The following is a 53,685-nucleotide window of genomic DNA, read 5'->3' on the forward strand; positions in this document are numbered from 1 at the left end:
GCGACGGACGTGGGCGGGGTGATCGACTTCTACTTCGCCTGCGTCGACGTGCTGGCCTACGACCTGGCCATCGCGCTGAGCGCCTGGGGGTTCGACGCCGAGGGGCGGCCCATGCCGTCGGCCCTGCGCGCTTTCCAGAAGGGCTATGAATCCGTGCGTCCTCTGTCGGACGCCGAGCGCGAGGTCCTGCCCGACCTGGGCGCCGCGGCGGCGGTGCGCTTCACCCTGACGCGTCTGCACGACCGCCTGTTCCACGACCCGACCAACCTGGTCACGCCCAAGGACCCGGCGCCCTTCTTCCGGCGGCTGGACTACTGGAAGGCGGCGGAGGCGGTGTGAACCTTCTGTGATCAAGGCGGCCTCTTTATGCGAAAGGGCCGCCTTTTTCATCCCTGCTGATGCGGCAGGACAAGGCGCCGCAACCGGGGAACAAGCTTGGCGGCCAATGCGCTCCCTCTACATCTCAGAATGGAGGACAGCATGACCGCAGCCGACAAGAACCGCGCCCTGGACCGTAATGAAGCGGAGTGGGTCGAGATGAGCCGTGCGGCCGCGCGCCTGACTGACGCCCAACTGAGCGATCTTCTGCGACGACTGCGCGAGCGGCGCGACCGCGCCCAGCGGCTGATCCGCACCCGCACCCGTCAGGCCAGCCGCGAGGGGCAGGCCAATATCGATGCGGGCGCGCGTGAAAAGAAGGCGCAGCTGGCTGACGCGATCCAGCGCGCGGCTGACGAACAGAAGCGCCGTCGCTCATCGACCTCAGCGACGCGCAATCTGAAAGCCGCTGTGGAACGCAAGGCCGAACAGACGCATGACGGCATCCCGGACAACCGCACGGCCCATACCGACCCCGCCGACACCCCGAACGACAAGATCGCTCCGTCCGGCGCTCTTCACGCCGAAGGGATGAGGGCCGCCATCAGCCGCTCGACCGGCGACCGTTGAGCCAGAGTCGCTAGAGGGTGAGCGTCAGCCCGCCTTCGCGAACCCCTTCACCGCCGCCAGGGCGGCCTCGGGCGTGTTCTCGATCACCGTCAGCTGCTCGGGACGGTCGCCCAGGGCTCCGATGACGGGGGCCGGTTCCGGCTCGAACCCAAGCACGTCTGAGACGAAGGCGCCGAACTTGGACGGGTGGGCGGTGGACAGGGCGACGATCGGCGCGCCGTTGCGGTCCAGGCGGCGCGCGGCAGCCAGGGCGACAGCCGTGTGCGGGCAGACGATGCGGCCCCAGGCGGCGTGGGCGTGGGCGATCTCTGCCTTGGTCGTCGCCTCGTCGACCGAGACGGCAGAGACTTCGGCGCGCAAGGCGGCCAGCAGGTCGGCGGGCAGGGTGACGGAGCCTTCGCGCGCAAAGGTCTCGAAGACGGCGCGGGTCGCGTCGGCGTCGCGGCCGGAGGCTTCATAGACCAGCCGTTCGAAGTTCGACGGAGCCTGCACGTCCATGGAGACGCTGCCGCTCTCGACCGCCGGGCGGCGAGCATAGACGCCGTCGTTGATGGCGCGGGCCAGGGCGTCGTTCTGATTGACGGCGGCGACGAAACCGGCGGCGGGCAGGCCCATCTTCTTGGCGGCGATCCCGGCGAAGGCGTCGCCGAAATTGCCGGTCGGCACCACGAAGGTCGCCGCCTGGCCCAGCTGGGCCGTGGCCGAGACGTAATAGGGAATCTGGCCCGCCAGACGGCCCCAGTTGATCGAGTTGACCGAGGATAGACGGCCCCGTTCGCGCAAGGACTCCTCGGCCAGCAGCCCCTTCACCAGACGCTGACAGTCGTCGAAGTCGCCGCGCACGGCCAGATTCAGCACGTTGTCGGCTTCGACCGTCGTCATCTGCTTGCGCTGCACCGGCGAGACGCGGTCCAGCGGATGCAGGACGATCAGCTTGATGCGCTCGGCGCCGGCGAAGGCGCGCACGGCGGCGGCGCCGGTGTCGCCGCTGGTGGCGGTCAGCAGGGTCAGGGTTTCGCCCGTCGCGGCCAGGGCCTCGTCCGACAGGGCGGCGACCAGTTGCATGGCCAGGTCCTTGAACGCCGCCGTCCGGCCGTGGAACAGCTCCAGCACGAACAGGCCCGGCTCCAGCTCGACCAGGGGGGTCACCAGCGGATGGTCGAAGCCCTGGGTCAGGCGGTCCAGCGCGCGATCCAGCGCCCCCGCAGGCAGGGCGTCGCCGATGAAGGGCGCCATCGCCGCCTTGGCGATCTCGGCGTAGCTGCGTCCCGGCCGGGTGGCGTCGACCGGCAAGGCGGGCCAGGCCTGGGGCATGTAGAGGCCGCCGTCCGGCGCGATTCCGCGCAGTAGGGCGTCCGAGAAACGGGTCGGAGCGGCGTCGCCGCGCGTCGAGAGGTAGCGGTCAGCTGAATTCGTCATATCGAGGTTGTTTCTAGCCGTCGTTGGCCGCTTCGTCATGATTATTTTGCGTATGCGAAGGGAAAATTCGCCAGATGACGCAACAACCTGGTTGCGACTGGGCGATCAGCGCGCCTCGCCCCGTCGCGACCGCTATCTCGAGGGAAAAGGGCTGGCGTCGGAGCCCCGCCCGGTTCATGTCAGGCCGATGAACCGCCGCTCCCTTTTCATTCGCGCCGGAGCCGCCGCCGCCGCCGTCGGCGGCGGATTGTGGCTCAAGGATCATGTGCTGTGGCGACGTCCCGGCGTGACCTTCGGCGCAGACGGGGGCAGCGGCTGGCTGGAGTTCGTCGCGCCCCGGACCCTGTTGCCGACCGTGCCGGTGCGGCTGGCGGGGCGCGAGCTGACGGCGCTGGTCGACAGCGGCGCCCAGTATTCGGTGATCGACCGGCGACTGGTGGGCGAGCTGGGGCTGGATCGTTTCTTCGACATGCCGCTGATCGCCTATGGCGTGGACGGGCGCGCCCAGATGGGACGAGGCGTGACGCTGGACCTGACGTTTGGCGAGGCGCGCATCGAGCGCCTGCGCGCCGGAATTCTCGACCTTGGGCCTCTGTCGGAAGAAGAGGGGCTGGGGGCGCCGCTGATCCTGGGGCAGGATCTGCTGATGCAGGCGGGGCTGGAAATGGACCTGCGGCGACGGCGGTTGCGGCTGTTCCGCAAGGCGCAGACGGAGCTGTCGCCGGCCTATCGCGCCATGCCCGTGCGGCGGGCCGGCACGTCCCTGATCGCCGATACGGTGGTGGAGGGCGTCAGGGTTGAGGCCGTGCTCGACACTGGCTCTTCCGCCCTTCTGGCCCTGAGCGAAGGCGTCGCGCAGGCGGCGGGCCTGCTGGACGGCCGCCCCGAACGAGAAGGGTCAAGCATCGTCTTGGGCGGGGTGGCCAGGGCGCGTCTGATTAAGGCCAAGAGCGTGGCTCTAGGGCCGGAAATCTGGCGCGATGCGACGATCGCCGTCTACGCCGACCGGGCGCTGCCCAACTACCCCGACGCCCTGCTGGGCATGGAGGCGTTCGCAGGGCGCGATATTATTCTCAACCTTGGCGACGGAGAGTTGCACGTGGCGCCGTTGATGGATGTGACGATTGTTTAGCTTTGCAGACTGTCAGTGCGGAGAATCCGTTTCATCCGCGGCCTGAAGGGGGATAAGCGGCCCGCATGAGCGCCTCGCCGTCCATGATGTCCGTATCGCCGGGTCAAAGGCTGGAGAGCCTGGACCTGCTGCGCGGCTTCGCCCTGTGCGGCATTCTGCTGGTCAACATCATGATGATGGGCGGCGCCTGGGACCAGTATCATCCGGACCTGCCGCCGACGCTGGCCAACCCGGACTGGTCGGCGTGGATTATCCAGCATCTGTTCGTGCAGGGGTCGATGCGGGGGTTGTTCACCCTGCTGTTCGGCGCCGGCATGCTGCTGATCACCCTGCGCGGCGAAGACGGACGCGGGACGATCCAGGCGGCGGACGTGTACTTTCGACGTTGCATCGCGCTACTGGCGCTGGGCGTGTTCAACGCCACGGCCCTGCTGTTTCCGGGCGATATTCTCTACGTCTACGGACTGTCAGGCTTTCTGCTGTTTGTTTTCCGCATGGCGCGGCCGCGTACCCTGATCGCCCTGTCGGCCGCCTTTCTGCTGCTGTTGACGGCCGAGTCGGCCGTGGTGGGCGCCTATCAGACGATTGAGGCGCGTCGCGGGTCGGAACTGGCGTTGCAGGTCGAGGCGGGCGCGTCACTGTCGGCCGAAGACGCCGAGGCCCTGCAGGCGCACAGCCGCGCCCAGCAGGCGCAGAGCCTGTCGCCGGAGGCTGTCGCTGAAGAGGTCGCCGTGCGCACCGGCGGCGTCGCTGGCCTGCTGAAGTGGAGCGTGCGGACCTGGCTGGACTATGCGGCGTCCAGCTACACCATCACCCTGGTCATTGAAACGGTCGCCTTCATGCTGTTGGGCATGGCGCTGTTCAAGCTGGGCGTGCTGGGCGGCGCCCGGTCGCTGGGGTTTTATCTGGTTCTGACGGCCTGTGGTTATGGCGTGGGGCTGGCGGTCAACGGCGGCCAGGCGGTGGTGCTGTGGCTGAGCCAGTTCTCGTCCCAGGCCTGGGCGACGCAGAGCAGCTATGAACTGGGCCGCTGCGCCATGACCCTGGGACACGTCGGCCTGTTGCTCTCTCTATGGAAGATGAACGCCCTGGGGTTCGTCGGACGGGCGTTGCGCAACCTGGGACGGATGGCCCTGACCAACTATCTGGGACAGTCGGCGATCGGGGCCCTGTTGTTCTATGGACTGAACCTGTGGGGCAAGCTGGACTGGTGGGGCCTGTGGGGCGTCGCGGCGTGCATCTGGGTGTTTCAGATGACGTTCAGCGCCCTGTGGCTGCGCGCGTTCAACATGGGACCGCTGGAATGGGCGCTGCGCTGGTTCGCCTATGGGCGGCCCTCGCCGCTGAAACGCGCGAAGGCCGCCTGATCCGCTCAGTTCAAAGCTGGGAGAAGGTGTCGCAAGCGGCCGGATCGCCGGTCTGATAGCCGCGTTGCAGCCACTCGACCCGCTGGGCCGAGGAGCCGTGGGTGAAGCTCTCGGGCGAGACGCGCCCGCCGCCGCGCCGTTGCAGGGCGTCGTCGCCGATCGCCTGAGCTGTCTTCATGCCCGCCTCCAGGTCGCCCGGCTCCAGCGCCACCTGGCCGCCCGAGGCTGCCGGAGCGTTGCGCGCCCAGACCCCGGCGTAGCAGTCGGCCTGCAGCTCCAGGGCCACGGAATAGCGATTGCCCTCGGCCTTGCTGCCCGCCTGCTGCTGGGCGCGCTGCACCTGCTGGCTGGCGCCGGTCAGGGTCTGGACGTGATGGCCGTACTCATGAGCCAGGACATAGGCCTTGGCGAAGTCGGCGCTGGACCCGCCCAGCTTCTCCATCTCGCGCCAAAAGCTCAGGTCCAGATAGACCTTGTGATCGGTCGGGCAATAGAAAGGCCCCATCGCCGACTGGCCATAGCCGCAGCCCGTCGACGTGCCCTGTTCGTAAAGGACCGTGGTCGGGGCTGTGTAGCCGTTCAGCTTGGCCGTCCAAACGTCGTTGATGTTGGTGCCGACGACGTCGACGAACTGACCGGCCTGGTCCTCGGGCGTGCCGATTTGGCCCTGCTGCTCGGCCTGACCCACGCCGCCGAACTGGCTGGCGACCTGCTGGGTGGTGTGGGGGTCGATGCCGAAGACGAAATAGCCGATGGCCGCCAGCACCAGCACGCCGATGCCGCCGCCTGCGACCGCGCCGCCGCCCATGCCGCGCCGATCCTCGATCCCCCCGCCGCGCCGTCCGCCCTGCCAACGCATCTATCGCTCTCCGCTGTGTCGTCTGTTGTGAAGCTAGGCTGAAACGCAGGCGCAGGTGAAGAGATGCAAAGGCAACCTCTCCGATCCCAGGAAATCAGTGCGGGGGTCGGTTCAGCCAGGCGTCGATCTCGGGGACGCCCGCCGCGTCTTGATCCACGGGCGGCGATAGACGCTGTGGCGGGGGCAGGGGGGCTGAATAGGGCTCATACGCCGTCAGAGGCGGAGCAACGGGGACAGGGATCCGCGCCGCCTCCAACTGACGTAGGGCGAGCTCCGTCTGAAACCGCAGCCGGGCGGCGTCGGCCTCGCGCTGGTCCGCTTGCAGGCGCAGTTGCTCGATCGCTTGGCGGTGCTGTTCAGCGGCCGCCGTCTGAGGGCTGTAGCCAGCAGGCGGCGGGCCGGGCCATCCAGGCCAGGTTTGCGCCTGGGCCGAACCCGCTAGGCCCAGATGGGCGACGAACAGCGACAGGATAACCGGAAGGGGGCGCATGGAAAGAAGATGGGCATCGCGTCACTTCGCGCCAAGCGGGGCCGCAACCTCTGGCCGGAAGAGCGGTTCTAAGCGGACCCCCGATCTTTATCCTCGCAACCCAAGGAGCCTCTCACATGGCCGAAACTTCCAAGAAGACCCTGGCTGGAAAAACCATTGCTGTCCTGGCGACCGACGGGGTCGAGCAGATCGAGCTTCAGGAGCCGGTGAAGGCGCTGCGCGCAGAGGGCGCGACGGTCGAGGTGATCTCTCTGGAGCCCGGCTGGATTCAGGGCTTCGATCACCTGACGCCCGACGAGAGGATCGCAGTCGACAAGACGCTGAAGACGACGGACGCCTCTCGCTACGACGGCCTGGTTCTGCCGGGCGGAGTCGCAAATCCGGATCAGCTCCGGACGGAGCAGGCGGCGCTTAAGTTCGTCCGCGCCTTCTTCGACGCGGGCAAGCCGGTGGCCGCCATCTGTCACGCACCATGGATTCTGATCGAGGCGGGCGTGGCCGAGGGGCGCACCCTGACGGCCTACAAGTCCATCCGCACCGATCTGCGCAACGCCGGCGCCGAGGTGGTGGACAAGGAGGTGGTGGTCGATGACGGCTTGGTCACCAGCCGCTGCCCCGACGATCTGCCCGCCTTCAACGCGGCCATGATCCAGGCCTTCGCCGAGGCGCCTCGCGCAGGTCGACGCGAGGCGAAGTCGGAAGAAGCGCGGCCGTCAGCCCACTAGGCCGTCAGATCGAGAAGCTGACGCCGCAGCCGCAGCTGGAGGCGGCGTTGGGATTGCGGATCACGAACTGCGCCCCCGCCAGTTCGTCGACGAAGGCGATCTCAGAATCCTTCAGAAAGGGCACGGACACCGGGTCGATAACGACGGCCTGGCCGTCGCGGCGCACCACCAGATCATCGGCCTGCGGACCGTCGACCAGCTCGAAGCGGTACTGGAAGCCTGAGCAGCCGCCGCCGTCGACGGCGACGCGCAGCAGCACCGGCTTGCCCTCGGCTTCGGACAGTTTGGACAGGCGGCGCGCTCCGCTTTCGGCCAGCGTGATGCCTTCGGGCGACCGGGTCGCGATCGACAGCGACAGGTCGCGGGCTGATTCTGTAGATTGGACGGTGCTCACAGCCCTCTATATGAGGGTCTGACAGGCGTTCGCAAAGGCCTGTCGCCATCACGAAGTGCCGCCGCCTTGAGCCTGCCCCGCGTTTCCTACGCCGAAAACCCCGCCGCGAGCCGCGGCCGCCATGTTTTCGAGCCCGCCAGCCGCACCCGCACCGCCTTCGCCCGCGACCGGGACCGCATCATCCACGCCACCGCCTTTCGCCGCCTGAAGGAGAAGACGCAGGTCTTCGTGGCGCACGAGGGCGACCACTACCGCACGCGGCTGACGCATAGCCTGGAGGTGGCGCAGATCGCCCGGTCTCTGGCCCACGCCCTGCGGTTGGACGACGATCTGGCCGAGACGGTCGCCCTGGCCCACGATCTGGGACACCCGCCGTTCAGCCATGCGGGCGAGGACGAACTGCACGAACAGATGAAGGCCTTCGGCGGCTTCGACCACAACGTCCAGAGCTTCCGCGTCGTAACCGAGCTGGAAACCCGCTATCCCGGCTTCACCGGCCTGAACCTGAGCTGGGAGACGGTCGAGGGCGTGGTCAAGCACAACGGTCCGGTGGCGCATCTGCTGTCGGACCCGGCGTGGAAGGCGGTCGCCGCCTATGCGCCGGGCGGGGCGGCCGACTGGGACCTGCGTCTGGGCACCTTCGCCTCGCTGGAGGCCCAGTGCGCGGCCATCGCCGACGACATCGCCTATAACAACCACGACGTGGACGACGGGGTGCAGGCGGGGCTGTTCAGCCTGGCCGACCTGGCCGACGTGCCGCTGATCGGGCGCTGCATCGCCAGCGCGCGCGCCGACTGGCCCGACATCGACGAGCGGATGCTGCGGCTGGAAGCCGTGCGCCGGATGATCGGCGTCATGGTCGACGACGTTCTCGCCGAGACCGAAGCCCGTCTGGCCAAACACCGCATCGAGACGGTCGAGGATGTCCGCAACGCCCCCGAGACCCTGGTGCAGTTCTCGGCCGGCATGATGGCGGAGCTGGCCGTTCTGCGCCGCTTCCTCTTCGAGCGGATGTATCGCCATTACCGCGTCAACCGCACCCGCAGTCAGGCGCGCCGGGTGCTGGCCCAGCTGTTCCAGCTGTTCATGGCCGAGCCGGAGGTGATGCCGCCTGAATGGCAGGCCTCGGCCCTGACCGACGACAAGAACGCGCGGGCGCGGGCCGTGTGCGACTACATCGCCGGGATGACGGATCGTTACGCCATCGAGGTCCACAGGAAGCTGTTCAGTCTCGACCTCGCCCTCGATCTGTGATTCGAGAAGGGCTTCACGGCGCGTTAGACTGAGCGCCGAGGCGCGCCGATTCGCGCGCGTGTCCCACGACCACCAAGGCGCGACCCATGTCCTACGACGACGATCACCGAGGCAACCCCAACGCTGGGCCGAATGGGGCCCGGGACCGAGGCGCTTACACGCCGCCGACCGACGACGACCTGCCCTTCACGCGCGGCGGCTATGACCCGCGTCGGGCGCCGGCCGCCAAGTCGCCGCCGATCACCCTGATCATCAGCGCCATCGTCCTGCTTCTGCTGATCGTGGCCGTGGTGGTCTTCTACCGCTCGGGCGTGCGTTCCTCGACGGACGCGCCGCCAGCCGTTGGAACCGCGGTCGAAAGCATGAAGGTCGAGGCGCCGCTGGACGCGCAGCCGATCGACCCGGAGGCCGACATCCGCGTCTATCGCGACGGCGGCGAGCCGAGCGACGCCGCGCCGACCTTCACCCCCGGTCCGGAAGAGGTGCTGCCGCGCCCCGCGCCGACGACCCCGGCCGCGCCGGTCGAGTCCTCGACCCCGCCGCCCGCCGCGCCCGCACCGGCGGCCAAGGCCCCGGCCGCGCCTGCGCCCGTAACGCCTGCTCCGGCGACGAAGGCTCCGGCGCCCGCACCCGCTCCGGCTGCGACGGGCGGATCGTCCGGCGTGCAGATCGGCGCCTTCTCCTCGACCGCCATCGCCGACCGCGAATACGCCGCCGTCGCCGCCCGCTTCGGCCAGTACGCCTCGGGCGCCGAGAAGCGCGTTCAGGAAGTCACCGCCTCCAACGGTTCGACCGTCTACCGCACCACCTTCACCGGCATGAGCCGTGAACGCGCCGTCGCCTTCTGCAATGCGCTGAAGGCTGCGGGCCGCGACTGCATCGTCCGCTAAGGGGCGAGCGCACATGACCTCCGCCGCCATCTACGGCTGCTCCGGCCACAGGCTGACGGCGGAGGAGCGCGCCTTCTACGCCGAGGCCAAGCCGTGGGGCTTCATCCTGTTCCGCCGCAACGTGGACAGCCCCGAACAGGTCAAGGCGCTGGTTTCCGAGCTGCGCGACAGCGTGGGGCGCGACGACGCCCCGGTGCTGATCGATCAGGAGGGCGGCCGGGTCCAGCGCCTCGGCCCGCCGCACTGGCCGAAATATCCGCCAGGCGCCGCCTATCTGAAGGCGACCAACGATCCGGCGGCGGCGCGTGAACTGGTGCGTCTGGGCGCGCGGCTGATCGCCGATGACCTGCGCGAACTGGGCATCACTGTCGACTGCGTGCCGGTGCTGGACGTGCCGGTGCCGGGCGCCCACGACATTATCGGCGACCGCGCCTATGCGCAGGACCCGGCGACCGTGACCCAGCTGGGCCGGGCCGCTGCCGAGGGCCTGTTGGCGGGCGGCGTCCTGCCGATCATCAAGCATATTCCCGGCCACGGTCGCGCCTTCTCGGACAGCCACCACGACCTGCCGGTGGTCGAGACGGCGATCGAGGACCTGGACGCCTGGGACTTCGCCCCGTTCAAGGCGCTATCGGACATGCCGATGGCGATGACGGCGCACGTCGTCTTCACCGCCGTCGACGCCAAGCGCCCGGCCACCACCTCCAAGAAGGCGATCCGCCTGATGCGCGAGCGGCTGGGCTTCTCGGGGCTCATCATGTCCGATGACCTGTCGATGCAGGCCCTGTCGGGCAGCCTGACCGAGCGCGCCGAACAGTCGCTGAAGGCGGGCTGCGACGTGGTGCTCCACTGCAACGGCGACCTGGCGGAGATGGCGGCCGTCGCCGAGGGGACGAAGAAGCTGAAAGGCGAGGCCAAACGCCGCGCCGAGGCCGCGCTGAACCGCATAGTCCGCGCGCCCGAGCCGCTGGACGTCGCCGAGGGCCGCGCCCGGCTGGAGGCGGCCCTGAGCGGCCGCTTCGACGCCGCCAAGGGGCCGGACGTGGGCGAGGCGCAAGGGTGATCGCCGGGGAGGGCGCATGAGCGAGGCCTTCCAGCCGAATCTCGACTTCACCGCCGTCGAACAGGTCGAGGCGCAGGAGGCCTTCGTCGTCGACCTGGAGGGCTATGAAGGCCCGCTGCACGTCCTCCTGGCGCTGGCGCGGACGCAGAAGGTGGACCTGCTCAAGCTGTCCATCACCCGCCTGGCCGAGCAGTATCTGGCCTTCGTGCACGAGGCGCGGCGGCGCAACTTCGCGCTGGCGGCCGACTATCTCGTGATGGCGTCGTGGCTGGCCTATTTGAAGTCGCGCCTGCTGATCCCGCGAAACGAGAAGGACAAGCCGGAGGAGCCGCCCGCCGAAGAGATCGCCGCCGCCCTGGCCTTCCGTCTGCAGAAGCTGGAGGCCATGCGCACAGCGGTCGAGGCCATCACCGGCCGCCCGCAGTTGAAGCGCGACGTTTTCACGCGCGGCGACCCTCAGGCGACGGTCATCATCCCGTCAGACCGGGTGGACGCCAGCCTCTATGAACTGATGAGCGCCTATGTCGCCCAACGCCGCCGCGAGGAGCGCCGCAAATACGCTCCCGGCCAGCGGGTCGAAGCCTTCCAGCTGGAGGCTGCGCGCGACTGGCTGCGCGAGATCATGCCGCGTCTGGCCGAATGGACGCCGCTGGAGCGCGTCGCGCCGCAGAAGCCCGAGGGGCAGGAAGGCCCCAGCCAGGCCAGCTATACCGCCTCCACCCTGTCGGCCAGTCTGGAGCTGGTGAAGGAGGGCGGCATGGACATCCGGCAGGAGCGGCCATTCGACGCGGTCTGGCTGAAGCGCAGAGGGCTGGGGCAGCCGCTGGAGCTGACGCCGTGACTCTCGACTTCACCCCCGACCACCTCGAGATCGAACGCCGGGTCGAGGCCCTGCTGTTCGCCGCCGCCGCGCCGCTGTCGCTGGCCGAGATCGCGCGCCGCCTTCCCGAAGGCGCCGACGTCGGCGGGGCGCTGACCGCGCTTCAGGAACGCTATCAGGGCAGAGGCGTCGAGCTGGACTGCGTGGCCGAGCGCTGGCGCTTCCGCACCGCCCCTGACCTCGGCTTCCTGATGACCGAGGAGCGCGAGGAGCCGCGTCGCCTGTCCAAGGCCGCGCTCGAGACCCTGGCCATCATCGCCTATCACCAGCCCTGCACGCGCGCCGAGATCGAGAGCGTGCGCGGCGTCTCTCTGTCGAAGGGAACGCTGGACCTGCTGCTGGAGATGGACTTCGTGCGCCTGCGCGGGCGGCGCCGTACGCCCGGACGGCCGGTGACCTACGCCACGACCGACCGCTTCCTCGAGCATTTCAGCCTCGCGAGTCTCTATGACCTGCCGGGCGTGCGGGAGATGAAGGCGGCGGGCCTGCTGGATCTGTCCATGCCGGTCGGTTTCGAGGTGCCCGACCCCTCGCGTGCAGGCGACGACGAAGGCGAGGATCTGCTGACCGGGCTGGACGGCGGGACCCCCGAATTCGCCCAGGATTTCATCAGCGAGGACGAAGAGTCGCAACCTTAGCCGGGACGGATCGTCGCGCTCACAAGAAACCGCGAAAACTCATGGACTTAAGTCCCAAGGAGGCCGCCTTGACCTGAAGGCCTCCCGCCTATAGGTTCCGCGCCGAAATTCAGACCCGATCCGGCCCCGGCCGGGCGCTGACCAAACAGGCCCATGTCCCCGACGAAGGAATCGCGCGAAGAGGCGATCAAACGCCTCCACCAAAGCGCATCCGCGCTGGAGGCGAAGGTTCAGGCGGACAAGTCCGTCGAGGTCGCTGCGCAGAAGGTGGTCGGCCAGGCTTATCGCATCATCGCCGAACTGCTGGGCGGGGTGCTGATCGGTCTTGCACTTGGTTTTGGCGTCGACCGGCTGTTCGGGACGACGCCGATAGGCGTTGTGGGCGGGGTCCTTCTGGGCTTCGCCTTATCGGTTTATATGGCGCGCCGCACAGCCAACCGGCTGATGGCGCAGGCCAAGGCGGCGGGTTTGCCCCAACAGGGCAAACCTATCGTCGAGGCTGACGAAGAAAACAGGGAACGATAGGCTTAATGGCCGGTCCGATTGAACAATTTGAGGTCAAGCCGCTCGTAGAGTTCGGCACGGTCAATGTTCCCGTCCTGGGCGAGCAGGTGATCGCGATCACCAATTCGCACGTGGCCATGACCATCGCCTTCGCCGGCGTGGTGGGCTTCCTGGCCCTGGCGACCTCGGGCGCCAAGGTGGTGCCGGGCCGGATGCAAGCGGCGGGCGAGAGCCTGTTCGGCATGGTCGACAACCTGGCCAACTCCATCATCGGGCACGAAGGCCGCAAGTACTTCCCCTTCGCCTTCACCATGTTCCTGATGGTGCTGTCGATGAACCTGCTGGGCATGTTCCTGACCTTTACCGCCACCTCGCAACTGGCCGTGACCGTCACCCTGGGCCTGATCTCCTTCCTGACGGTTGTCGTGGTCGGTCTGGTCAAGAACGGCGTCGGCTTCCTGAAGCTGTTCTGGCCCGCAGGCGCGCCGCTGCTGCTGCGCCCCGTCGTCGGCCTGATCGAGTTCGTCTCCTTCCTGCTGCGCCCGGCCACCCTGGCTCTTCGTCTGTTCGGCAACATGCTGGGCGGCCACGTGGCGCTGAAGATCTTCGCCCAGTTCGTCGTTCAGCTGGGCGCGGTGGCCATCGTCACCGGCGGCCTGGCCTACGCCTTCATCCCGGTGGCGGCCCTGTCGCTGGGCATGGTCGTGGCGATGACGGCGCTCGAGTTCCTGGTGGCCTTCCTTCAGGCCTTCGTTTTCACCGTTCTGACCTGCATCTACCTCAACGATGTGGTCAACCTGGGCGATGGCCACTAAGGCTTGAGTTCAGTTCGTAACCCTACCCTCCAACGCTCCAAGAAATTAGGAAATCATCATGGACGCTGAAGCCGCTAAGTACATCGGCGCTGGTCTGGCCACCCTCGGCATGATCGGCTCGGCCCTGGCCGTCGGCAACATCTTCGGCAACTTCTTGGCCGGCGCTCTGCGCAACCCGGCTGCTGCCGCCTCGCAAGTCGGCAACCTGTTCGTCGGCGCGGCTCTGGCCGAAGCCCTGGGCATCCTGGCCTTCGTGCTGGGCGTCCTGATGATCTTCGGCTGATCCCAGCCCACGATCTCTCAGAATCGGCGGCGCGCGGGCCTGACCTGCGCGCCGCTGTCCTGATCTAGCGAAGACGGTTCATGGCCAGCACACCCACACTTGACGTTCAGACCCCGGCGCCGGGCGACCTCCATGCGGAGACGCAGGCGACGGCCGAGCATGCCTCGGGCGGTCTGCCCCAGTTCGAATTCCAGCACTGGGCGGGCCAGATCGGCTATCTGCTGATCCTGTTCGTCCTTCTGTACGTCCTGGTCGCCAAGGTCTTCGCCCCGCGCCTGCGGAAGGTGATGGACGAACGCGCCGACACGATCGACACCGCGATCGCCGCCGCCCGCTCGGTCCAGACCGAAGCGGCCGCTCAAGCCGAGGCCGCCCGCGCCGAGGTGGACAAGGCCCGCGCCGACGCCCGCGCGACCGCTGTCGCCGCCAAGCAGCGCGTCACCGAAGAATTCAATGCACGCCTGGCCGCCGATGAAGCCGTGGTCAACGCGCGCATCGCCGAAGCCGAAGGCGCCATCGCTAAGACCCGCGACGCCGCCATGGCGAACGTCTCGACCATCGCCTCGGACGCGGCGGGCGCCATGCTCGAGCGTCTGACCGGCAAGGCCGCGACCAACGCTGAACTGGCCGCCGCCATCAAGGGAGCCGCCTGATATGCCCGCCTTCCTGACCGGCCATTTCTATGATGTCGCTAACCCTGAGCTGTGGGTCGCCATCGGCCTGCTGATCTTCATCGCCATCGTGGTGATGGCGGGCGTGCCCAAGCTGGTCGCGACCAGCCTGGACGCCAAGGCCGCCAAGATCCAGGGCGACCTGGACGAGGCCGCCCGCCTGCGCGCCGAAGCCGAAGCCATGCTGGCCCAGATCCGTCAGGAGAAGGCCGAGGCTGAAGCTCAGGCCGCCGACCTGCTGGCCACGGCTGAAGCCGACGCCAAGCGTCTGGAAGCCGAAGCCAAGGCCCGTATCGAGGAATCGACCGCTCGCCGTCAGGCTCTGGCCGAGCGCCGGATCGCGCAGGCCGAGGCCGAGGCCACGCAAGAGGTCAAGGCCGCCGCCGCGGACCTGGCCGCCAAGGCCGCTAAACAGATCCTGGCCGCCCGCATCGCTGACGCCAAGACGGACCCGCTGCTCGACCAGGCCATCGGCCAGATCGGCGGCAAGCTGAACTGATCGCCGACCGCGTTTAGTCAGACCCGAAACGCATCAGGCCCCGCCGGCGACGGCGGGGCCTTTTGCTGTTCAAGATCCGGTTGTCGGGATCAAGGACGGTTCAGACTGTCGGTTAATGGGCCGGAGCGGCTCCGATCGGCGCGGCGCCGCGCTTCTCACGTTCGACCAGCCGGGCGTAGGCATTGCCCAGGACGCCGCCGAAGACCATGTGCAGCGCCAGCATCCAGCCGATGGTGCCGAAGCCGGACGAGCCGGTGAAGGTCCGGTTATCGCCGCTCATAGTGATGACCAGCATCATCGCCACCCAGGCGGCGACGGCGAAGACGATGCCCTTGGTGATGGGCGTAGCCGTCGGCAGTCGCGGATAGAGGACGCCGAACAGCGACCCCAGCACAAAGGTGCCCATGACCAGGTGGATGGCCCATCCCGCCGCCATATTGCCTGGCATGCCGAACATGCGGGCTACGACCCCCGGAAAGGGATCGAACAGGTGGTTGAGGAACAGATTGGCGAGCTCAAGCACGGAAACCACGACGGTAGCGATGAAACCGGCGATAATTCCCTTTTTTACGCGTGACATCATGTGAACAGCGCCTCCCAACGCCTATCAACCTCGTGACTACGCAAGGGGGAGCATACGCCGTTCAGGGGCGCTCGGGGGTGAACCCGGTTCACATTCCTGTGTTCGCCTTAGCTTGGCCTTTATTGCCGGAAGGCGCGCCAGCCCCGGCGCAGGCGGCGACGAAAGCGCGCCAGCGGGCGGCGACGGCGGCGCAGCACCATCTTTTCGGCGCGCAGGGTCTGCTGCCAGAAGACGGGGGCGATCTCGGGCTTTTTCCGCATCAGGCGGCGGAAGGGGTACACCCATTTGGGCCGGGCGCGCTGGGCGCGGATGAACTGTCGCTTGGCCCACCAGGAGTTGCGCAGCACGATCACCAGACCCAGGGCGATGACGGGCACGCCGCCGGGGCCGGGCAGGGGCGCGATCAGTATGCCCAGCAGGATGACGAAGAAGCCCACGCCCATCAGCGCCAGACGGCGCACGCGCCGGGCCAGCCCCAGACGGGGCGGCGGCGGGTTCAGAGAGGGCAGGACCAGGGTCACAGGGCGGCGGCTCAATCAAGATTGCGGCCAGGGAGGGCCGACAATCAGTAAACGCACGAGACAAGGCCGAAAGGCGGCGTCGCCATGACGCTTTCGTAAGTCGGCTCAGAAATGCAGAACGCCGTGTCCTGAAAGACACGGCGTTCCCTGAACCCAAGCTTGCGGGAGCGATCAGCCCGCGCGGTTCGAGCCTTCCGGGGCGGCCCAGCGCAGACGCGGGGAGCGCGCGGCGCGGGTCTCGTCCAGACGCCGCAGGGGCGCATGGAAGGGCGCGCCCTTGAAGCGTTCGACGTCCCCGGCCTTGGCGGCCTCGGCCAGCAGGCGCATGGCCTCGATGAAGCGGTCCAGCTCGGCCTTGGACTCGGTCTCGGTCGGCTCGATCAGCATGGCCCCGTGGACGACCAGGGGGAAGTACATGGTCATCGGGTGGAAACCCTCGTCGATCATCGCCTTGGCGAAGTCGAGCGTGGTGATGTCCGTGCCCTTCAGCCATTCGTCGTCGAACAGGGCTTCGTGCATGCAGGGGCCTTCGGGGAAGGCCGGGCTCATCAGGTCCTCGAGGCGGGCCTTGATGTAGTTGGCGTTCAGCACCGCGTCCTCGGCGACCTGACGCAGGCCGTCCGAGCCGTGGCTCATCATGTAGCTCAGGGCGCGCACATACATGCCCATCTGCCCCTGGAAGGCGCACAGACGGCCGAAGGCCTGTTCGGCCTCGTCTTCCTCGCGCTCGACCAACTTGTAGCCGTCGCCCGTGTTCACGACCCACGGAGCGGGTGCGAACGGGGCCAGGGCTTCCGACAACACCACCGGACCGGCGCCCGGACCGCCGCCGCCGTGCGGCGTCGAAAAGGTCTTGTGCAGGTTGATGTGCATGGCGTCGACGCCCAGGTCGCCGGGGCGCACCCGGCCGACGATGGCGTTGAAGTTGGCGCCGTCGCAGTAGAAGTAGGCGCCCGCTTCGTGCGTCAGGCGGCTAATCTCCAGGATGTCGCGCTCGAACAGGCCGCAGGTGTTCGGGTTGGTGACCATGATGGCCGCCACGTCCGGACCCAGCTTGGACGCCAGATCGGCCACGTCCACGCGGCCGTCGTCGGTCTGGGCGACCTCGACCACCGAATAGCCGACGAAGGCGGCGGTGGCCGGGTTGGTGCCGTGGGCCGAGGTCGGGACCAGCACCTTGCGGCGCTGCTCATGCTCGCCCTTGGCCTCGTGGGCGGCGCGGATGGCCATCAGGCCGCACAGCTCGCCGTGGGCCCCGGCCTTGGGCGACAACGCCACCGCAGGCATGCCCGTCAGCGTCGTCAGCCAGTGGGCCAACTGGTCCATCAGCTCCAGCGCGCCCTGCACCGTCGATTGCGGCTGGAGCGGGTGGATGTCCGAGAAGCCCGGCAGGCGCGCCATCTTCTCGTTCAGGCGCGGGTTGTGCTTCATCGTGCACGACCCCAGCGGATAGATGGCCAGGTCGATGGCGTGGTTCTTCTGGCTCAGGCGCACATAGTGGCGCATGGCCTCGGGCTCCGACAGGCCGGGCAGGCCGATCGGATCCTTGCGGACCAGGTCGCCCAGGTCCGAGCCGTCCGTGGCGGGCTTGGGCAGGTCAACGCCGGTCTTGCCCCAGCCTTCGCCTTCAAAGATCAGCGGCTCGTCCTGCAGCAGGCCGCGCCCGCCGGTCAGGGTGGCGGGTTTGTAGTTGGCGTCCAGGCCTTCGTTCGGGGCGGTCGGACGGCCGACAGTGTTCATCGTGCTCATGATTCCAATCTCCCTCAGGCGGCCAGAACCTTGGCGAGCGCACCCGCCAGGATCTTAATGTCGGCGTCCAGCGTCGTCTCGGTGGCGGCGACCAGCAGGACGTCGTCGAGGCCCGCATCCGGGTTCAGGCGGCTGTAGGGCACGCCGCACAGGACGCCGTTGTCGGCCATGGTCTGCACCACGTCAGCAGCGTTTTTCGGCAGCTTGACCGCGAACTCGTTGAAGAAGCGCGGGGTCAGGATTTCGACGCCCGGAATGGCGGCCAGGGCGTCGCGCGTGGCGAGCGCCTTTTCGTGGTTCAGCAGGGCCAGCTGGCGCAGGCCCGTCTCGCCCAGCAAGCTCATGTGGATGCTGAACGCCAGGCAGCAGAGCCCTGAGTTGGTGCAGATGTTCGACGTGGCCTTGTCGCGGCGGATGTGCTGCTCGCGCGTCGACAGGGTCAGGACGAAGCCGCGCTTGCCCTCGGCGTCCACCGTCTCGCCGCAATAGCGGCCGGGCGTCTGGCGCAGCAGTTTCTCGCGAGTGGCGAACAGGCCGATGTAGGGGCCGCCGAAGTTCAGGGCGTTGCCGATCGACTGGCCCTCGGCCGCGACGATGTCGGCGCCCATTTCGCCGGGCGACTTCAGCAGGCCCATCGACACGGCTTCGGTGACGACGACGATCAGCAGGGCGCCTGCAGCCTGGGCGGCCTCGGCGATCTTGGTGACGTCGGTGGCGGTGCCGAAGACGTTCGGGGTCTGGACGACGACGCAGGCCGTGTCCTTGTCGATGGCGGCGATGACGGCGTCTTCGGCGTCGACCGCGGGCTTTAGCGCCTGGGTCTCGACGCCGACGGCGTGGACCACGGTCTCGGTCGCCTTGACGTAGTGGGGATGCACGCCGCCCGAGATGACGGCCTTGTTGCGGCGGGTCACGCGGGTGGCCATCAGCACGCCTTCGGCCATGGCGGTCGAGCCGTCATAGAGCGAGGCGTTGGCGACTTCCATGCCGGTCAGGTTCGCGACCTGGGTCTGGAACTCGTACAGGTACTGCAGCGTGCCCTGAGCGATTTCCGGCTGATAGGGGGTGTAGCTGGTCAGGAACTCCGACCGCTGGATCACGTGATCGACCGTGGCCGGGATATGGTGCTTGTAGGCGCCGGCGCCGCAGAAGAAGGGCACGGTCGAGGCCGTGGCGTTCTTGCCCGCCATGGCCGAGAGGGCGCGTTCGACCTCCAGCTCGCCCGCCACGCGGGGCAGGTCGACGAAGCCGTCGCGGCGCGCGGCCTGCGGCACGTCGATGAACAGGTCGTAGATGGATTTGGCGCCGATGGCGGCCAGCATGGCCTCGCGATCGTCGGGCGTCAGGGGGAGGTAGCGCATTACTTTATTCCGCTCATCCCCGCGGAAGCGGGGACCCAGGTTTAAGCTTCAAACAACCGCTGCTTGATCCCAAAGAACTGGGTCCCCGCTTCCGCGGGGATGAGCGGAGAGGGGAGACCTTAGAGGGTGGTCAGATAGGCGTCGTAGGCGGCGCGGTCCATCAGGCCGTCCAGCACCGAGGCGTCGGACACCTTGATCTTGGCGAACCAGCCTTCGCCCTCGGCATCGGCGTTGACGGTTTCCGGGGCGGTCGCCAGCACGACGTTGCCTTCGATCACTTCACCGGCGATCGGCGCGTAGACGTCCGAGGCGGCCTTGACCGATTCCACGACGGCGAAGCTGTCGCCGACCGAGACGGTCTTGCCGGCTTCCGGCGTCTCGACGAACACCACGTCGCCCAGGGCGTCAGCCGCGTGCTTGGAGATGCCGACCGTGGCGACGTCGCCGTCCAGGCGAACCCACTCGTGATCCTTGGTGAACTTCATTCTGGTCTTCCTTTTTTGTCTTGTCATCCTCGGGCTTGACCCGAGGATCGAGCCCGGGAGCGGGCGATTGGTCTAAAACTTCCAGCGTCGAGGGGCGGACCGCCCGGCCTTCGGGTCGAGCCCGAGGGTGACGATCTTATTTCGGCTTCCGATAGTAGCGGGTCGGCACGAAAGGCGTGGCGACGACTTCGGCGGCGGCGGGGCGGCCGCGCACCAGAACCTTCAGTTCGGTGCCGACTTCAGCGAAGGCGGGCGGCACATAGCCCATGGCGATGTTGCGCCCCTGCGACGGCGAGGGGCCGCCCGAGGTGATCTTGCCGATCAGGTTTCCGTCCATGTCGGCGATCTCGGCGCCTTCGCGGGCCGGGGCGCCTTCCTTGACGTGCAGGCCGATGCGGACGCGCGCCGGGCCGTCGGCCAGTTGCTTCAGGATGACGTCGGCCCCGGCGAAGTCGGCGCGCTCCTTGCGCGACTTGGACAGGGCGAAGGTCAGGCCGGCCTCGACCGGGGTGGTCTCAGCGTCGACGTCGTGGCCGTGCAGCGGCAGACCGGCTTCCAGACGCAAGGAGTCGCGCGCGCCCAGACCGACCGGCTTCACCCGCGCGTCCGACAGCAGGAGGTTCCAGACGCGCTCGGCGGCGGCGCTGGGCAGCGAAATCTCATAGCCGTCTTCGCCGGTGTAGCCCGAGCGCGAGACGATGCAGTCTTCGTCAAACAGACGGATGGCGCGGCAATCCATGAAGCCCATGTCCGCCAGCTCCGCCGAATGGGCGGCCATGACGGCGGCGGCTTCCGGGCCTTGGATAGCCAGAAGGGCGCGGTCCAGCACCTCCAGCTTGGCGTCGCCCGACAGCTCGGCGTTCAGGAAGGCGAAGTCCGCATCCTTATTGCCGGCGTTGACGACGATGTAGAGGCCGTCCTCGAACGGCTTGCCCGCCATCAGGTCGTCCATCACGCCGCCCTGCTCGTTCAGCAGCAGGGTGTATTTTTGCTTGCCGGGCTTCACGATCGCATAGTCGCCGGGCACGAAGCGTTCGAACTGCGCAATCGCGTCGGCGCCGGTGATCTTGGCCTGGCCCATGTGGGAGACGTCGAACAGGCCGGCGTGCTCGCGGGTCCAGCGGTGCTCGGCCAGCACCCCTTCATACTGGACCGGCATGTCATAGCCGCCGAAGCCGACCATGCGGGCGCCCAGCGCGCGATGCGCGGCGTTGAGGGGGGTAGTCTTAAGGGCCTGATCGCTCATGGCGTCGCCTCCGGGTCGCAGGTTGCGGCGATAGCTTCGCCGTCGTTGCGCCCCCGCTGTCCTGAAGCCTGAGAGATTCCGACCGTTCCCGAAAAGGTTCGGCCTTGCTCCGTCGGCGCGCGTCGGGACCCTCCGTCCTTCGGCGACTTTCCAGCGTCCGTGCGCTTTCGCGGTCCTTTTGCCTGAGCGTTTCCGGGGCGGTTGCGCCTTCGGCTCCGGGCGCCGCGAACGGCCCCGGTCTCTCCCGCGAGAGCGTTCGACCTAAGGCCGCGAATCCAGCGCCGAGTCAAGCGGCGCCGGACTTGCCGCCGTCGATCCTAGGGGCCATGAGGGGCGGAACCGCGCTTCGCCACAGGATTTGAAGGACGTCATGACCGCCCGCACCGATCTCGCCGCCCACCTCGCCTCCCTCGACCTGCCGCAGGGACTGGTCGAGACGCTGACGACGGCGGCCGCCGCCTGCGTCCAGATCCGCCAGGTGGTGGCGGGCGGCGCCCTGGTCGGGGCGCTGGGCGCATCGGGCGCCGTGAATGTGCAGGACGAAGAGCAGAAGAAGCTGGACGTCATCGCCGACGATCTGCTGACCGAGGCCCTGCTGGCCTGCCCCGCCGTGGCCGGCGTGGCGTCCGAGGAAAAGGACACAATGCAGCCCTCGGCCAATGCGGCGGGCGAGTATCTGGTGCTGTTCGACCCGCTGGACGGCTCGTCCAACATCGACATCAATGCGCCGGTCGGCACCATCGTCTCGGTGCTGAAGGCGCCATCGGCCCAGCCCAGCGAGGCCGACTTCCTGCAATCGGGCCGCTATCAGGTCGCGGCGCTCTACGCCCTCTACGCCGGTCAGGCCATGCTGCTGCTGACGACGGGCAAGGGGGTGGCGGGCTTCACCCTGGCGCCCGACGGCCGCTGGCTGATGACGCATGAGGACGTGCGCATCCCGGCCGATACGAAAGAGTTCGCCATCAACATGTCGAACCAGCGCCACTGGGCCGAGAGCGTCCAGCGCTACGTCGACGGCTGCCTGCAGGGCGCCGACGGCCCGCGCGGCAAGAACTTCAACATGCGCTGGGTCGCCGCCATGGTGGCCGACGTGCACCGCATCCTGATGCGCGGCGGCGTCTTCCTGTATCCGTGGGACAAGCGCGAGCCGAACAAGCCGGGCAAGCTGCGCCTGATGTATGAGGGCAACCCCATGTCCTTCCTGGTCGAGCAGGCGGGCGGGAAGTCTACCACCGACGGCAAGCAGGCCATCATGGACGTGACCCCCACCGAACTGCACCAGCGGGTGCCGGTCGTCCTCGGCTCGGCCAACGAAGTCGATCAGATCGCGGCGGCCTGACGCCATGCAGATCGCCGCCACTGATGCGCTCCTGGTCATCGACGCCCAGAACGATTTCTGCGAGGGCGGCGCCCTGGCGGTTCAGGGCGGGGCGGCGATCATGCCCCTGATCAACCGGCTGTCCGAGCGGTTCGCCACCGTCATCGCCACTCAGGACTGGCACACGCCGGACCAGATCAGCTTCGCCTCCAACCACGCGGGCGTCGCCCCCTTCACGCAGATCGAGGTCGCTTACGGCCCGCAGATGCTGTGGCCGGATCACTGCGTGCAGGGGACGCCGGGCGCGGACTTTCACCCCGACGCCGCGCCTGCCCTGACCAAGGCGCTGGCCGTGGTGCGCAAGGGCTACAACCCGGCGGTCGACAGCTATTCCGGCTTTTATGAGAACGACCACAAAACGGCGACGGGTCTGGCGGGCCTGCTGCGCGATCTGGGCGTGAAGCGCGTCTTCCTGTGCGGCCTGGCCTATGACTACTGCGTCCGCTTCACCGCCGAGGATGCGGTGCGCGAGGGTTTTGAGGCCGTGGTCATCGAGGACGCCTGTCGCGCCATCGCCCCGGACACGGCGGCGGCGGCCAAGGCCGGGTTCGCGGCGCTGGGCGTGGCGGAGATCGAAGCCAAGCGTCTTTTCTAGCCGCCCCGCTTCCCATTCCGCTCATCCCGGCGGACGCCGGGATCCAGTTCTTTGGCGACAGGCCCGCCGATGCCGACGGGCATCCTGTGCCGTGGAGCGCGTTGCTCTCACTGGATCCCGGCGTCCGCCGGGATGAGCGGTAGAGGGAGCCCGCTCAGTTCGCCGCCGCGTAGGCCTCGACCTCGGCGATCCGGGCGGCCTTGTCGGCGTCGGTGAGGAAGCTGCCCTCGAAGCTGTTCTTCGCCAATTGCACGACCTGTTCGCGGGTCAGGCCGACGGCTTCAGCCAACTGGATGTAGTTCGCGTTCACATAGCCGCCGAAATAGGAGGGGTCGTCCGAGTTCAGGGTGACGTGCAGGCCGCGGCGCAACATCTCGGGGACGGGGTGGTCCTTCAGGTCCTTGACCACGCACAGCTTCAGGTTCGACAGGGGACAGACCGTCAGCGTCATCTGCTCGGCGGCCAGACGGGCGATCAGGGCCTCGTCCTCCATCAAGCGGTTGCCGTGGTCCATGCGGTCGATGTGCAGCAGGTCCAGCGCCTCGCGGACGTATTCGGGCGGGCCTTCCTCACCGGCATGGGCGCACAGTTTCAGGCCCAGTTCGCGGGCGGCGGCGAAGACGCGCTGGAACTTGGACGGCGGGTGGCCGACCTCGGAGGAATCCAGTCCGACGCCGATGAAGTGGTGCAGGTAGGGCTTGGCGGCTTCCAGCGTGGCGAAGGCCTGGTCCTGGCTGAGGTGGCGCAGGAAGCTGAGGATCAGGCCCGACGTCACGCCCAGCTCGGCCTTGGCCCGGTCCATGCCCGCGATCAGGCCCTCGACCACGACGGGGAAGGGGACGCCCCGGTCGGTGTGGGTCTGGGGGTCGAAGAAGATCTCGGCGTGGCGGACGTTGTCTGCGGCGGCGCGCTGGAAATAGGCGAAGGCCAGGTCCTCGAAGTCCCGGCGCGTCAGCAGCACGGCGGCGCCCGCGTAATAGATGTCGAGGAAGTCCTGCAGGTTCGAAAAGTCATAGGCCGCGCGCACGGCCTCGACGCTGTCGTAGGGGATGGCGACGCCGTTGCGCTGCGCCAGTTCGAACATCAGTTCGGGCTCGAGCGAGCCTTCGATGTGCAGGTGCAGTTCGGCCTTGGGCAGGCCGGCGATGAAGGCGTCGAGGGCGGACATGAGGGGAGACTCCGTAGCGTGGGGCCAGCCTAGCATTTTTCCTCCCCATGCAATGGGGAGGGGGACCACGAAGTGGTGGAGGGGCGGAGCCGGGCGGAACAAAGCGGCCCCTCCGTCTCGTCGGCTTCGCCGTCGATCCACCTCCCCATCGCTCTGCGATAGGGAGGAGAAAGTCGATGCTACATCCGCTCGGGCGTCTCGATGCCCAGCAGGCGCAGGGCCGTCTCCAGCTGGTGCAGGGTCGCGGCGGCCAGGGCCAGGCGCGAGCCCTTGGTCGCGGCGTCGGGCGCAACCAGGATCGGGCAGGCGGCGTAGAATTTCGAGAAGCTCTGCGCCAGCCGATAGGCGTGTTCGGCGATCAGGTTGGGCGAACGCTTGTCATAGGCGTCCGCCGTGGCCGCGTCGAAGGCGTCCAGCGTCAGGGCCAGGTCGCGCTCGGCGGCTTCCTCGATGACGATTGGGCCCAGGGCCACGCCCTGTTCCGCCGCCTTGCGCAGCAGGGATTTCACCCGCACGGCCTGATACAGCAGATAGGGGCCGGTCTTGCCCTCGAAGCTCATGAAGCGGTCGAGGTCGAAGACGTAGCTGGTGGTGCGGTTGTTCGACAGGTCCGAGAATTTCAGCGCGGCGACCGCCACCTTATGGGCGATGTCCTCGAACTCCTCGGCGGGCAGGTCGTCGCCCAGCTTGGCCTCGTGCAGACGCTCGCGCGCCTTTTCCGTCGCCTGATCGATCAGGTCGCGCAGCTTCAGCACGCCGCCGGCGCGGGTCTTGAACGGCTTGCCGTCGGCGCCGTTCATGGTGCCGAAGCCGAGGTGTTCCAGCGACTTCTCAGGCGCGTATCCGGCCAGGTAGGCGGCGCGGAAGACCTGTTCGAAATGCTCGGCCTGACGCTCGTCCACGACGTAGAGGATCAGGTCCGGGCCGATCGACTTCTTGCGGTCTAGAATGGTGGCCAGGTCGGTCGTGCCGTACATGGCCGAGCCTTCCGAACTGATGACCAGCAGGGGCGGGGGCGACGGGGCCTCGATCACCGAGCCGTCGGCCAGCTTCTTCTTGCGCGTCTCGCCATCGCGGGCGACGTGGACCACCTGGGCGCCGTCGTCCTCGACCAACAGACCCTTGGTCTTCAGGTCGGCGATCATCTCGTCCATCAGGGGATCGGCGTCGCTCTCGCCGTTCCACAGGTCGAAGTCGACCGACAGGTCGTCATACTCGCGCTTCAGCGCCTCGCGGCTGACGGCGACGAAGTGGCGCCACAGGGCGCGATAGCCGGGGCGGCCGCCCTGCAGTTCGGCGGTCGCCTTGCGGGCGCGGTCGCGGAAGGCGGGGTCTTCCTTGGCCTTGCCCGCCGCCAGCGGATAGAGGCGGTCCAGGTCGGCCAGGGTGACCGGGGTTTCGGCCGGGAAGGGGCCGTCGCCCTCGGCCATGAAGGCGTCCGCCAGGCCTTCGTCGCCGCAGGCGGTGATCAGCAGGCCCATCTGGAAGCCCCAGTCGCCGAAGTGGGCGTCGCCGACCACGTCGTCGCCGCGCAGGCGGAACAACCGCTTCAGGCTCTCGCCGATGATGGCGCTGCGCAGGTGGCCGACGTGCATGGGCTTGGCCACGTTCGGGCCGCCGTAGTCGATAACCACCTTGCGCGGCTCGACGCGCGAGGCGCCGGCCAGTTCCTTATCCGCCGCGACCTCGGCCGCGCGCTGGGCGAGGGCCGCGTTCGACAGCTTCATGTTGATGAAGCCGGGACCGGCGACCTCGACCGAGCTAAGACGCGCATCGGCGGCCAGGCGCTCGGCCACCTTGGCGGCCAGTTCGCGCGGATTGGCCTTCAGCGCCTTGGCGGCGGCCAGGGCCCCGTTCGACTGGAAGTCGGCCAGGTCGGGACGGTCGGAGGCGGTGACGCGGGCCAGGGCCTTGTCCACGCCTTCGGCGGCGAAGGCGGCCCCGACCGCTTCGCTGAGGGAGGTCTTGAGGTCGGTCATGTCTTAGTCGTTCTGTTGGCCCGCAGTCGGACGGAACCGGCTGCCGGATCGGTTGAACTCGGCGTTTTCGGGCGTGATCTCAAAGCCGATCAGGACCTCGAAGTGGCCGCCGCTGGTGGTGGCCTCGGCGCGCGGGATGACGATGGTCTGGCTGGCTTCGGCCTGGGTGCGGTCGGCGCCGCCGAAGGTGACGGGCAGGTCGAAATATTCCTTGGCCAGAACAGCGGAGTTCCGCTCGGTCACGGCGATCCAGTAGCGATAGGTGTGGGCGTCGCCCTGCGCCTGCGGACCCTTGCCCAGGCTGAACAGCAGGTTCATGTCCAGGCGGATCGGATCGTCTTCGCGATAGGCGCAGTCCGAGGTCACGCCTTCGATCTCGCCGGTGAAGCCGACGCCGCTCGCCGACGGGCGCTCATAGTCCGCCAGCTCGACGTAGCGGGCCGCGTCGTAGAGAATCTTCACATAGGGGCAGGGGCCGGCGTTGGCGCGGCGGCTGAGCGGAGCGAAACGCATCGGGCGCGACGGCGCCTTTTCAGCCTTCTGTCCGCCCTGTTGGCCGCCTTGTGGGCGCCCGCTCTGGGCCTCGGCGGCGTGGGGGATCAGCGCGGCCGTAAGAGAAAGGGCGGCGAGGGCGGTCAGGACGCGACGCATCAGGAGCTTTCCGGCAGTCGAATGAAGGCGGGCCGATCAGACGCCCGAACGGGCCACGCTGGGTGGTGATAGCGGCTAAAGCGAGGCGCGGCAAACGGCGCGCGGACTTCCGGTGGCGATCCGGCGCGCAAAGTCCTAAGTTCGCGCCCATGAACGCGCCTGTCCCCCCTTCGCAGTTTCAACGCCGCCCCCTGTCCGTCCGCATGGCGACGCCGCGCGGCTTCTGCGCCGGGGTGGACCGGGCCATCCAGATCGTCGAGCGCGCCATCGAGAAATACGGCGCGCCTGTCTATGTGCGCCACGAGATCGTCCACAACCGTCACGTCGTCGACCGGCTGAAAGGGCTGGGCGCCGTCTTCGTCAAGGAACTGGACGAGTGTCCGGACGACCGGCCGGTGGTCTTCTCGGCTCATGGCGTGCCCAAGTCGGTGCCGGCCACCGCCCGTTCGCGCGAGATGCTGTTTCTGGACGCCACCTGCCCGCTGGTGTCCAAGGTCCACGTCGAGGCCGAGCGCAATTTTGCGGCGGGCCGCCACGTCATCCTGATCGGCCACGCGGGCCACCCCGAGGTGGTCGGCACCATGGGCCAGCTGCCCGCCGGGGCCATCAGCCTGGTCGAGACGGTCGAGGATGCGGAGAGCTTTCAGCGCCCCGGCGATCAGCCCCTGGCCTACGCCACCCAGACGACGCTGTCGGTGGACGATACCGCCGAGATTCTGGCGGCGCTGAAGCGGCGCTTCCCCGAACTGCCCGACCCGCACAAGGAAGACATCTGCTACGCCACCACCAACCGTCAGGAGGCGGTCAAACGTCTGGGCGACGGCTGCGGCCTGGTGCTGGTGGTGGGCTCCAAGAACTCCTCCAACTCGGCGCGACTGGTGGATGTGGCGCTGAAGGCGGGGGCCGGGGACGCGCGTCTGGTCGATGATGCGGGCGATCTGGACTGGAGCTGGTTCGACGGGGTCGAGACGGTGGGCCTGACCGCCGGGGCCTCGGCGCCCGAGCCGCTGGTGCAGGGGGTGATCGACGCCCTGCGGACCCGCTTCGACGTCACCGTGACCGAGGACGACGGCGCCCGCGAGACCGTGACCTTCAAACTGCCGCGCGCCCTGACGACCTGATCGGAACAGCAAAAAGGCGCGTCCGTCGAAACGAACGCGCCTCTAAACTTTCGCACGGCTGGGGCCGATTACAGGCCCGGCAGCTTGAAACGGCCATCCTTGCGCGGGGCGATGGTGATGCCTTCGCGGCCGCCGGTCAGCGCTTCCAGACGGGCCTGTTCGCTGGAGGCGTCGATGGTCTTGGCGCCCTCCGGCGTCTGGGTCACGGTCGCCGCCTGGCTGGACGGATCGTTCTTGCGCCAGAACATCAGGCGGTTGGCCCAGCTTTCTTCCTTGTGCGCCAGGTTGCCGAACTCGTCATCGACGACATAGCGGGCCAGCGGGTCGGCGCGATCGGCGCCGGCCTCGGCGGCCAGGACCTGTTCGCCCGGGGTGCGGGTCACGGCCTGACGCTGGCCCAGAAGGATCTGACGCGCGGCGCTTTCAGGGGCCAGTTCCTGCGGACGCGGGGCGCCCGGCGTCGGCGGGGTCAGGCCGTATTCGGGCGGCACCACCAGCGGGGCGCTGGCCACGGTGACGAATTCGTCCGGCACGACCTTGGACAGGCCGATGCTCTGCTTCATCGATCCGCAGGCGCTCAGGCTGAGGGCCGCGCCGGCGGCCAGGGTCGCGATCAGGACGGGACGGATACGCATGGGTCGTTCGGCTCCGGGAGGCGCGCCCGTCGGGGCGCTGGCTCGGGTCGATAAGTTAAGAGGGTGTGATTACGACTTTTCGTGGGCCGCGCCAACAGTCGTGCGACGCTCGGACAGGAAGCTGTCCAGGATCAGCAGCACGACCCCGACGGTGATACCGCTGTCGGCCACGTTGAAGATCCACGGGAACAGGCCGGTGCCCGAAAAGTCTAGGAAGTCCACCACGCCGCCGAAGCGGATGCGGTCGATCACGTTGCCGACGGCGCCGCCCATGACCAGGCCGATGGCCGCGACCAGCAGGCGGCGATTCGCCCGCGTCGCCCACCAGGCCAGCAGGCCCGCCACCACGACCGAGAAGATGCTCAGGATCCAGCGCCCGGCGCCGCCGCCGAACAGGCCGAAGCTGACGCCGGTGTTCAGCACATAGGTCAGGTTGAAGACAGGCGGCGTGACCTCGGCGATCCGGTAGCCGTCGGGAATGTGGGAGATATGGGCGGCGTCGATGGCCCCCAGCACCCAGGCCTTGGTCAACTGGTCCAGGATGATGACGGCCAAGGCGATGCCGTAGGCGCCGAGCGCGAGACGGGAAATCTTCATGTCCAGCCGGTTAGCAGGAAGACGTGCGGCGGCGAAGAGGGAAAGCGCAGACGGTTCGATCGTCAGCCCTGGCCTTTCCCCCCCGCTTTCACTCGCTATAAGCGGGGCATGACCCAGCCTCATCCGTTGCCCCGCCTGTCCGCCGTCGCCGATGACTACGATATCCTGCTCTGCGACGTCTGGGGCGTGATCCACAACGGGCGCGAGAGCTGGGCCGCCGCCTGCGACGCCCTGACCAAGTTCAACGAGAAGGGCGGCCATGTCGTGCTGATCTCCAACTCGCCGCGCCCGTCTTCGGACGTGGTGGCGCAGCTGGACGGCCTGGGCGTGCCGCGCAGCGCCTGGAAAGCCTTTGTCACCTCGGGCGACGCCACCCGGATGGAGCTGGCGCGCCGCGCGCCCGGCCCGGCCTGGATCATCGGCCCGGAACGGGACTTCGCCCTGTATGAAGGCCTGGACCTGACCAGCGCTCACGGCGCCGAAGACGCCGCCTTCATTTCCGTCACCGGCCCTTATGACGACACCACCGAGACGCCCGAGGACTATCGCGAACGTCTGGCGCCGGCGGCTGAACGCGGACTGGAGCTGATCTGCGCCAACCCCGATCGCGTGGTGCAGCGCGGCGACACGATCATCTATTGCGGCGGCGCCATCGCTGATCTGTACGAGTCGATGGGCGGGCGGGTGATCATGGCGGGCAAGCCGTTCGCCCCGATCTACGCCCTGGCGCTGAAGGAAGCCGAGAAGCTGCTGGGCGGCCCGGCGGATCGCTCGCGCGTGCTGTGCATCGGCGACGGGGTGGTGACCGATGTGCTCGGCGCCGCCGAGCAGGCGCTGGACTGCCTGTTCATCGCCCAGGGCATCCACGGCGACGCGGCCAAGGCGGCCGACGGGGCCCTGGATCCGGCCCGCGCGGCGGAATTGCTCCGGGCCGAGACGACCTTCGCCCGCTACGCCGCGCTGGAACTGACCTGGTAAGTCTCGCCATTTCGTCGCACCTGCCTTAAAGGCCGCACATGGTTGATCTGGTCCAAGCGCACCCGTCGGGCGGCTACATCCTCGACGAACTTCATGTCGGCATGGCCGCCGAGAAGACGGTTCACGTCACTGAAGAGCGGATCCGTCTGTTCGCCGAGGCGTCCGACGACTTCAATCCGGTGCATCTGGATGAAGCCTTCGCCGCCAAGACGGCCTATCGCGGCCGTATCGCCCACGGCCTGCTGTCGGCGGCCTTCGGCTCTGCGGTGGTGGGGACCATCCTGCCTGGCGCGGGGTCGATCTACATCTCCCAGACGCTTTCGTTCCATTTTCCGGTGCGGATCGGCGACGATGTGCGCATTCAGATCACCGTCATCGAACTGGACCATGAGGGCGCCCGCGCCCAGCTGAAGTGCGAAGGCTTTGTCGAAGACAAGCTGATCATGGACGGTGTCGCCGTCGTGCGCGTGCCGCGCCGCCGCAAGCTGTCGGCGCGCTGAGAGCCGCCTGAAGTGGTCGAAGTCATTCGCGACTGGCGCGGCCTGACCGCCGCGCAGAAGGGGGCGGCCGTCGCCGTCGGCGCCTTCGACGGCGTGCATCGCGGCCATCAGGCGGTCATCGCCTCGGCGCGCGAGGCGGCGGACCGGCTGGGCGTTCCCCTGGCCGTGGTCAGCTTCGATCCCCATCCGCGCCGCCTGTTCCAGCCCGAGGCCGCGCCCTTTCGCCTGATGACGCCGGACCAGATGGCGCGCGCCCTGGCGCCGCTGGGCGTCGACCGCCTGTATCTGCTGCCGTTCGATGCTGAAATGGCGGGCATGTCGGACGAGGAGTTCGCCCGCCGCGTCCTGTCCGAAGGCCTCGGGATCGTCCACGCCGCCATCGGCTTTGACTTCACCTTCGGCAAGGGGCGCTCCGGCTCGCCCGCCTTGCTGCGAACCTATGGCGAGACGCTGGGCTTCAGCGTCTCCGTCACCGACCGCATCGACGACGCCTCAGGGCTCAAGCTGTCGTCCAGCGCCGTGCGCGAGGCGCTGAAGGCCGGCGACATGGACCGCGCCGCCGCCATCCTGGGCCGCCCCTTCGCCATTCAGGGCGAGGTGATCCACGGCGACAAGCGCGGGCGCACCATCGGCGTGCCCACCGCCAACATGGCCATGGGCGACTATATGCGTCCGGCCTATGGGGTCTATGCGACCCGCACCCGCCTGCCGGACGGCCGGATCATCAACGGGGTCGCCAATCTGGGCGTCCGGCCGATGTTCGAGATCGAACAGCCCCTGCTGGAAGTCTGGCTGCTGGACTTCAATGAGAGCCTCTACGGCCAGGTGCTGGAGACCGAACTGGTGGCCTTCCTGCGCGGCGAGATGAAGTTCGAGGGCCTCGAAGCCCTCAAGGTCCAGATCGACGCCGACGCCGCCGCCGCGAGGGCCGTACTGGGCTGAGCGCACCGTCTGCGCGGGTTGCGCGCGCATCCCCCGGTTCCCAGCTAAAAATGGAACGATGTGAGCGGGAGGGGTGGATGAAGGACGATAACTCGCAGGCTTGGCTGGCTGTCGCCTGTTTTTGCGTGATTCGGACGATCTGGGCCGTCTTCAGCGGCGCCGGCGTCGCCATGCCCGCTTTGATCGGAGCCGGAGCCTTGCTCTGCAACATCAGCCAAGGCGTTCGACGCTGGGTGACGGACAAGCTGTCGTGGGCTTTTTCGGGCTCCTCGCTGCGATTGGTTCTGGTGATGATCGGCGTGATGATGCTGTGGCAGACGGTCGGCCTGGAATTGGCCCTTTTCGCCGCCGGTGATGTGCTGGCCTATCTTGAAGTCCTGACGGCCGTCAGTCTGATGGGCGCCCAGACGCGACTGGCGCCGATCAAGGCGGTGATGGCGCGGCGTCTTGCGGCGGTCCTTCAGCCCCTGCGCCGATTGAAACCCAGAATCCGGATGCGCCGCATCCGACCGAGGACGCCGCCTCCCTCCAACGACGCCGACGGACCGGCGGGCGTCTGGGCCTTCGCCTGACGCCTTAACCGGGCGCTTTTTCGGCGATGGCCATAAGGTCGTCGTGCAGCGACTTGCCCTTGTCGTCGATGACGTCGGCGATGCGCCACATCGGGCCTTCCTTCAGCAGTTTGAGCGTCTGGCGGTGGTCCTGGCCGGCGTTGGCGAAGACGACTTCGGCGGTCGCGGCCTGAGGGCTTTCGGGCGTCATCGTCACGGACTTCAGGGCGAAGGCCTCGGCGTCCTGGCAGGCGCAGATGGGGTCGTAGTTGAGGCGAGGCGCGGTCTTCTTGCGTTTGGCTTCGCGGTCGTCGACGCCGATCAGTGCGTTCATCGTGCGAGAATAGAGCGGATCGCGCCCGGGGGTGATGGTCGCCTCGGCCGGGTCGGGCGTGTCCTTCGGCTCGCTGACGCGGGCGTAGAGGGCGCGCACGAAAGCCTCGGCGTCCTTTTCGCCCGCCGCATAGACGGCGGCGCGGCCGGTCGGGGCGGGCGCGGCCGTCTCCGCAGCCGCAGGGGCGCTCTTCTGTTCCGAGCAGGCGGCCGCCGTCAGGGCCAGCACCGCCGCCGTCGCCAAGGCTTGAATACGCATCCGATCCCTCTCCCGTCTGTTCTTCTGAACTATGGCGCAGGGGGCGCGGGGTCTGCTAGAGCTTTCCCATCATGACCGTTCGCGTGATCCGTCCGATTTCGATTAGCCGCCCGGCGTAGCGCTGCAGGGCTGACAGCCCCGCGCACGTCGGGATTTTCTCGAAACATTTCGCCGAGACGACGCCGCCTTGAAGCATCAGGGCATGGGCCGTCCGGCGCCTTCACGCTAGACTGACGCCTGACGCCGCTTTTCGAGCGGCCGCGCGCGCAAAGACGAAAAGACATCTCATGGCCGACGCCGACACCCAGACCCCTTCCGGCCGCGACTATCGCGACACCGTCTTCCTGCCCGAGACGCCCTTCCCGATGCGCGGCGGCCTGCCCAAGAAGGAGCCGGAAATCCTGGCCCAGTGGGGCGACCTGTACGGAACCTTGCGCGCCCTGCGTCAGTCGCAGAAGGCGCCGCTTTATGTGCTGCACGACGGCCCGCCTTACGCCAACGGCGACATCCACATCGGCCACGCCCTGAACAAGACGCTGAAGGACTTCGTGGTCCGCTCGCGCTTCCTGCTGGGCTATGACGTCGACTACGTCCCCGGCTGGGACTGCCACGGCCTGCCGATCGAGTGGAAGATCGAGGAGCAGTTCCGCGCCAAGGGCCGCCGCAAGGATGAGGTGTCCAAGGAGGAGTTCCGCACCGCCTGCCGCGAATACGCCGGCAAATACATCGACCTGCAGCGCGACCAGTTCCTGCGTCTGGGCATCACCGGCGACTTCGCCAACCGCTACGCCACCATGGACTTCACGTCCGAGGCGGCCATCGTCGCCGAGTTCCACAAGTTCAAGAACTCGGGCCAGCTGTATCGCGGCTCCAAGCCGGTGATGTGGTCGCCGGTCGAGCGCACGGCCCTGGCGGACGCCGAGGTCGAGTACCACGACCACGTCTCGCCCACGATCTGGGTCAAGTTCCCGGTGGTCGGCGCGACCGACAGCCACCCGGACGACCTGCTGGCCTTCCGCACGGCCACGCCGTCGGTGGTGATCTGGACGACGACGCCGTGGACCATCCCGGCCAACCGGGCGATCTCTTACGGCCCCGAAATCAACTACGGCCTGTATGAGGTCACGGCCCTTGAGGAAGGGCTGGACTATGAGCCCTGGGCCAAGCCGGGCGACCGCTTCATCCTCGCCGACAAGCTGGCGGAAGAGGTGTTCAAGGCCGCGAAGATCGTCGCCTGGACGCGCGTCTACGACATCGACCCGTCGGGTCTGGAGTGCGCCCACCCGCTGGCCGCGCTGGACAGCGGCTATGGCTTCTCGGTCCCGCTGCTGGCCGGCGATCACGTCACCGACGACGCGGGGACCGGCTTCGTCCACACGGCCCCTGGCCACGGCGCGGACGACTTCGCGGTCTGGCTGGCCCACGGTCATCGCGAGGTGCCGGACACGGTCGATCCCGACGGTGCCTATTATGAGCACGTGCCGCTGTTCGCAGGCCTGAAGGTGCTGGAGACCGAGGGCAAGAAGACCGGCAAGTTCGGCCCCGCGAACGGCGCGGTGATGGAGAAGCTGATCGAGGCCGGAAACCTGCTGGCGCGCGGCCGGATGGAGCACTCCTATCCGCACAGCTGGCGCTCCAAGGCGCCGATCATCTTCCGCAACACGCCGCAGTGGTTCATCCGCATGGATGAAGAGCTGGAGGACGGCGCGACCCTGCGCGACCGCGCCCTGAACGCCATCGACGCCACCGCCTTCCACCCGGCGGCGGGCAAGAACCGCATCCGCTCCATGGTCGAGGGCCGCCCCGACTGGCTGATCAGCCGTCAGCGCGCCTGGGGCACGCCGCTGGCCATGTTCGTCGACAAGCAGACCGGCCAGCCCCTGCACGACCCCGAGGTCGACGCCCGCATCGTCAAGGCCGTGGCCGAGGGCGGCGCCGACGTCTGGTTCTCGGCCCCCGACTCCGACTTCCTGGGCGCGCACGATCCCGAGCGCTTCGAGAAGGTCACCGACATCCTCGACGTCTGGTTCGACAGCGGCTCGACCCACGCCTTTACGCTGGACCCGCGCACGGCCGACAGCGGCTATACGGGCGACCGCCCGTCGCACTGGCCCGCCGACCTCTATCTGGAAGGCTCGGACCAGCACCGCGGCTGGTTCCAGTCGTCGCTGCTGGAAGGCTGCGGCACGCGCGGCCGGGCGCCGTTCAACGCCGTCCTGACCCACGGCTTCACCCTGGACGAGAACGGGGAGAAGATGTCGAAGTCGCGGGGCAACACCACAGACCCCCTGACCATCATCAAGGAATCCGGGGCCGACATCCTGCGCTTGTGGGTGGCCCTGGTCGACTATTCGGACGACCAGCGCATCGGCAAGCAGATCCTGCAGACCACGGTCGACGCCTATCGCAAGCTGCGCAACACCGTCCGCTATCTGCTGGGCGCGCTGAACGGCTTCGACGAGGCCGAGCGCCTGACCGACTACGACCAGTTCCCGCCGCTGGAGAAGTTCATCCTGCATCGCCTGTGGGAGCTGGATGGCCAGGTGCGCCAGGCCTACGAGGAATACCGTTTCCAGGACGTAGTGCGGCCGGTGCTGGAGTTCTGCTCGGGCGACCTGTCGGCGCTGTATTTCGACGTGCGCAAGGACAGCCTCTATTGCGACCGTCCTGACAGCATCAAGCGCCGCGCCGTGCGCACGGTCATGGACGAGGTGTTCAGCCGTCTGACCGCCTGGCTGGCGCCGCTGACGCCCTTCACCATGGACGAGGCGTGGATGACGCGCTTCCCGGAGGCCGGCACCAACTGCGCCCGGGTGATCCCTGAGACGCCAGGCCAGTGGCGCAACGCGGCCGAGGCCGAGCGCTGGGCCAAGGTCGAGACGGTGCTGGAGGTCGTCAACGAAGCCCTGGAAGCCGCGCGCCGCGACAAGGTCATCGGCGGTGCCTTGGACGCCTGGCCGGTGGTCACGGCTCCGGCCGAACTGCTGGCCCCGTTCGAAGGGCTGGACGCCGCCGAGGTGTTCCGCACCTCGGGCGCTGAACTCGTGGCGGGCGGCGACGCCGTCGCCGTCGAGGTCAAGGTGGCCGACTATCCCAAGTGCGCCCGCTCGTGGCGCCGGGCGCCAGATGTCGGCTCGGACCCCGACTACCCCGACCTGTCGGCCCGCGACGCCGACGCGGTGCGCTGGCTGGACGCGCAGAAGACTTAAAGGAACAGGCCCCTCCGTTTCGACGGAGGGGCCTTTTTCTTCCTTCTCCCCTTGTGGGAGAAGGTGGCAGGCGGAGCCTGACGGATGAGGGGTGTGAGCTGTTCGGTCTGAAGGGCTGTTGCGGCGCTGGAGCTCAAGGCGTCAGGAGGCTCGCCCACACCCCTCATCCGAGCGCCTCCGGCGCCCACCTTCTCCCACAAGGGGAGAAAGGAACGGCTTACAATCGCACCCTCTGCTCCGCCGATTTCAGCGTCGAGAGGACGAAGTCGGCGGGCGGGTCGGTTTCAGCCAGGACGGCTTCCTTGATGGCGCGCGGCTCGCCGAACAGGTGGCCCTGGCCCATGGCGACGTCCAGTTCGAGGATGTCGACGACCTGTTTCTCGCTCTCGACCTTTTCGGCGATCAGTTCGAGCCCATGGCGGCGCGTCAAAGGGGCGAAGTCCGCGGCGCGGATGTCCGGCTGGCTGGGCAGGGGGGCGGCGCCGTCCAGATCCAGCAGCTGTTCGATCAACAGGTCGGCCGCCACCTTGATGAAGCGCACGTCCGAGCGTTGCAGGTCGGCGAAGTCCAGGTCCAGCGTCTGCACCTTGTCGATGGAGAAGCGGAAGCCCAGGTCGGCCAGCTTGGCCATGTTGCGGGCCTCGATGGCGCCGCGCGCGTCGAAGGTGGCCTGACCCAGTTCGAAGATCAGGGCGTCCTTCAGGTCGCGGTTCTGGTTCAGGAAGTCGAGGAACTGGGGGAAGAAGGTCTCATCGCCCAGGGAGGCGAGCGAGATGTTGCAGAAGACCCCGACCTTGCGGTCCTGCCCGGCCAGGCGGCGCACGATCTGGGCGCAGCGGAACAGCAGCAGATTGTCGATGGCGGGCAGCAGGCCCTCGCCCTCGGCCACCGACAGGTATTCGGCGGGCATCATCACCCGGTTCGACGGGTCGCGCAGGCGGGTGAAGCTCTCATAATAGACCGTCCGCCGCTGGGGCAGGGTCACGACCGGCTGAAGATACAGGTCGACGCGGTTTTCGCTGAGGGCGTCGTGGACGGTCTTCAGCAGGGTGTTCGACTGGACCTGACGGCGGCCCTCGAAGGTGTCGGCGGTCAGGGTGGAGGCGGCCAGCCGTTCCTCGATCGAAGCGCTCATCTGCTGGACCAAGCCTTCCAGCATCCGCACCTCGCCGGTCAGGGCGTCGGTGCGCGACAGGGCGCCGGTCTCGATCGCCTGCGCCAGTTCGGTCAGGGCGCCTTGGGTCGACTCCATCGCATCGGCCAACAAACGGTGGGCCTCGCGCACCTTGCCGATCTCCAGACGCAGGGCGCGACGGTCGGCCATGCCGGTGACGAGGGCGTGGAGGCCGGCCATGATCCCCAGCGCGCCCAGCACCCCGGCCGCGCCGGCGCCCGCTCCCAGACCGGCGCGCCAGATCATCGCCCCGATGGTCAGGGCGAGGAACAGGTAGCCGAAGAACAGGAAGCCGCCGGTGATCTTTCGCATGGGGCCGGTCAGAACCGCCTTTCCCTATAGAATCGATCAAGTATCACGTTAACGAAGGCTAACGGCTAGGGTCCGCGCGGATAAACGGGCGGTAAAAGGAGGTTAATGCATGGAATTGTTCGATCTGAGCGGCAAGGTCGCCGTCATCACCGGCTCCTCCAAGGGCATCGGCAAGGCCATCGCCGAGCGTCTGGCCGAACACGGCGCGCGCGTCGTCATCTCCTCGCGCAAGGCCGGGCCGTGTGAAGAGGTCGCCGTCGCCATCAATGAGAAGCACGGCGAAGGCCGCGCCATCGCCATTCCCGCCAACATCGCCTCCAAGGAAGACCTGCAGCGGCTGGTGGACGATACGCGCACCGCCTTCGGCCGGATCGACATTCTGGTGTGCAATGCAGCGACCAATCCCTACGCCGGGCCGATGGCGGGCATCAGCGACGAGCAGTTCGAAAAGATCCTTCAGAACAACGTCATCTCCAATCACTGGCTGATCCAGATGGTCGCGCCGGAGATGGTCGAGCGCAAGGATGGGGCGATCCTGCTGATCTCCTCCATCGGGGGCCTGCGCGGCAACGCCCTGATCGGCGCCTACAACATCTCCAAGGCGGCGGACATGCAGCTGGCGCGCAATCTGGCGGTCGAATACGGGCCGTCGAACGTGCGGGTGAATTGCATCGCGCCGGGCCTGGTTCAGACCGATTTCGCCAAATACCTGTGGGAGAACCCGGAACTGCTGAAGACCGTCACCGACCCCGCGCCGCTGAAAAGGATCGGTCAGCCTGATGAAATCGCGGGCACGGCGGTTTATCTGTGCAGCCCTGCGTCGGCCTATGTGACCGGCCAGACTCTGGTGGTGGACGGCGGACTGACGATTGCCTGGTGAAGATCAAACGCGCTCAAGCAGCCCGAAGGGCGGCGGCGCCGCTAAAATGAGCCAGGATCTGGTCTGGCGGCTGGAGGCGGCGGCGTTTCGCGGGCTGTTCGGCTTCCTACGCCTGCTCGGCGTCGAGCGGGCCTCGGGCTTCGGCGGCATGCTGCTGCGGACGCTGGGGCCGTTGACCGGCACGCACAAGACGGTGACGCGAAACCTGCGCATCGCCTTCCCCGACATGGACGCCGCCGAGCGCGACCGCCTGGCCGTGGATCAGTGGGAGCAGACGGGCCGCACCTTCGCCGAACTGGCCGTCATGGACCGGCTGACGCCGGAAAGCGGGCGCATCGACATCGTCGGGCTGGAGCGGCTGCACGCCGTGCGCGATAGCGGCAAGCCGGTGGTGCTGATCTCGGGCCATCTGGCCAATTTCGAGGTGATGGCGGCGGTCATCATGGCGGCCGGCGTGCCGTGTCAGGTGACCTATCGCGCGGCCAACAACCCCTATGTCGACGCCCTGATCCGCCAGAGCCGCGAGCGTTACGGCATCAAGCTGTTCGCGCCCAAGGGCGACGGCACGCGCGAGCTGATGGCGGGGATGAAGCGGGGCGAATCCATCGCCCTGCTGGTCGATCAGAAATACAGCCAGGGACCGGAGGTCGAGTTCTTCGGCCAGCCGGTCAACGCCTCGCCTGGCGCGGCGCGCATGGCGCTGAAGTTCGACACGGTGATGCAGCCCCTGTCGGTGGTGCGCCTGCCCGGCGTGCGCTTCCGCGTCACCGCGCATGAGCCGATCGCCGTGGCCGATACCGGCGACAAGGCCGCCGATGTGCTGGCGGGCGTCCAGGCCGCCAACCGCTTTGTGGAGGATCGGGTGCGCGAGCATCCCGTCGACTGGTTCTGGGTCCACAAGCGCTGGCCGCCCCAGGTCTATGAGGCGCTGCGGGCGTCGGACGCCTAATCCAGCACGCCGTCCTCGGCGCGGCGGAAAGGACCGGCGTAGTCCTTCGTTCCTGTGCGCCGGCGATCCGGCCCGAAATAGCTGGGCGAACGCACGAAGGGGCGGGGACGCAGGATCACCGCCTCGATCCGCGTCAGCAGGGTCTGGGCCTTGACCGGCTTGGCCACGAACTCGGTCACGCCCGCGTCGCGCGCCTCGGTCACGCGGCTCTTTTCGGAGTGCCCTGTCATCATGATGACCGGCAGATAGGGGTTTGCGCTGTCGCCTTCGCTGCGGACAGCGCGGGTGAATGCGGCGCCGTCCATCGGCTTCATGCGGAAATCGACGATGGCGATGTCGATCGCTTCGCGGCGCAACAGCTCCAGCGCCACGACGCCGTCCTCAGCCTCGCTCAGGCGGCCGACGCCGACGGACTTCAGCATGGCGGCGACGATGGCGCGCATATTGGGATTGTCGTCGACCAGCAGGACGTGGACCGAACTCAGGGCGGACATCTCAGGACACCGAGAAACAGGGCGACCGGAAACGATCCGGCCATGACATCGGAAAAGGGCTCAGCGCCCGGCGGCCGTCAGATACTCGCGCGGTCCGGCGTAGGCTTCCTGCTTCTCGACCGACCAGTAGCGCAGTGCGGCCAGAGGGATGGCCGCGCCGCTGACGGCGCACCGCACGAAGGCGCCGGCCGACAGAACGGCGAACTCGCCGTCGCCGTAGTGCAGGCAGGCCGCTTCGCTGGAGGCGGAAGAAGGAGGCTGGGTGCTCATGTCGCCATCATAACGCGAAGCTTGTGGGGGACGACAGGCGAATCGCCGTCATCTGAGCGTCTGACGTCACAAAATCGGATGTTCCATGTCTCGATCGCCCGCCGACATCCTGGCCGCCGCCGTTTCCGCGGCCGTTCTGGTCGCCGCGCCTGGCGCGAACGCTCAGGACGGAGCGGCCGAGCGGCCGACCATTCGCGACCTGGGCCGGGCGCCGGGCATATTGTCGCCGGGGCCGCTGAACGCCATCACCGACGTGACGGGCGTGAAGGTGGGGCAGGTGACGCTGCGCTCGGGCGACAGCGTCCGCACCGGCGTCACCGCCATCGTGCCGCACGGCGGCTCTCTGTTCCGCGACAAGGTTCCGGCCGGGCTGTCGGTGGCCAACGGCTTCGGCAAGCTGGCGGGCGCGACGCAGATCATGGAGCTGGGCGAGATCGAGACGCCCATCGTCCTGACCAACACCCTGTCGGTGGCGCGGGGGATCGACGGCGTTCTGGACTGGACGCTGAAACCGCCGGGGCATGAGGACGTCCGCTCGGTCAACGCCGTGGTGGGCGAGACGAACGACGGCGGGCTGAACGACATCCGCGCGCGCGTCGTCACGGCCGCCGACGTGGTGCGGGCCATCGAGACGGCGACGCCAGGGCCGGTGGAGCAGGGCGCGGTCGGCGCCGGGACAGGAACCATCGCTTTCGGCTTCAAGGGCGGGATCGGGACGAGTTCGCGCAAACTGCCCGACAGTCTGGGCGGCTTCACCGTCGGGGTGCTGGTCCAGTCGAACTATGGCGGCGTGTTGAGCATCGACGGAGCGCCGGTCGGGGTGCGGCTGGGCCGCTACTACTTGCGCGAAGAGGTGGAGAATGAGCGCGCCGACGGCTCCATCATGATCGTAGTGGCGACCGATGCGCCTTTGTCGGACCGCAATCTGGAGCGGCTGGCCAACCGCGCCTTCGCCGGGCTGGCGCGGACTGGGGCGGCCTTCTCGAACGGGTCGGGGGACTATGCGATCGCGTTTTCCACGGCGGAGGGCGTGCGGCGGACGCCTGAGCGCCGGGCGGGGCAGGCGATGGTCGCGGACTGGCCGAACGACCGCATGTCGCCCCTGTTCGTCGCGGTCGCCGAGGCGACGGAGGAGGCCATCCTCAACTCCCTGCTGAAGGCGCAGACGACGACTTCGGTGATCGATGGCAAGACGGTGACGGTCGAGGCGCTGGACATCGAGGCGGTGAAGGCGGTGCTGGCCGAGACCGCCCGCCGATAGGGCGCCACCCTTCTAAACCCGCTCATCCCGGCGGACGCCGGGATGAGCGGAATTTTCAGGGGTCAGAACAGGTCGCCTTGGCCTGCAGGCGGGGCCTTGGGGCGCGGGGCAGGCTTAGGCGTCGGGCGCGGTGTCGCGCCCTCGCCGTCGATGGTCGCGTCCTTGGCGCCGTCGTTGAAGACGATCCGCACCACCTGCCCCGGCGACAGGGCGGCGGCCGAGGCGATCATGGCGCCCTCGGCGTCCTCGATGCGGGCGAAGCCGGGCTTGGGCGTCTTGGGGTTCAGCGTGGTCAGGGCGCGGGACAGGGCGGCGAGGCGGTCCTCGGCGCGCTCCAGCCGACGCGGCATGACGCCCTCCAGACGCAGACTGAGGGCCTCCAGCCGCGCCTGCCGCTGATCGAGGCGGCGATGCAGGGGCGCGGGGCTGAGGCGGCCCGCGGTCTGCAGCAGGCGACGCTCATTGCGGGCGACCCCGGCCTGTAGCGCGGCGCCCAGACGGTCGGCGGCGCCGCGCAGGCGGTCCTGTCCCCGCTCGACGCGGGCGCGCAGCAGGCCGGGCGTCAGCCGACCCGCCGCGACCGCCAGCTGGCGCTCATGCACGGCGACGTTGCGGTGCAGCCCTGAGCCTAGTCGGCTGGCGGCGTGGTCCAGTCGTTGCTGCGGCAGGGCCAGCAGGTCTTCGGGCCGGGCGGGCAGGCCGCGCGCGGCGGCGCGCAGGCGGGTGCGGCGGTCTTCCAGCATCCGCGCCCCCGCGCGCGACAGCCGCCCCTCCAGATCGCTGAGCGCCCAGCGCAGGTCGGCCAGCACCGGCGTGGCGATCTCGGCCGCCCCGGTCGGGGTCGGCGCGCGGCGGTCCGACACGAAGTCGATCAGTGTGGTGTCCGTCTCGTGCCCCACGGCCGAGATGATGGGGATGCGGGCGGCCGCGACCGTGCGCGCCAGAGCCTCGTCGTTGAAGCACCACAGATCCTCGACCGAGCCGCCGCCGCGCGCGACGATCAGCAGGTCGGGGCGGGGGATCGGGCCGACCGGCGTCATCTGGTCGAACCCGCGGATGGCGTTGGCGACCTGACCGCTGGCGGCGTCGCCCTGGACCACCACCGGCCAGACGATCACGCGGCAGGGCCAGCGTTCGGCTATCCGGTGCAGGATGTCGCGGATGACGGCGCCGGTCGGGCTGGTGATGACGCCGATGGTCGCGGGGAAGGTCGGCAGGGCCTTCTTCTTCGCCGGGTCGAACAGACCCTCGTCCCGCAGCTTGACCTTCAACCGCTCCAACTGGGCCAGCAGGGCGCCTGCGCCCGCCGCCTCCATGCTCTCGATCACGATCTGATAGGAGGACCGCGCGGGGTATGAGGTGATCTTGCCGGTGACGATGACCTCCAGCCCCGTCTCGGGCTGGACGCCAAGGCCGCGCACCACGCCCTTCCAGATCACGCCGTCGATGGCCGATTTGTCGTCCTTCAGCGTCAGATAGACGTGGCCCGAGGCGTGGCGGTTCACCTTGGAGATCTCGCCGCGCAGCCGCACATGGCCGAAGCGTTCCTCCAGCGTGCGTTTGAGGGCGAAGCTCAGCTCCGAGATCGACAGCGGCGGATTGTTGTCGCGGGCGGGCTGCGGGGCCGCGCCCTCGAAGGCGTAGTCGTCGTCGGAGGTCATGGCGCCACCCTAACCGGGGCGGTCGCCGTCGCAAAGACATGGACGACAAGCGTGGCGGAACGGGCGCCTCTCCGCGCGCGTTCGCGCATCATGGTGCAGTCCCCAGACCCGACTCCGGACGACGCAACGGACAATGACCTGCCGGCTGATCAGGCGCGCGAGCGCGATCTGGCCCGCCGCAGTCATAACCCGGCGCTCAGTCCCTGGCTGATACTGGGCGTGATTCTCTTGGCCGGCGCCGTCGTCTATGTGGTCTCGGCCCTGATCTAGGACAGGAGGATGTGATGACGAGGATATGGCTCGCCGCGGCCTCGGCCTTGGCCCTGATGGCGGCCTGCTCAGAGGCGCCCTCCAAGCCGACAAAGACGCCGGAAGCTTCGCCCGATGCGGCCTCGGCGCCGACGATGACGCATACGCCCGCTCCGGCGGCAAGCGCCACAGCGCTGGGCCTGACCGTCAAGCAACTGGAGGACGCCGATCTGATCACCCCGGCGGGCGGTGATCTGGGCGACGTCCAGCGGGTCGATGTGGACGCCTCGGGCGCGGTTACGGGCTTGATCATCGAGCCGGCCGGGCAGGGCGGACCGCGCTGGGTGCGCATTTCGCTGGATGGTCTGACGCCCCGAAAGGAAGGCGACGACTATGATCTCGTGGCCGATATGACGCTTGAGCAGCTGAAGGCCATGCCCGCCTGGACGCCCTGATTGGCCTGATCGCGCGTCCGCTAACCCTTTCGGGCGCTTGACCGGAACGACGCGCGCGGCCATTCCGCCCGGATGAACATTCTGCTCGTCGGATCGGGTGGGCGCGAACACGCCCTGGCCTGGAAGATCGCCCAGTCGCCGCTGGTCACGCGGCTTGTCGTCGCGCCCGGCAATCCCGGCATGGCCTGGCTCGGCGAGATGCGCCCCGACCTGAAGGCGACAGACGCTGAAGGCTTGGCGGCCCTGGCGCGCGAGATGAAGGCGGACCTGGTCGTCGTCGGCCCCGAATCGGCGCTGGCGGAAGGCTTGGCCGACCGGCTGCAGGCGGCGGGCATCCCCTGCTTCGGCCCGACCCAGGCGGCGGCGCAACTGGAGACCTCCAAGGCCTTCTCCAAGGCCTTTCTGCAACGCCAGGGCATCCCGACGGCGGGCTATGGCGTCTATGAGGACGTCGCCTCGGCCAAGGCGGCGCTGGATCGGTACTCGGCCCCCTATGTCATCAAGGCCGACGGTCTTGCGGCGGGCAAGGGCGTGGCCATCAGCCCCGATCGCGCCGACGCCGAGGCCGAGATCGAGCGGATGCTGGGCGGCCGGTTCGGCGCGGCCGGATCGCGCGTGGTGATCGAGGAATTCATGGACGGGGAGGAGGGCTCCCTGTTCGTCCTGTCGGACGGGACGCGGTCGGTGTTGTTCGGCGGCGCGCAAGACCACAAGCGCGCCTTCGACGGCGACCTGGGGCCGAACACCGGCGGCATGGGCGCCTATTCGCCCGCGCCCGTCTTCACGGCGGCCTTCACCGAGGCGGCGAACGAACGCGTGGTTGTTCCGACTATCCAGAAGATGGCCGAGGAAGGCGTTCCCTATCGCGGCGTCCTCTATGTCGGCCTGATGGCGACGGCTGAAGGCCCCAAGGTGGTCGAGTTCAACGCCCGCTTCGGCGACCCCGAATGTCAGGTGCTGATGATGCGGCTGGACGGCGATGTCGTGCCGCTGCTGCTGGCCTGCGCGCGCGGAGATCTGACCCAGGCGCCGGCGCCGGCCTTCAAGCCGGGCGTAGTGATCTGCGTCGTCCTGGCGGCCAAGGGTTATCCCGACAGCCCGCTGGAAGGCTCGGTCATTCGCGGCGCGGACCAGGACTTCGGGCCGCACGTCCAAGTCTTCCACGCCGGGACCAAGCTGCGCGACGACGGCGCCTTGGCGGCGGCGGGCGGCCGGGTGCTGAACGTCTGCGCCTATGGCGACGACGTGGCCCAGGCGCGCGAGCGCGCCTATGACGCGATTGCGAAGATCGACTGGCCGGGCGGTTTCCACCGCACCGACATCGGCTGGCGGGCGCTGGAGCCGCGCTAAGCGGCTCCCCCCGGGCTTTAGGTCATCGCGAACAACAGCCGACCCTCGCCCATGCGTTCGCGCAGGGGAACCAGGTCGGCGTGGGACACCGAGAAGCAGCCGTAGGAACGGCCTAGCTTGCCCTGGCGCGCCAGGAAGGCCGGGTCGGCGTAGTCGGCGCCGTGGATGATGATGGCCCGTTCGCGCGCCAGATTGTTGGAATACTCCAGCCCGTCCAGCAGGACGTTCGGCCCCTGCTGGCTGCCCCAGCTGGCGCCCGCCGTGGCGTAGGCGCCGATCGACGACATATGGCTGTCCGGACGGTTCGAGAACTGCTGCGCGAAGCCTGAATGCGCCGGGTCCGAGCCGCGCCCGTGGCTGGTGCGATAGGCCGTGACCCAGCCGCCTTCCAGATCGACCTCATACAGGCGGTCCTCGCCCGAGAATTTCTGGAAATCGACCAGATACATCCGGTCGCGCTTCGAGATCTTATGACCGTGCACGTCCATCGCGGCGCGGGCGCGCTCGATCAGGTCGGGGCGCACGACGCCGTGGGGATCGATCGTCGTCCCGGCGTTGGCCATCTGCACGTGAGCCGAGCGCGCGCGCTCAGGCACGATCGGCAGGGCTGGAGCGACGGCTCCGGCGAGCTGAATTTGAGAGGTGGAAGCGGCGGAGGAGCACCCCGCCAACAGGGCCGAACCGCCCAAAATCAAGCCACGTCTGGAAAGCCGCATGCGACGCCCCCCGCACGGTTAAACAACTGTATCGGCTTGTTTCATGAAGCGTCGTTGGAACGCAACCTTGGCCTTGGCGTGAAGATTGGAATGGTTATGTTGCACGCTTCAGAAACGGGAGGGATACATGAAAAAGCTTGCCCTGATTGTGACCGCAGCTGTTTTGGCTGCCACCGGCGCCGAGGCGCGCCAAACCCCGGCGGCAGCGCCGGTTTCGGCTGAACAGGCGACGAAGTTCGTCCAAGTGGGGCGGCTTTTGGCCGATCCGGCCAGCGGCCGCGTGCTGCGCGATAAAACTCTCGTGATCAGAGGGAACCAGGTCGTCGAAATCCGCGACGGCTTCGTCGGCGAGGGGAACGTCGTCGATCTGCGCTCGGCCTTCGTGCTGCCCGGCCTGATCGACAGCCACGTCCACCTGGGCAGCGAGCAGAGCCCGACCAGCCGGCTGGACCGCCTGACCATGTCGAATGCCGATCAGGCCATGGTCGGCGCGCGCCACGCCCGTCGCACGCTGAATGCGGGCTTCACCACGGTGGCGGACCTGGGCGGAGCCAATGAGTCGATCTTCGCCCTGCGTGACGCGGTGCGGCGCGGCGACGTGGTCGGACCGCGCATCATCGCCGCGGGTTCGTCCGTCTCGGTCCACGGCGGCCATGGCGACGCCAACGGCTATCGTGAAGACATCCTGCACGTGCTGTCGAACGAGAGCGTCTGTTCGGGGGCCGAAGACTGCCGTCGTGCGGTGCGGACCCAGGTGCGCGCGGGCGCCGACATCATCAAGATCACAGCCACGGGCGGGGTGCTGTCGAACACCGCCGCTGGCCTGAACCAGCAGTTCACCCAGGACGAGCTGGCCTCCATCGTCGAGGTCGCGCACCGGATGGGTCGTCAGGTGACTGCCCACGCCCACGGCGCCGACGGCATCAACGCCTTCCTGAAGGCCGGCGGCGATTCCATCGAGCACGGCACCTATCTGGACGACGAATCCATGCGCCTGTTCAAGGCCAACGGCGCCTGGCTGGTGCCGACCCTGCTGGCGGGCGACTTCGTCGCGCGCGTGGCCTCGGGGCCCGATAACTTCTTCACCCCGGCGCAGAGCGCCAAGGCCCTGGAAGCCGGTCCCAAGATGCTGGATATGGCCGCCCGCGCCCATCGCGGCGGGGTCAAGATCGCCTTCGGCACCGACTCGGGCGTCTCGGCCCACGGCGACAACGCCCAGGAGTTCGCCCTGCTGGTCCGCGCCGGTCTGACGCCGCTTCAGGCCATCCAGTCGGCCACGATCGGCGCCGCCGAGCACCTGAAGATCTCGGCCGAAGCGGGCCGTATCGCGCCGGGCATGCCGGCCGACCTGATCGCCGTCGCCGGCGACCCGCTGACCGACGTGACCGAGCTTGAGCGCGTCCGCTTCGTCATGAAGGGCGGCCAGGTCTTCCGTCAGGACTGAGGTTTCAGCCGATCCAGCAGGAAGGCGGCGAAAGCCGCCTCATCCTCGAAACGAGCGACGACGGGCCAGGGCGAAACCCTGGCCCTTCTTTCTGGGCTGAGCCGGACCCAGTCCTTTTCCGTCGTCACCAGACCGGCGCCGTAGACCGACGCGCGATCATTCAGGAAGGCGAAGTCGCGATCCGACAGTTCGGCGTGGTCGGGGAAGGGGACAAAGTCCTTCAGATCGCACCCGGCGGCGATCAGCGACCGCTCCACCTTCCACGGCTTGGCGATGCCCGCGAAGCCGACCTGCGGCCCCGGCGGCGGCGGGCCTTCGGGCGCCAGTCGGGCGATGAAGACGGGCAGGCCGCCGAACACGTCGATCAGTTCCGGATCGACCTCGGCCAGGTCGGTGGGCAGCAGCACCACCACGGCGTCAGCGCGCGCCAGACCCGCCTTCAGGGGCTCGCGCATCGGGCCGGACGGAAAGACCGAGCCGTCGCCGAACGGCCATTCGTCGCCGCGCGTCTCGCCGTCGACCACGATCAGGCTGATCGCCTTCTTCAGAGCGGGATTCTGATGGGCGTCGTCCAGCACCAGGACGGCGGCGCCGTCGGCTGCAGCGGCCCGGGCGCCTGCAACCCGGTCGCGGGCGATCCAGGCGGGCGAGCCCTGCGCCAGCATCAGCGGCTCGTCGCCGACGTCGGCGGCGGTGTGGACGGCCGGATCGACGCGGACCGGGCCTTCGAGCTTGCCGCCATAGCCGCGCGACAGGGCGGCGGCCTCGATCCCCCGATCTCGCAGCAGGCGCAGCGTCTCACGCGCGACCGGCGTCTTGCCCGAGCCGCCGACCGTCAGATTGCCGATGGAGACGACCGCCGCGCCCGGATCGACGGGCGTGGCGCGGGCGATCCTGCGCGCCGTCACGCCCGCCCACAGCCATGAGGCGGGCTTCAGCAGCATCCGCGTCACCGGGGCGTGGCGACGCTCGCGGCTGTACCACCAGCGGGGGGTGTTCAGTTTCACGGGCGCCTCCGCGACGGGGCGGCGGGCAGGTGGGTCTGAAGCGCCAGCCACAGACGGTCCAGCCCGGCGGCGGCGGCCTCTGCGGAGCGGCGGGCGCGTTCGCCCATGTCGCGGGCGGCGTCCGGGTCGGCCAGCATGGGGCCGACGACCGAGGGCAGTTCGGCGGGCGACAGGACGGAGACGAGGCCGCCCGCCTGCTTCAGCATTCGGGTCACGGCTTGCCAGTTGCTGGCGTCCGGCCCGGTGACGATGGGCTTGGCCAGGCGCGCAGGCTCCAGCGGGTTGTGGCCGCCGACCGCGCCGCCGCCCAGCGCCGGGGCGAAGGAGCCGCCCATGACCACCACATCGGCGAGCCGCAGGAACAGGCCCAGTTCGCCCAGGGTGTCGGCCAGATAGATGTCGGTCTGGTCGCAGATCGGCTGGCCCTGACTGCGCCGCGCAAAGCCGTAGCCGTCGTGGCTCAGAGCCTCGGCGATGGCGTCGCCGCGCTCCGGGTGGCGCGGCACGACGATCAGAAACAGGCGGTCGGCAAGATGATCCAGCGCGCCGACGATGGCCATTTCCTCATGCTCGTGGGTGCTGGCGGCGACGACGACGGGGCGGTCGTCGATCAGGGCCGACAGGCGGGAAAACTCGCCCCTGTCATAGGGCAGGGGCTCGCCGGACAGCTTCAGGTTCACCTGGCCGTCGACGCGGGCGCCCAGCGCCGTCAGCCGGTCGGCGCTGTCCTGATCCTGGGGCCAGACGTGCGAAAAGCCGTTCATCAGGGCGCGGGCCATCCCGGGGGCCTTCCTCCACCCTTGCGCCGTCTTGTCGGTGATGCGGGCGCTGACCAGGGCCAGCGGCACGCCGCGTTTTTGCGCCGTGGTCAGCAGATTGGGCCACAGCTCGCTCTCGACGAAGACGCCGACATTGGGCCGCCAGTGGTCGAGGAAGGCGGCGACCGCCGAGGGCGCGTCGACCGGGGCGAACTGGTGAATGACGCCGCGCGGCAGGCGGCTCGCCAGCACCTGGGCCGAGGTCAGGGTGCCGGTGGTGACCAGCACGGTCACGTCTGGCCGATCCTTGCGGATTCGCTCGGCCAGCGGAAGGATGGACAGGGCCTCGCCGACGCTGACGCCGTGGATCCAGACCAGAGGCCCGTCGGGGCGCGCCATGCCGGGCTGGCCCAGCCGTTCATCGACGCGGGCGGGGTCTTCCTTGCCCTTGCGGACCCGGGCGTCCAGCAGGCGCGGGGCCAGCGGCTCCAGAAGGCGGGTCAGCAGCTGATAGACGATCAGGGCAGGGCTGAAGGACACGCTCAGACGCGCTCCAGACCGGTGATAGCGTCGGCGCGCGCCTCGACGGCGTTCATGCGCGCGGTCCAGTCGGCGGCGACCTCGGCCAGATCGGCGCCTTGGGGATACCAGGCCTTGTCCCAGACAATGGCGCCCCGTCCGAACGGCAGGGGCAGGACCGCCTTGTCCCAGCTGTTCAGTCGCATCGCCGGCTTGCACGACAGGCCGATGAACAGGACCGGGGCGCCGGACATCTTGGCCATCAGCGGCAGGCCTTCGGCCATCTGGCGCGCCGGGCCGCGCGGGCCGTCTGGCGTGATGGCCAGGCCGCCGACCTTCAGCTGTTTGAGGCCGTCGCGCAGGGCCTGAGCGCCCCCCTTGGACTGTTTGGCCTTGTCCTTGTTGGAGGAAGAGCCGCGTACGGCGGGAATGCCCAGGCGGCCTACGGCCTTGGTGAAGAACTCGCCATCGGCGCTCAGCGAAACCAGCCCCTTGACCTGCTGCGCCCGCTTCATGGGCCAGCAGACCGGCGCCAGGGCGAGGCGCGAATGCCAGAAGGCGCACAGCACGCCGCCGCCGTCGGCCCAGACCTCTTCGGCGAGATGTTCGTTCTCATGCGTCCAGCGTGTGGTGGCGTAGCAGAACCGCATCCACTCGGACAAAAGCCAGGCGGCGGCGTCCTGGATGACCGGGTTGCGCAGCGGCCTCATGCGCCCGTCTCGTCAGGCAGCTCGGCCAGAGGCGGCAGGGTGTCGAACCCGGGCAAGGCTTCCGGGTCGCTGTCCAGCGACTGCTGCCGCGCCAGGCGGGCGTAGAGGCCGCCGCGCGCCACCAGGGCGTCGTGGGTTCCTTCCTCGACGACGCGGCCGCCGTCGATGACGTAGATGCGGTCGGCGTTCTTCACCGTCGACAGGCGGTGGGCGATCATCAGGGTGGCGCGGCCGTCCATCAGCCGTTCCAGCGCCGCCTGCACCATGGCCTCGCTCTGGGTGTCCAGCGCGCTGGTGGCCTCGTCCAGCAGCAGGATGGGCGCGTCCTTCAGGAAGGCGCGGGCGATGGCGATGCGCTGGCGCTGGCCGCCCGACAGGCGCAGGCCCGCCTCGCCGACGCGCGTGGCGTAGCCCTCGGGCAGGGCGGCGATGAAGTCGTGGGCCGCGGCGGCGCGGGCGGCCTCGATGATCTGTTCGGCGGTCGCGCCCTGCCCGCCATAGGCGATGTTGGCGGCTATGGTGTCGTCGAACAGGAAGGGCTCCTGCGTCACCAGGCCGATGTGGTCGCGCAAGGAAGCCAGGCTCAGCTCGCGCACGTCGCGGCCGTTGATCGTCACCCGGCCCGAGGTCACGTCGTAGAAGCGCGGCAGGAGGCTGAGGATGGTCGACTTGCCGCCGCCCGACGGGCCGACCAGGGCGATGGTCTCGCCCGGCGCGACATGCAGACTGACGTCCGACAGGGTGGGGGCCGCGCCCTCTTCGCCCGCGTGATAGGCGAAGGAGACGTCTTCCAGGGCCACGGTCGCCGGGCCGGGGGGCAGTTCGACGGCGTCGGCCGCCTCGCGGATCTCGGGCTCGATGTCCAGGGCTGCGAACAGGCGGCGGGCGGCGGTCAGGCCCTCGCTCAGCACGGTGCTGAGATTGGTCACCTGGCGCAGGGCCTGGCCGGCGAACAGCAGCATGCCGATGAAGGAGGCGAAGGCGCCGACGGTCATCTCGCCCTGGCCGGCGCGCCAGCCGGCATAGGCCATGACGGCGGCGACGATGGCGTAGGCGACGATGTCGCTCGCCGGTCCGGCGAAGGCGCGGCTGTCAGCCCCTTTGATGACATGGCGCTGGCGGCGGTCGATGACGGCGGCGACGCGGGCTTCCTCGGCGGCTTCGCGGTTCTCGATCTTGATGACGCGCACCCCGTCCAGGTTCTCCATCAGGGCGCTGGACAGGGCCTCGGTCTCGGCCATGGCGCCGCGCGCGGCCTTGCGCGACTTCTTGCCGAAGCGGCGGATGATCCAGCTGACCAGCGGCACGCCCAGAAGGACGATCAGCGTCAGCGGCAGGTCGATGAAGCCCATGGCGACGATGACGCCCAGCAGCATCAGGGCGTTCTGGGTGTAGTTGACCACGCCCGAGGTGAAGGCCTCGCGCACCAGATTGGCGTCGAACAGGACGGAGGAGACGAAGGTCCCCGAATGCTGGCTGCGCAGGCGCGACAGGTCGGCCCGGATCATGCCCGAGAACAGCTGCTTCTGGATGTCGCCGACGATGCCGTGGCCCAGGCGGTTCACCAGGGCCGACTGACCCGCCATGGCCAGGGACCGGATCACCGCCGCCACGACGATGAACAGGGGGATGACGATCAGCACCTTGTCGGCCGGCAGCGTCACCACGCCCCAGACGGTCACCGGCCCCTCGTGCCGGCCAAACAGCAGGTCGATGGCCGGCTCTAGGAATTTCAGCAGCACGGCGGTCAGCCCGCCCGAGACGGCGGCGCATAGCAAGGAGGCGAAGAAGGCCGGCTTGTGCTGGGACAGATAGTCCCGCCAGATGCGGGCGAGCAGGGGGCGCAGCGGCTCGCGGGCGTCGAGTTGGGGGGCGGGAACGGTCATCGGCCTTCGGTCGAACGGCTGAGGCGGCAAGTCAAGCGGCCGCGAACGAGAGAGGCGCCGCCGGACGGGTGACGCGGGGTGCAAACGGCGCTATCTCGCCGCCATGGGGCGCTTCGATCTGACTACGCCGTTCGGCCGTTTCAAGGCGCATTGGTCCTATTTCTGGGCCGATCACGCCTTCCTGCGCACGGCCTTCACCAACGCCCACTGGCTGGGGCCGGACCTGGTGCGGACCAACCAGCCCTCGCCGCGACAGCTGGCCTTCTGGAAACGGCAGGGGATCAAGACCGTCGTCAACCTGCGCGGCCAGAGGGACGAGGCCTATTACTGGCTGGAGAAGGACGCCTGCGACAAGCTGGGGCTGACGCTGATCGACGCGCCGCTAGATTCGCGCGATCCGCCGGGCAAGGACCGGGTGCGCCGGGCCAAGGTCCTGTTTCAGACCATCGAGTATCCGGCCCTGATCCACTGCAAGTCGGGCGCGGACCGGGCGGGGATGATGGCGGTTTTCTATCGGCACTTCCATCTAGGCGAGCCGATCTCTGAGGCGATGGAGGAACTGGGCAAGCGCACCCTGCACAGCCGTGAGGGGCTGACCGGAGTGTTGGATTATACTCTGGAGAAATATGTCGCCGAGGTTGAACCCACGGGCGTCAGCTTCGAGGACTGGGTCGAAAGCGAAGCCTATGATCCCAAGGCCATTCGGGCCGAGTTCAAGGCCGGCTGGTGGGGCAAGCTGGTGGTGGATCGCCTGCTGAAACGGGAATAGCTCAGCCCCACGGGCCGCCGGGCTCGGGGCCGCGAGACGGAGCCTGACGCACGGACTGCTCTTTTTTCCACCGTTTCATTTGACGGTCGTGTTCGATGCGGCGCCGCAAGGTGACCATGCAAAGCGCCAACACGGCGAGCATGGAGACCAGGCTGAAAATCTGCTGGCCGTCCAGCGTCTGGCCGAAAAAGGTCAAGGTCGAGGGTCTCGATCGGCCGGGGTGATGGGGTCGTTCCAGGCGGTGTCCTGATCCTCGCCGGGACGGGGGACGTGCTTGGGGCCCCTACGCACGACCCAGACGATCGCCGCGACAGCGACCACGACCAGCAGCAGCACAATGATCGTCGGCAGCATGGGAAATCCTGTTCAAGAACAAAGGCGACTGACTCGAAAGCGCATCAGCCGCCTCGACGGTTCCGGAACAGCGGCGTGATGACGCCCTGAGCGCTGGATCAGACGTCGCTGCGCGGGTCGATCAGCTTGTGCGCGTGGAGGATGAAATAGCGCATGTGGGCGTTGTCGACGGTCGCCTGGGCGCGGGCCTTCCACGCCTTCTTGGCTTCTTCATAGTTGCCGAAGGCGCCGACGAACTCGACCTGGGACAGATCGCGGAAGACCGGCTCGGCCGGGTGGCGCATCTCGCCGCCGATGACGAGGTGAAGCAGTTGGGGATCGTGAGAGTCGGCCATGGAGAGGGGGTCCATTGCGGGAGGAATGTCAGATGGCCAGCGGGATAGGCGCTGTGCGCCTTACGATCAACGGGTGAAGGGCCGGTGCGGCGCATATCAGGCTGGTTTGACGCGGATCAGGGCGATTAAAGCGCCAGGGACGGCCCATGTGGTCGCTGACCTTCGCCCCGGCCTCTTCGGCGATCAGGGCGCCCGCGCAGACGTCCCAGTCCCATTTGGGGCTGATGGCGATGGCCGCATCAAAGGCCCCCGCCGCCACCAGGGCCATGCGATAGGCCAGGGCGTTGCGTTTGGAAAAGCGCATCGGCGGCCACGGCTCGTCCCATTCGCGCGCCTCCATCAGTCGGGCGTCGGCCAGAAGCTCGGCGTCCTCCAGGTCGTCGGTGTCGGACGCGCTGATCGGCCGTCCCTTCAGGCGCGCGCCGCCGCCCAGCGTCGCCTCGAACAGCTCGTCCATCAT

60 protein-coding genes and 1 riboswitch (2 of these 61 running past the window's edge) are annotated in these 53,685 nt (G+C 68.4%); of the genes, 31 read left to right on the forward strand and 29 right to left on the reverse strand.

Annotated features, from left to right (window positions below):
* A protein-coding gene (locus PIB44_RS04425; protein WP_278070563.1) for a homoserine kinase crosses the window boundary here: on the forward strand, positions 1-339 show its final stretch. Its footprint begins 624 nt before the window's first position; the window shows 339 of its 963 coding nt (coding positions 625-963); the start codon falls outside the window, past its left edge; it ends in the stop codon at positions 337-339.
* A 141-nt stretch (positions 340-480) separates the two neighbouring features.
* Positions 481-948, forward strand: coding sequence for a hypothetical protein (locus PIB44_RS04430; RefSeq protein ID WP_025978397.1), 468 nt, complete (start codon positions 481-483; stop codon positions 946-948).
* Positions 949-972: 24 nt separating this feature from the next.
* Here the strand turns inward: PIB44_RS04430 and thrC are convergent, their stop codons facing one another.
* Positions 973-2,367, reverse strand: coding sequence for a threonine synthase (gene thrC, locus PIB44_RS04435; protein ID WP_278070564.1), 1,395 nt, complete (start codon positions 2,365-2,367; stop codon positions 973-975).
* 187 nt (positions 2,368-2,554) lie between these two features.
* Between thrC and PIB44_RS04440 the strand changes: the two genes are divergently transcribed.
* Entirely contained in the window at positions 2,555-3,499 is a 945-nt protein-coding gene (locus PIB44_RS04440; protein ID WP_278070565.1) for an aspartyl protease family protein, read from the forward strand.
* Between the two features lie 65 nt (positions 3,500-3,564).
* The gene (locus PIB44_RS04445) at positions 3,565-4,866 is read left to right on the forward strand and encodes a DUF418 domain-containing protein (protein WP_278070566.1); all 1,302 of its coding nucleotides are present in this window, start codon (positions 3,565-3,567) and stop codon (positions 4,864-4,866) included.
* Between the two features lie 10 nt (positions 4,867-4,876).
* On the opposite strand, the gene ypfJ is transcribed toward PIB44_RS04445, so the two are convergent.
* Together ypfJ and PIB44_RS04455 are read right to left on the reverse strand one after the other, a co-directional pair.
* On the reverse strand, positions 4,877-5,725 hold the full coding sequence (gene ypfJ, locus PIB44_RS04450) for a KPN_02809 family neutral zinc metallopeptidase (RefSeq protein ID WP_278070567.1): 849 nt from the start codon (positions 5,723-5,725) through the stop codon (positions 4,877-4,879).
* A gap of 94 nt (positions 5,726-5,819) precedes the next feature.
* On the reverse strand, positions 5,820-6,215 hold the full coding sequence (locus tag PIB44_RS04455; RefSeq protein WP_025978392.1) for a hypothetical protein: 396 nt from the start codon (positions 6,213-6,215) through the stop codon (positions 5,820-5,822).
* Between the two features lie 116 nt (positions 6,216-6,331).
* On the opposite strand from PIB44_RS04455, the gene PIB44_RS04460 reads away from it, so the two are divergent.
* Entirely contained in the window at positions 6,332-6,940 is a 609-nt protein-coding gene (locus PIB44_RS04460; protein ID WP_278070568.1) for a type 1 glutamine amidotransferase domain-containing protein, read from the forward strand.
* 4 nt (positions 6,941-6,944) lie between these two features.
* Here PIB44_RS04460 and erpA read toward each other — a convergent pair whose 3' ends face one another.
* Positions 6,945-7,286 (reverse strand): iron-sulfur cluster insertion protein ErpA, encoded by a 342-nt coding sequence (erpA, locus tag PIB44_RS04465; protein WP_376787736.1) that lies wholly within the window; start codon positions 7,284-7,286, stop codon positions 6,945-6,947.
* Positions 7,287-7,373: 87 nt separating this feature from the next.
* On the opposite strand from erpA, the gene PIB44_RS04470 reads away from it, so the two are divergent.
* The 10 genes from PIB44_RS04470 (at position 7,374) to PIB44_RS04515 (ending at position 14,831) form a co-directional block, all read left to right on the forward strand.
* Complete coding sequence (locus tag PIB44_RS04470; RefSeq protein ID WP_376787737.1) at positions 7,374-8,588, forward strand: deoxyguanosinetriphosphate triphosphohydrolase; 1,215 nt, start codon at positions 7,374-7,376, stop codon at positions 8,586-8,588.
* Between the two features lie 86 nt (positions 8,589-8,674).
* Positions 8,675-9,478, forward strand: a complete 804-nt coding sequence (locus PIB44_RS04475; RefSeq protein WP_278070570.1) for an SPOR domain-containing protein — start codon at positions 8,675-8,677, stop codon at positions 9,476-9,478.
* 13 nt (positions 9,479-9,491) lie between these two features.
* Entirely contained in the window at positions 9,492-10,541 is a 1,050-nt protein-coding gene (gene nagZ, locus PIB44_RS04480) for a beta-N-acetylhexosaminidase (protein WP_278070571.1), read from the forward strand.
* A 16-nt stretch (positions 10,542-10,557) separates the two neighbouring features.
* Positions 10,558-11,382, forward strand: coding sequence for a segregation and condensation protein A (locus PIB44_RS04485; RefSeq protein WP_003163745.1), 825 nt, complete (start codon positions 10,558-10,560; stop codon positions 11,380-11,382).
* Entirely contained in the window at positions 11,379-12,059 is a 681-nt protein-coding gene (gene scpB, locus PIB44_RS04490) for an SMC-Scp complex subunit ScpB (RefSeq protein WP_278070572.1), read from the forward strand. The genes PIB44_RS04485 and scpB overlap by 4 nt, the downstream gene beginning before the upstream one ends.
* A gap of 153 nt (positions 12,060-12,212) precedes the next feature.
* Positions 12,213-12,584: an AtpZ/AtpI family protein gene (locus tag PIB44_RS04495; RefSeq protein WP_278070573.1), complete on the forward strand. Its 372-nt coding sequence runs from the start codon at positions 12,213-12,215 to the stop codon at positions 12,582-12,584.
* Positions 12,585-12,589: 5 nt separating this feature from the next.
* A complete protein-coding gene (locus PIB44_RS04500) occupies positions 12,590-13,378 on the forward strand; it encodes a F0F1 ATP synthase subunit A (RefSeq protein ID WP_025978384.1) in 789 nt (262 codons plus the stop codon).
* Positions 13,379-13,436: 58 nt separating this feature from the next.
* A complete protein-coding gene (locus PIB44_RS04505) occupies positions 13,437-13,661 on the forward strand; it encodes a F0F1 ATP synthase subunit C (protein WP_003168985.1) in 225 nt (74 codons plus the stop codon).
* An 80-nt stretch (positions 13,662-13,741) separates the two neighbouring features.
* On the forward strand, positions 13,742-14,314 hold the full coding sequence (locus tag PIB44_RS04510; protein ID WP_278070574.1) for a F0F1 ATP synthase subunit B family protein: 573 nt from the start codon (positions 13,742-13,744) through the stop codon (positions 14,312-14,314).
* Between the two features lies 1 nt (position 14,315).
* A complete protein-coding gene (locus PIB44_RS04515) occupies positions 14,316-14,831 on the forward strand; it encodes a F0F1 ATP synthase subunit B (protein ID WP_278070575.1) in 516 nt (171 codons plus the stop codon).
* Between the two features lie 112 nt (positions 14,832-14,943).
* Here the strand turns inward: PIB44_RS04515 and PIB44_RS04520 are convergent, their stop codons facing one another.
* From PIB44_RS04520 to gcvT, 6 genes are all read right to left on the reverse strand, one after another.
* Positions 14,944-15,414, reverse strand: a complete 471-nt coding sequence (locus PIB44_RS04520; RefSeq protein ID WP_025978381.1) for a DUF6789 family protein — start codon at positions 15,412-15,414, stop codon at positions 14,944-14,946.
* A gap of 119 nt (positions 15,415-15,533) precedes the next feature.
* Entirely contained in the window at positions 15,534-15,950 is a 417-nt protein-coding gene (locus tag PIB44_RS04525; RefSeq protein ID WP_278070576.1) for a PGPGW domain-containing protein, read from the reverse strand.
* 156 nt (positions 15,951-16,106) lie between these two features.
* Positions 16,107-17,684: an aminomethyl-transferring glycine dehydrogenase subunit GcvPB gene (gene gcvPB / locus PIB44_RS04530; RefSeq protein ID WP_278070577.1), complete on the reverse strand. Its 1,578-nt coding sequence runs from the start codon at positions 17,682-17,684 to the stop codon at positions 16,107-16,109.
* 14 nt (positions 17,685-17,698) lie between these two features.
* Positions 17,699-19,045, reverse strand: coding sequence for an aminomethyl-transferring glycine dehydrogenase subunit GcvPA (gcvPA, locus tag PIB44_RS04535; RefSeq protein WP_278070578.1), 1,347 nt, complete (start codon positions 19,043-19,045; stop codon positions 17,699-17,701).
* 119 nt (positions 19,046-19,164) lie between these two features.
* Positions 19,165-19,530: a glycine cleavage system protein GcvH gene (gcvH, locus tag PIB44_RS04540; RefSeq protein WP_278070579.1), complete on the reverse strand. Its 366-nt coding sequence runs from the start codon at positions 19,528-19,530 to the stop codon at positions 19,165-19,167.
* A gap of 136 nt (positions 19,531-19,666) precedes the next feature.
* Complete coding sequence (gene gcvT, locus PIB44_RS04545) at positions 19,667-20,776, reverse strand: glycine cleavage system aminomethyltransferase GcvT (RefSeq protein ID WP_278070580.1); 1,110 nt, start codon at positions 20,774-20,776, stop codon at positions 19,667-19,669.
* A 160-nt stretch (positions 20,777-20,936) separates the two neighbouring features.
* Positions 20,937-21,033: riboswitch (glycine riboswitch) on the reverse strand.
* A gap of 113 nt (positions 21,034-21,146) precedes the next feature.
* Between gcvT and PIB44_RS04550 the strand changes: the two genes are divergently transcribed.
* The gene (locus tag PIB44_RS04550; RefSeq protein WP_278070581.1) at positions 21,147-22,115 is read left to right on the forward strand and encodes a class 1 fructose-bisphosphatase; all 969 of its coding nucleotides are present in this window, start codon (positions 21,147-21,149) and stop codon (positions 22,113-22,115) included.
* Between the two features lie 4 nt (positions 22,116-22,119).
* Positions 22,120-22,749: a bifunctional nicotinamidase/pyrazinamidase gene (gene pncA / locus PIB44_RS04555; RefSeq protein WP_278070582.1), complete on the forward strand. Its 630-nt coding sequence runs from the start codon at positions 22,120-22,122 to the stop codon at positions 22,747-22,749.
* 154 nt (positions 22,750-22,903) lie between these two features.
* Here the strand turns inward: pncA and PIB44_RS04560 are convergent, their stop codons facing one another.
* From PIB44_RS04560 to PIB44_RS04570, 3 genes are all read right to left on the reverse strand, one after another.
* Positions 22,904-23,917: an adenosine deaminase gene (locus PIB44_RS04560; protein ID WP_376787728.1), complete on the reverse strand. Its 1,014-nt coding sequence runs from the start codon at positions 23,915-23,917 to the stop codon at positions 22,904-22,906.
* A gap of 179 nt (positions 23,918-24,096) precedes the next feature.
* Positions 24,097-25,896, reverse strand: coding sequence for an arginine--tRNA ligase (argS, locus tag PIB44_RS04565; protein WP_278070584.1), 1,800 nt, complete (start codon positions 25,894-25,896; stop codon positions 24,097-24,099).
* A gap of 3 nt (positions 25,897-25,899) precedes the next feature.
* Positions 25,900-26,547: a hypothetical protein gene (locus tag PIB44_RS04570; protein ID WP_025978371.1), complete on the reverse strand. Its 648-nt coding sequence runs from the start codon at positions 26,545-26,547 to the stop codon at positions 25,900-25,902.
* Positions 26,548-26,696: 149 nt separating this feature from the next.
* Between PIB44_RS04570 and ispH the strand changes: the two genes are divergently transcribed.
* A complete protein-coding gene (gene ispH, locus PIB44_RS04575; RefSeq protein ID WP_278070585.1) occupies positions 26,697-27,668 on the forward strand; it encodes a 4-hydroxy-3-methylbut-2-enyl diphosphate reductase in 972 nt (323 codons plus the stop codon).
* 68 nt (positions 27,669-27,736) lie between these two features.
* Here ispH and PIB44_RS04580 read toward each other — a convergent pair whose 3' ends face one another.
* Together PIB44_RS04580 and lspA are read right to left on the reverse strand one after the other, a co-directional pair.
* Positions 27,737-28,303, reverse strand: coding sequence for a DUF3035 domain-containing protein (locus tag PIB44_RS04580; protein ID WP_278070586.1), 567 nt, complete (start codon positions 28,301-28,303; stop codon positions 27,737-27,739).
* Between the two features lie 69 nt (positions 28,304-28,372).
* The gene (gene lspA / locus PIB44_RS04585) at positions 28,373-28,900 is read right to left on the reverse strand and encodes a signal peptidase II (protein WP_278070587.1); all 528 of its coding nucleotides are present in this window, start codon (positions 28,898-28,900) and stop codon (positions 28,373-28,375) included.
* A gap of 108 nt (positions 28,901-29,008) precedes the next feature.
* Here lspA and PIB44_RS04590 point away from each other — a divergent pair, with 108 nt between their 5' ends.
* From PIB44_RS04590 to PIB44_RS04605, 4 genes are all read left to right on the forward strand, one after another.
* Complete coding sequence (locus PIB44_RS04590; RefSeq protein ID WP_278070588.1) at positions 29,009-29,878, forward strand: TIGR01459 family HAD-type hydrolase; 870 nt, start codon at positions 29,009-29,011, stop codon at positions 29,876-29,878.
* Positions 29,879-29,916: 38 nt separating this feature from the next.
* Positions 29,917-30,378: a MaoC family dehydratase gene (locus PIB44_RS04595; protein ID WP_029972693.1), complete on the forward strand. Its 462-nt coding sequence runs from the start codon at positions 29,917-29,919 to the stop codon at positions 30,376-30,378.
* 12 nt (positions 30,379-30,390) lie between these two features.
* Positions 30,391-31,320, forward strand: a complete 930-nt coding sequence (locus tag PIB44_RS04600; RefSeq protein ID WP_278070589.1) for a bifunctional riboflavin kinase/FAD synthetase — start codon at positions 30,391-30,393, stop codon at positions 31,318-31,320.
* Positions 31,321-31,490: 170 nt separating this feature from the next.
* Complete coding sequence (locus PIB44_RS04605; protein ID WP_278070590.1) at positions 31,491-31,892, forward strand: hypothetical protein; 402 nt, start codon at positions 31,491-31,493, stop codon at positions 31,890-31,892.
* A 4-nt stretch (positions 31,893-31,896) separates the two neighbouring features.
* Here the strand turns inward: PIB44_RS04605 and PIB44_RS04610 are convergent, their stop codons facing one another.
* The gene (locus tag PIB44_RS04610) at positions 31,897-32,463 is read right to left on the reverse strand and encodes a DUF3828 domain-containing protein (RefSeq protein ID WP_278070591.1); all 567 of its coding nucleotides are present in this window, start codon (positions 32,461-32,463) and stop codon (positions 31,897-31,899) included.
* Between the two features lie 287 nt (positions 32,464-32,750).
* Here PIB44_RS04610 and ileS point away from each other — a divergent pair, with 287 nt between their 5' ends.
* Complete coding sequence (gene ileS / locus PIB44_RS04615) at positions 32,751-35,672, forward strand: isoleucine--tRNA ligase (protein ID WP_278070592.1); 2,922 nt, start codon at positions 32,751-32,753, stop codon at positions 35,670-35,672.
* 217 nt (positions 35,673-35,889) lie between these two features.
* Here the strand turns inward: ileS and tipF are convergent, their stop codons facing one another.
* Positions 35,890-37,158, reverse strand: a complete 1,269-nt coding sequence (gene tipF / locus PIB44_RS04620) for a flagella assembly cyclic-di-GMP phosphodiesterase TipF (protein WP_278070593.1) — start codon at positions 37,156-37,158, stop codon at positions 35,890-35,892.
* Positions 37,159-37,267: 109 nt separating this feature from the next.
* Between tipF and PIB44_RS04625 the strand changes: the two genes are divergently transcribed.
* Both PIB44_RS04625 and PIB44_RS04630 read left to right on the forward strand, forming a co-directional pair.
* Complete coding sequence (locus PIB44_RS04625) at positions 37,268-38,038, forward strand: SDR family NAD(P)-dependent oxidoreductase (RefSeq protein ID WP_046652114.1); 771 nt, start codon at positions 37,268-37,270, stop codon at positions 38,036-38,038.
* Positions 38,039-38,084: 46 nt separating this feature from the next.
* Positions 38,085-38,987, forward strand: coding sequence for a lysophospholipid acyltransferase family protein (locus tag PIB44_RS04630; RefSeq protein ID WP_278070594.1), 903 nt, complete (start codon positions 38,085-38,087; stop codon positions 38,985-38,987).
* Here PIB44_RS04630 and PIB44_RS04635 read toward each other — a convergent pair.
* Entirely contained in the window at positions 38,984-39,481 is a 498-nt protein-coding gene (locus PIB44_RS04635; RefSeq protein ID WP_278070595.1) for a response regulator, read from the reverse strand. The genes PIB44_RS04630 and PIB44_RS04635 overlap by 4 nt on opposite strands.
* 60 nt (positions 39,482-39,541) lie before the next feature.
* Entirely contained in the window at positions 39,542-39,751 is a 210-nt protein-coding gene (locus PIB44_RS04640; protein ID WP_278070596.1) for a DUF2093 domain-containing protein, read from the reverse strand.
* An 85-nt stretch (positions 39,752-39,836) separates the two neighbouring features.
* Here PIB44_RS04640 and PIB44_RS04645 point away from each other — a divergent pair, with 85 nt between their 5' ends.
* Complete coding sequence (locus PIB44_RS04645; protein ID WP_278070597.1) at positions 39,837-41,012, forward strand: DmpA family aminopeptidase; 1,176 nt, start codon at positions 39,837-39,839, stop codon at positions 41,010-41,012.
* A gap of 62 nt (positions 41,013-41,074) precedes the next feature.
* Here the strand turns inward: PIB44_RS04645 and xseA are convergent, their stop codons facing one another.
* Positions 41,075-42,673, reverse strand: a complete 1,599-nt coding sequence (xseA, locus tag PIB44_RS04650; RefSeq protein WP_278070598.1) for an exodeoxyribonuclease VII large subunit — start codon at positions 42,671-42,673, stop codon at positions 41,075-41,077.
* A 51-nt stretch (positions 42,674-42,724) separates the two neighbouring features.
* On the opposite strand from xseA, the gene PIB44_RS04655 reads away from it, so the two are divergent.
* From PIB44_RS04655 to purD, 3 genes are all read left to right on the forward strand, one after another.
* The gene (locus PIB44_RS04655) at positions 42,725-42,943 is read left to right on the forward strand and encodes a hypothetical protein (RefSeq protein ID WP_278070599.1); all 219 of its coding nucleotides are present in this window, start codon (positions 42,725-42,727) and stop codon (positions 42,941-42,943) included.
* A 14-nt stretch (positions 42,944-42,957) separates the two neighbouring features.
* A complete protein-coding gene (locus tag PIB44_RS04660) occupies positions 42,958-43,377 on the forward strand; it encodes a hypothetical protein (protein WP_278070600.1) in 420 nt (139 codons plus the stop codon).
* Between the two features lie 72 nt (positions 43,378-43,449).
* Positions 43,450-44,727: a phosphoribosylamine--glycine ligase gene (purD, locus tag PIB44_RS04665; protein WP_278070601.1), complete on the forward strand. Its 1,278-nt coding sequence runs from the start codon at positions 43,450-43,452 to the stop codon at positions 44,725-44,727.
* Positions 44,728-44,744: 17 nt separating this feature from the next.
* Here purD and PIB44_RS04670 read toward each other — a convergent pair whose 3' ends face one another.
* Positions 44,745-45,290 (reverse strand): murein L,D-transpeptidase catalytic domain-containing protein, encoded by a 546-nt coding sequence (locus tag PIB44_RS04670; RefSeq protein WP_278070602.1) that lies wholly within the window; start codon positions 45,288-45,290, stop codon positions 44,745-44,747.
* Positions 45,291-45,570: 280 nt separating this feature from the next.
* On the opposite strand from PIB44_RS04670, the gene PIB44_RS04675 reads away from it, so the two are divergent.
* On the forward strand, positions 45,571-46,887 hold the full coding sequence (locus tag PIB44_RS04675) for a metal-dependent hydrolase family protein (protein ID WP_278070603.1): 1,317 nt from the start codon (positions 45,571-45,573) through the stop codon (positions 46,885-46,887).
* Here PIB44_RS04675 and lpxK read toward each other — a convergent pair.
* Genes lpxK through PIB44_RS04695 form a run of 4 tightly spaced genes read right to left on the reverse strand, consistent with a single transcriptional unit; the run spans position 46,878 to position 51,767 of the window.
* The gene (lpxK, locus tag PIB44_RS04680) at positions 46,878-47,894 is read right to left on the reverse strand and encodes a tetraacyldisaccharide 4'-kinase (RefSeq protein WP_025978350.1); all 1,017 of its coding nucleotides are present in this window, start codon (positions 47,892-47,894) and stop codon (positions 46,878-46,880) included. The genes PIB44_RS04675 and lpxK overlap by 10 nt on opposite strands.
* A complete protein-coding gene (locus PIB44_RS04685) occupies positions 47,891-49,192 on the reverse strand; it encodes a 3-deoxy-D-manno-octulosonic acid transferase (protein WP_278070604.1) in 1,302 nt (433 codons plus the stop codon). The genes lpxK and PIB44_RS04685 overlap by 4 nt, the downstream gene beginning before the upstream one ends.
* Positions 49,193-49,194: 2 nt before the next feature.
* Positions 49,195-49,881: a lysophospholipid acyltransferase family protein gene (locus tag PIB44_RS04690; protein ID WP_278070605.1), complete on the reverse strand. Its 687-nt coding sequence runs from the start codon at positions 49,879-49,881 to the stop codon at positions 49,195-49,197.
* The gene (locus PIB44_RS04695; protein ID WP_134580061.1) at positions 49,878-51,767 is read right to left on the reverse strand and encodes an ABC transporter ATP-binding protein; all 1,890 of its coding nucleotides are present in this window, start codon (positions 51,765-51,767) and stop codon (positions 49,878-49,880) included. Before PIB44_RS04695 ends, PIB44_RS04690 begins: the two co-directional genes overlap by 4 nt.
* A 103-nt stretch (positions 51,768-51,870) precedes the next feature.
* On the opposite strand from PIB44_RS04695, the gene PIB44_RS04700 reads away from it, so the two are divergent.
* Entirely contained in the window at positions 51,871-52,536 is a 666-nt protein-coding gene (locus PIB44_RS04700; protein ID WP_278070606.1) for a fused DSP-PTPase phosphatase/NAD kinase-like protein, read from the forward strand.
* Position 52,537: 1 nt separating this feature from the next.
* On the opposite strand, the gene PIB44_RS04705 is transcribed toward PIB44_RS04700, so the two are convergent.
* The 4 genes from PIB44_RS04705 to PIB44_RS04720 form a co-directional block, all read right to left on the reverse strand.
* Positions 52,538-52,732, reverse strand: a complete 195-nt coding sequence (locus tag PIB44_RS04705; protein ID WP_227157315.1) for a hypothetical protein — start codon at positions 52,730-52,732, stop codon at positions 52,538-52,540.
* Positions 52,729-52,890 carry a hypothetical protein gene (locus tag PIB44_RS04710; protein WP_167309442.1) on the reverse strand — a complete coding sequence of 54 codons (162 nt, stop codon included), beginning with the start codon at positions 52,888-52,890 and terminating at the stop codon, positions 52,729-52,731. The genes PIB44_RS04705 and PIB44_RS04710 overlap by 4 nt, the downstream gene beginning before the upstream one ends.
* A 98-nt stretch (positions 52,891-52,988) precedes the next feature.
* The gene (locus PIB44_RS04715; protein WP_035302662.1) at positions 52,989-53,240 is read right to left on the reverse strand and encodes a DUF4170 domain-containing protein; all 252 of its coding nucleotides are present in this window, start codon (positions 53,238-53,240) and stop codon (positions 52,989-52,991) included.
* Positions 53,241-53,253: 13 nt separating this feature from the next.
* Positions 53,254-53,685: the 3' portion of a 3'(2'),5'-bisphosphate nucleotidase CysQ gene (locus PIB44_RS04720; protein ID WP_025978343.1), read on the reverse strand. Its footprint extends 378 nt past the window's final position; only the last 432 of its 810 coding nucleotides appear in the window; its start codon lies beyond the right edge, outside the window; the stop codon is at positions 53,254-53,256.

This window comes from Brevundimonas sanguinis, from assembly GCF_029636725.1.
Taxonomy (GTDB): Bacteria; Pseudomonadota; Alphaproteobacteria; order Caulobacterales; family Caulobacteraceae; genus Brevundimonas; species Brevundimonas sanguinis.

Bases quoted from the DNA above. Each gene is read 5' to 3' on its own strand.
- PIB44_RS04430 (WP_025978397.1), top strand. From the start codon at position 481: ATGACCGCAGCCGACAAGAACCGCGCCCTGGACCGTAATGAAGCGGAG.
- thrC (WP_278070564.1), bottom strand. From the start codon at position 2,367: ATGACGAATTCAGCTGACCGCTACCTCTCGACGCGCGGCGACGCCGCT.
- PIB44_RS04440 (WP_278070565.1), top strand. From the start codon at position 2,555: ATGAACCGCCGCTCCCTTTTCATTCGCGCCGGAGCCGCCGCCGCCGCC.
- PIB44_RS04445 (WP_278070566.1), top strand. From the start codon at position 3,565: ATGAGCGCCTCGCCGTCCATGATGTCCGTATCGCCGGGTCAAAGGCTG.
- ypfJ (WP_278070567.1), bottom strand. From the start codon at position 5,725: ATGCGTTGGCAGGGCGGACGGCGCGGCGGGGGGATCGAGGATCGGCGC.
- PIB44_RS04455 (WP_025978392.1), bottom strand. From the start codon at position 6,215: ATGCGCCCCCTTCCGGTTATCCTGTCGCTGTTCGTCGCCCATCTGGGC.
- PIB44_RS04460 (WP_278070568.1), top strand. From the start codon at position 6,332: ATGGCCGAAACTTCCAAGAAGACCCTGGCTGGAAAAACCATTGCTGTC.
- PIB44_RS04475 (WP_278070570.1), top strand. From the start codon at position 8,675: ATGTCCTACGACGACGATCACCGAGGCAACCCCAACGCTGGGCCGAAT.
- nagZ (WP_278070571.1), top strand. From the start codon at position 9,492: ATGACCTCCGCCGCCATCTACGGCTGCTCCGGCCACAGGCTGACGGCG.
- PIB44_RS04485 (WP_003163745.1), top strand. From the start codon at position 10,558: ATGAGCGAGGCCTTCCAGCCGAATCTCGACTTCACCGCCGTCGAACAG.
- PIB44_RS04495 (WP_278070573.1), top strand. From the start codon at position 12,213: ATGTCCCCGACGAAGGAATCGCGCGAAGAGGCGATCAAACGCCTCCAC.
- PIB44_RS04500 (WP_025978384.1), top strand. From the start codon at position 12,590: ATGGCCGGTCCGATTGAACAATTTGAGGTCAAGCCGCTCGTAGAGTTC.
- PIB44_RS04505 (WP_003168985.1), top strand. From the start codon at position 13,437: ATGGACGCTGAAGCCGCTAAGTACATCGGCGCTGGTCTGGCCACCCTC.
- PIB44_RS04510 (WP_278070574.1), top strand. From the start codon at position 13,742: ATGGCCAGCACACCCACACTTGACGTTCAGACCCCGGCGCCGGGCGAC.
- PIB44_RS04515 (WP_278070575.1), top strand. From the start codon at position 14,316: ATGCCCGCCTTCCTGACCGGCCATTTCTATGATGTCGCTAACCCTGAG.
- PIB44_RS04520 (WP_025978381.1), bottom strand. From the start codon at position 15,414: ATGATGTCACGCGTAAAAAAGGGAATTATCGCCGGTTTCATCGCTACC.
- gcvPB (WP_278070577.1), bottom strand. From the start codon at position 17,684: ATGAGCACGATGAACACTGTCGGCCGTCCGACCGCCCCGAACGAAGGC.
- gcvPA (WP_278070578.1), bottom strand. From the start codon at position 19,045: ATGCGCTACCTCCCCCTGACGCCCGACGATCGCGAGGCCATGCTGGCC.
- gcvH (WP_278070579.1), bottom strand. From the start codon at position 19,530: ATGAAGTTCACCAAGGATCACGAGTGGGTTCGCCTGGACGGCGACGTC.
- gcvT (WP_278070580.1), bottom strand. From the start codon at position 20,776: ATGAGCGATCAGGCCCTTAAGACTACCCCCCTCAACGCCGCGCATCGC.
- PIB44_RS04550 (WP_278070581.1), top strand. From the start codon at position 21,147: ATGACCGCCCGCACCGATCTCGCCGCCCACCTCGCCTCCCTCGACCTG.
- pncA (WP_278070582.1), top strand. From the start codon at position 22,120: ATGCAGATCGCCGCCACTGATGCGCTCCTGGTCATCGACGCCCAGAAC.
- PIB44_RS04560 (WP_376787728.1), bottom strand. From the start codon at position 23,917: ATGTCCGCCCTCGACGCCTTCATCGCCGGCCTGCCCAAGGCCGAACTG.
- argS (WP_278070584.1), bottom strand. From the start codon at position 25,896: ATGACCGACCTCAAGACCTCCCTCAGCGAAGCGGTCGGGGCCGCCTTC.
- PIB44_RS04570 (WP_025978371.1), bottom strand. From the start codon at position 26,547: ATGCGTCGCGTCCTGACCGCCCTCGCCGCCCTTTCTCTTACGGCCGCG.
- ispH (WP_278070585.1), top strand. From the start codon at position 26,697: ATGAACGCGCCTGTCCCCCCTTCGCAGTTTCAACGCCGCCCCCTGTCC.
- PIB44_RS04580 (WP_278070586.1), bottom strand. From the start codon at position 28,303: ATGCGTATCCGTCCCGTCCTGATCGCGACCCTGGCCGCCGGCGCGGCC.
- lspA (WP_278070587.1), bottom strand. From the start codon at position 28,900: ATGAAGATTTCCCGTCTCGCGCTCGGCGCCTACGGCATCGCCTTGGCC.
- PIB44_RS04590 (WP_278070588.1), top strand. From the start codon at position 29,009: ATGACCCAGCCTCATCCGTTGCCCCGCCTGTCCGCCGTCGCCGATGAC.
- PIB44_RS04595 (WP_029972693.1), top strand. From the start codon at position 29,917: ATGGTTGATCTGGTCCAAGCGCACCCGTCGGGCGGCTACATCCTCGAC.
- PIB44_RS04605 (WP_278070590.1), top strand. From the start codon at position 31,491: ATGCCCGCTTTGATCGGAGCCGGAGCCTTGCTCTGCAACATCAGCCAA.
- PIB44_RS04610 (WP_278070591.1), bottom strand. From the start codon at position 32,463: ATGCGTATTCAAGCCTTGGCGACGGCGGCGGTGCTGGCCCTGACGGCG.
- ileS (WP_278070592.1), top strand. From the start codon at position 32,751: ATGGCCGACGCCGACACCCAGACCCCTTCCGGCCGCGACTATCGCGAC.
- tipF (WP_278070593.1), bottom strand. From the start codon at position 37,158: ATGCGAAAGATCACCGGCGGCTTCCTGTTCTTCGGCTACCTGTTCCTC.
- PIB44_RS04625 (WP_046652114.1), top strand. From the start codon at position 37,268: ATGGAATTGTTCGATCTGAGCGGCAAGGTCGCCGTCATCACCGGCTCC.
- PIB44_RS04630 (WP_278070594.1), top strand. From the start codon at position 38,085: ATGAGCCAGGATCTGGTCTGGCGGCTGGAGGCGGCGGCGTTTCGCGGG.
- PIB44_RS04635 (WP_278070595.1), bottom strand. From the start codon at position 39,481: ATGTCCGCCCTGAGTTCGGTCCACGTCCTGCTGGTCGACGACAATCCC.
- PIB44_RS04640 (WP_278070596.1), bottom strand. From the start codon at position 39,751: ATGAGCACCCAGCCTCCTTCTTCCGCCTCCAGCGAAGCGGCCTGCCTG.
- PIB44_RS04645 (WP_278070597.1), top strand. From the start codon at position 39,837: ATGTCTCGATCGCCCGCCGACATCCTGGCCGCCGCCGTTTCCGCGGCC.
- xseA (WP_278070598.1), bottom strand. From the start codon at position 42,673: ATGACCTCCGACGACGACTACGCCTTCGAGGGCGCGGCCCCGCAGCCC.
- PIB44_RS04660 (WP_278070600.1), top strand. From the start codon at position 42,958: ATGACGAGGATATGGCTCGCCGCGGCCTCGGCCTTGGCCCTGATGGCG.
- purD (WP_278070601.1), top strand. From the start codon at position 43,450: ATGAACATTCTGCTCGTCGGATCGGGTGGGCGCGAACACGCCCTGGCC.
- PIB44_RS04670 (WP_278070602.1), bottom strand. From the start codon at position 45,290: ATGGCCAACGCCGGGACGACGATCGATCCCCACGGCGTCGTGCGCCCC.
- PIB44_RS04675 (WP_278070603.1), top strand. From the start codon at position 45,571: ATGAAAAAGCTTGCCCTGATTGTGACCGCAGCTGTTTTGGCTGCCACC.
- PIB44_RS04690 (WP_278070605.1), bottom strand. From the start codon at position 49,881: ATGAGGCCGCTGCGCAACCCGGTCATCCAGGACGCCGCCGCCTGGCTT.
- PIB44_RS04695 (WP_134580061.1), bottom strand. From the start codon at position 51,767: ATGACCGTTCCCGCCCCCCAACTCGACGCCCGCGAGCCGCTGCGCCCC.
- PIB44_RS04700 (WP_278070606.1), top strand. From the start codon at position 51,871: ATGGGGCGCTTCGATCTGACTACGCCGTTCGGCCGTTTCAAGGCGCAT.
- PIB44_RS04710 (WP_167309442.1), bottom strand. From the start codon at position 52,890: ATGCTGCCGACGATCATTGTGCTGCTGCTGGTCGTGGTCGCTGTCGCG.
- PIB44_RS04715 (WP_035302662.1), bottom strand. From the start codon at position 53,240: ATGGACCCCCTCTCCATGGCCGACTCTCACGATCCCCAACTGCTTCAC.